The sequence below is a fragment of the Mucilaginibacter sp. P4_A11 genome (genome assembly GCF_056402535.1).
In genome coordinates, this window is record NZ_JBFUHE010000013.1 from 115,343 (window position 1) to 173,013 (window position 57,671).

Here is a 57,671-nt window from a genome sequence, read left to right on the forward strand (position 1 = left end):
AAAAATGAGGAAGGCTCCATGTTTGTGCAAGTCAACCCGGAAAGCTACAGCCAGAAGATCGAGATCAAGTATTCTGATAAACAGGCGCAGGGAACATCGGGCAAGTTGCCTAAGTTCTCGAAGATCGAGCCGCAGAAGATGGATTTTGAGCTGATGTTCGATCGTACAGGGGTAATCAATGGTGCTACAGCCGGCGATTTAGGGGTTGATGAAGATATCGACAAACTGCAAAAGCTCATCATTGAATACCAGGGTGATAAGCATAGGCCAAGGTTTGTAAGTATCTATTGGGGAACACTCCAGTTTGACGGAGCTTTGGAAACCATGGATATTAGCTACAAACTGTTTGATAGTCAGGGTCGCCCGCTCAGGGCTATTGTAAAAGCTTCGTTCATTGGTTCGGTTGAGGATAAAAAGCGGGTTGCAAAGGAAAACGCACAATCGCCTGATCTGACCAAAGTCAGGGTGATAAACGAGGGTGATACGTTGCCGCTGCTTTGCTACCAGATCTACGGCGATTCAAAGTATTACATCGAAGTAGCCCAGGCAAACAGCCTCAACGATTTCAGGTATCTCGCAACTGGTACAAAGATCAAGTTTCCACCATTAAACCAATAACAGATCATGGCAGATAGCCGCACCATAGAAACCACCCGGCCCAGTACCGTTGTTACCCCGATTGTAAAGGTTGAGGGTACCGAGATACCGCGTACGATGCAGGTGGAGGCTATATCAATTGATAAAGGTGTAAACCGCATAGCTGCTGCCAAACTGGTGATCATGGACGGCGATACCTCGGCCCAAAAGTTTGATGCCAGCAATGGCGACTTATTTGTGCCGGGAAAAAACATCGAGATCCTATGCGGTTACGAATCGGATAACTATACGTTGTTTAAAGGTGTGGTTATCAAACACAGTATCAAGCTGCGTAACAGTGGTTCGCAGTTGGTTATTGAATGCCGCGATAAGGCCATTGCCATGACACTTGCCCGCCACAGCAAATACTTTGGCGAAAATGTGAAGGACAGCGACGCCATAACCACCGTTGCAGGTACTTACAGCGGTTTAACTGCCGATGTTGCCGATATGAACATCACTACCAGCGACCTGGTACAATACGAAGCTACCGACTGGGATTTTATAACGGGTCGTGCCGAGTTAAACGGGATGCTGGTTTATACAGATGATAACACCTTATCCATTAAAAAGCCGGAAATAAGCGGTACCGCGGTTGTGGAATTATCATTTGGTGCTACCATGCTGGAGTTGGATGCCGAGATTGATTCAAGGATCCAGTTCCCCTCCATAACAGGCCGCACCTGGAACCCGGCATCACAGGAAATTGAAAAGGTGGATGCCAATCCGCCATCGGGCGAGTTGAACGGAAATCTGAGTTCTGATGACCTGGCAGGGGTGTTCAATGAAAGTAATTATCACTTAAATCATGGCGGGAAGCTTTCGCAGCCTGAGTTACAGGCCTGGGCAACATCGCTCAAGCAAAAACAAGTGCTTTCAAAGGTGCGGGGCAGGGTAAAGTTTAAGGGGATTCATACGGTTAAACCGGGCATGATCATCAAACTCAGTAACCTGAGCGACCGCTTTAACGGCAATACTTTTGTCAGTCATATCCAGCATCATATCTCTGCCGGCGACTGGCAACTGGAAGTACAGTTTGGTTTGGATCCGCAATGGTTTACCGAAAAATTTGAAACCAGTATAAAACCAGCTTCGGCCTTGATCCAGGCGGTTCCGGGTTTACAAATAGGGGTAGTAACCCAACTGGAAAGCGACCCCGATGGCGAATGCCGCATTTTGGTACGCATGCCGGTGATTAGCCCTGATGATCAGGGGATCTGGGCACGAGTAGCCACCCTGGATGCCGGAAAAGAGCGTGGAAGTTTCTTTTTGCCCGAAGTCGGTGACGAAGTAATAGTCGGTTTTTTAAATAGCGATCCGCGTAAACCGGTGGTGCTGGGCATGCTGAATAGCAGCAACAAAACTGCCCCTTTAACTGCCGCCGATGCCAATAACCAAAAGGGTTTTGTAACCCGCAGCAAAATGAAACTCATTTTTGATGACGATAAAAAATCGGTAACCATCGAAACGCCTGCCGGGAAAAAAATAATCATGGATGAAGATGCCGGGGCGATAGAGATAAAGGACGAAAACAACAACTCGATAAAAATGAACAGCGATGGCATAACCATCGAAACCAAAGGCAAACTGGTGCTTAAAGCCCAGCAGGATTTTAACGCCGAGGGAATGAACCTGGGCCTGAAAGCCAACACCGCACTTACGGCCGAAGGATCGGCAAGTGTAGAGGTAAAGTCAAGCGGTACGGCCACACTGAAAGGCTCAATTGTACAAATAAACTAATAACAAAAAATGGCAGCAGCAGCACGGATAGGCGATATGCACGTATGCCCTATGTTTAACGGGCCATCACCTCATGTAGGCGGGCCGGTGATAGGGCCGGGGGTACCAACAGTACTCATTGGTGGTATGCCGGCCGTGTGCGTGGGCGATATGTGTACCTGCGCCGGCCCGCCCGACTCAATCATTATGGGTTCGGCAACGGTCATGATTGGCGGGAAACCCGCCGCCCGCATGGGCGATAGCACGGCGCACGGCGGATCGATAGTGTTAGGCTGCCCAACAGTAATAATCGGAGGCTGATCAATGGAACCAAAAATACCTTTTATAGGCAGGGGATGGAGTTTCCCGCCAAGTTTTGACAAGGCTGCCGGCAAAGTTGAAATGCTTACCGACGAGGCCGATATAGAAAGCAGTTTGGGCATCCTGTTTACCACTCGGCTGGGCGAGCGCATTATGCAGCCAACCTTCGGGTGCGATTTGCAAAAAATAGTTTTTGAGGCTGTTAACCTCACTCTCAAAACCTATATCAAAGATCTGATTGAAACATCCGTACTATATTTTGAACCAAGGATAACGCTGAACAGCACCGAGGTTGATACCAGTATGGATAACGAGGGGATTTTGCTTATTAAGCTTAATTACACGGTTCGTACCACCAATTCAAGGTACAACTACGTGTTCCCTTATTATAAAAATGACATTACCAGCATAACTACCAACCAATAAGAACTAACCATGGCCTGTAACGATAAAAATCCACTTCAACGTGATGGCTCAAGCCAGTCACAGCGCTTTCTGAAAGCGCTTGACCCAGCCTACGCCCCAATTGAGGAATTGGGCATGGAAGACTGGCTGACGTTCGCCGCTGCTTATGCCGATAAAATAAATTACTATACCCTTAAAGACAGTAATTATCCCCAGGGCGACTGGAAGCCATTTTTTATCCAGGATAAAAAAGCGTTGCAGGATTTTCTGAAACAGGTTGAGGTTAAAATGCAAAATGCGGGCCTGGGTTTTCCCGATTCAAGCATTAAAAGCGATGTGGAACCTCACTTGGCCTTGTTTATGTGTTTCATTATGCTGCTGCAGCATTCGGAAGATGCATTGAATCAGTTTACAGGTCGCCATCTTGATTTTTATTTTAAACGGGTATTGCAATTGCGTAACCGTCCCGAAGTACCGGATAAAGTACATCTGATATTTGAACTGGCCCGTAACCTTACAGGTTTGCTGCTGCCCGAGGATACAGCGGTTGATGCCGGTAAGGATAAAAGCCTTAAGCCCAAACCTGTTGTTTTTAAAACTAATGCCGAGTTGGCCGTAAACAGCGCTACCATAGCGGCCATGAAAAGCTGGAACCAGTCGGCCGCAGATAAAAAAGTTGCTTATGCCGATGTTGCTTTTTCGGCCGATGGTTTAGGTACACCTTTTAAGGACGATGTGCCCAAGTGGAACCCTTTTGGCAGTAAAAGCTGGCCAACAGCTTCAATGGGTTTTGCCTTTGCCTCTAAAGTATTGCTCATGAGCGAGGGCGACCGTACCATAACATTAACACTCAGCTTTACCGGGCTCGATTCCTTTGATCCTGCATTAATAGGACAGCTGTTTAAGGTTTTTTTAACGTCAGAAAAGGATTGGCTCCAGGCTGATTTTTCTTCAATAACGCCTGTTACGCTTAACCAGCAGCAATTGGTTATCACCTTAAATGTACCGCCTAAAGCAAAGGCTGTTGTGCCCTATGATCGGGCAATTCATAAAGAAAGTTATAAAACCAATTTCCCGGTAATCCGCCTGCTGATGAGCGTTAAGGATAATGCCTATCCTGTTTACGTTGCCCTGAGTAAAGCTAAGCTCAATAATGTGCAGATAGATGTGGCGGTAACAGGCATGAAAAATCTGGCTGTTGAAAATGATAACGGTAAGGTTGACCCTTCAAAACCGTTTTTTGCCTTTGGTGCTGTGCCAAAAGCGGACTCAGCTCTATACATCGGCAGTGCCGAGATCTTTCAAAAAGAATGGACGGAAATTTCACCTCAGATAGAGTGGAAAGGTGTACCGCCAGACCTAAAAGGTTATTATACCGCATACCGCGAAAAATATTTGACCTTGCCGTTCAGCCCAAACAAATATGACATCACCGCTGATAACACTGGTACTGAAACAACAAATGGGGGCAAACCTGTTATAACAGGCAAAGACAGCTTTAAGGCCAAAGTGGCCTATATAAAGGATGGCACATGGTTCCCTGATAATGGAAGTGAGATTAATGTACTTGATAATACTTTTAAACTACAGCCGGGCGGTGTGCAGCAACCAGTAAACCAGGCATCCTATTTTATTAATAAATACCTGTATTTTAATGTTTCCGGTACTTTTAATCGCGGCATTGGCCCACAGGCGGAAAAGGCATTGGTGCAGCAGTACGTACAACCCATGCAGTTCTTTTTTCCGGTGTTGGGTTTCATCGGTTTTCAGCAATCGGGTACTACGGTACAAGCTCAAACAGAAAATTTTTCGGCCGGAGTTAAAGACAATTACATCCGCATCAAACTGGAGCGTGATTTTCTGCATAATGAATATCCAAAGCTGTTCGCAGCCGCGATGAGCAACACAGGGAGAACATCGCTTATACCACAACCTCCTTATACGCCCGAAATAGCATCACTAAAGCTCGACTACAAGGCATCGGCTAAAAATAAGATTGACGATTTGACCGGCAATAACAGCAATGCAGATCTGCTGGCCGACTATGTGAACCATAACGTTCAATTTTTCCATGAAACACCGTTTGGTCAGGCCGAGCAGCACGCTTTCCTCAAAAAACAATTTCATGGCCTTATTGATGGTAACATTACAGCCATACGTCAAGCGCCTGATCTTGCAGCTTTTTACATAGGGATTGCAGGTATTCAAACAGGCTCGGTAGCCAGTATCCTTTTCCAAGTTGCTGAGGGCAGTGAGGATGCGCTTGCACCATCATTCTCTGATACCATACAACCTAAGTGGTTTTACCTATCCGGCAACGAATGGCTGGCATTGGATAAGAGTAATATCATCAGCGACGACACCAATGATTTTTTACGCTCCGGCATCATCAAGTTTTTAATTCCAGAAGGTGCTACAACTATCAATACTTTCCTTAACCAAAGCCTAACCTGGCTTGGTGTTGAACTGCCAACTGCCGTTACAATTGATTCAGTTTGTAAGTTTATCAATGTACATATCCAGGCGGCTGAAGCTGAATTTGCTGATAATGACAATGAACTTTCGCATTTGGAAACCGGGTTGCCAGCCGGCACCATCAGCAAACTGGTTGACAGGTTACCGCAGATCAAATCGGTTACTCAGCCCTATGCTTCGTTTGGCGGTTTATTGCCGGAGGATGACGGTGCTTTCCGCCTGCGTGTAAGCGAGCGCTTAAGGCACAAACACCGGGCAATTACAATTTGGGATTATGAGCACCTGGTAATGGCGCAGTTTCCGCAGGTGTTCAGGGTTAAATGCCTTAACCATACCAATGATAATATTGAAGTTGCCCCGGGCAGTGTGAGGGTTGTGGCTATCCCCGATATCCGCAACCAAATCAGTTTTGATCCCTTTAAGCCCCGCGTAAGCAAAAATACACTCAGCGAGATCACCAAATACCTGTCGGCTTTAAATTCCATGCATGTTGACCTGCTGGCTATTAATCCCGACTATGAAGAAGTGATCCTTGATTTTAAGGTGAAGTTTTACTTTGGGCTGGATGAAAACCTGTATGCTGCAAAGTTGAATACCGATGTGATCAACTACCTGTCGCCCTGGGCTTTTAATCGTAATGCAGATATTGATTTTGGCGGCATCCTGTATAAAAGTGTGGTGATCCGCTTTATTGAAGAGCTACCTTATGTTGATTATATAGCTGATTTTAAGATGTACTTCACAGCATCGGGACCCGCAAATCCCGATGTTTTGGAGGCAGGCAATTCAAAGGCCATCCTTGTATCAGCAAAGCAACATTTAATTGATACCAAAACCATACCTACATGCCCATGATTGATCAGTTAACCATACCGAAACAAATTGATACCAGCCTTGGGCCCGAGTACAATACCCTGCGCACCGAAGGCATGCAGCACATTCGCGACCTGGCCAGCGCCATCTGGTCGGATTATAACGTGCATGATCCGGGTATTACCACGCTCGAGATGCTTTGCTATGCGCTAACTGATCTTAATTACCGCATTACCCTGCCTGTCGAAAATATCCTGGCAGTTGATCATGACAATACTACCAGTATGCATGAGCAGTTTTTATCTGCCATAAAAATACTGCCCACCTACCCGGTTACTCCTGACGATTACCGCCAGTTGTTTGTACGGATTGATGGTGTACGCAATGCCTGGATCAAAAAATCGCCCCATAGTATCATCGCCAACTATAAACAACCCGATGGTAAACCGATGTTGCGGTATGCTAAACCCGGCGAAAATGCGCAAACAGGTAAAGAAGTTAAGTTTGATTTAAAGGGGATAAATGATATCCTGATAGATTTTGAAGATTTTCCTGAATTGGGTGGCGATGCAGCTAAGATCAAAGCCAAACAGAACGATATCATCAAACAAATAAAATCAGTATATCATTACTTCCGCGAGCTGTGTGAGGACCTTGATCAGGTTAAAGCGGTCGAAAACCAGGAGATAGTTATATGTGCCGAAATTGAACTCCAGCCCCAGGCCGATCCTGAAATGATCTGGGCTAAGATCATGTTTAATATTGAGCAATATCTTACACCCGACATTACATTTTACCTGCTTCAGGAACTGCTTGACAAAGGTATGCAGCCCGATGAGATATTTGAAGGTCCGGTACTTGATTTTGAAAACTTGCAGGGCATCGACACCAAGTTTGCTAAACAAGGTTTCATAATCCCTTCGGAGCTTGCAGCTTCACAACTGCGTACCGAAGTGCGTTTGTCTGATCTGTATCGCATCATTATGGAAATTGACGGTGTACGGCTGGTAAAGCGTATCTCCTTCGGTTTCTGCGGCTGTACTGCCCCTCAGAGTGAGGTTGCCGATAAGATCTATAAATCAAACGAGTGGTTGCTTTGCGTACAGGATGGTCATAAGCCTGTTTTTTGTGAAACCAATTCATCATTCACATTTTATAAGGATGTGGTGCCTATCGAACTGAAACAGTCCGAAGCCCAGGCCGATCTTAACCAGCTGCGTAAAGACTGGCAGGACAATATAGAGGCAAAAAAGATAGCAGACCTGCCCGTACCTGAAGGCGATTACCGCGACATAGCTCATTATGAAACCCTGCAAAACCAGTTTCCTGAAAATTATGGCATTTCACCGCTGGGCTTACCCGATACTGCCAGTACCCAACAACGTTCGCTGGCTTTACAGCTTAAAGGCTACCTGCTATTTTACGACCAGGTGCTGGCTAATTACTTTGCCCAGCTTTCAAACGCCAGGGTACTGCTCACTGCCGATGATAGCATTCGTAAAACCTATTTCAGCAATACCGTAAATGGCATCCGCGATGCGGAAAAGTTATTGGATGGCTTTGCTCAATGGGAACAAACAGTTGATGATGTAATTAAAGAAACCGGGCAGGACAATTATCCTGAAAGAAAAAATAAATTCCTTGATCATTTGCTGGCCCGTTTTGCCGAGCAGTTTAACGAATACGTGTTTTTGATGTACCGTATTTATGGCGAGGATTACCAGCGCAACATCATCAGACATAAGGTTAATTTTTTAAAGGATTATGACCAGATGAGCATTTGCCGCGGTAGCGGAATGGACCTGTACAATGCCAAAACGCCCGATCAGCAATTGGTAAATGTATCGGGCATGGAAAAACGAATTTCCATGCTGCTGGGCTTCTCTAACTATAAAATGCAGCAGCTGAGTGTTGAAGATTACCTTTTGTTCAAGGCTGATGCGCTGCATTACAATTGGACAATATCGCAGCTTGGTGTGGTGAAATTTAAAGGCAACCATAATTACCTGAAAGAGATTGACGCCTATGAAGATCTCGGCCTGGTATCCGTGCTGGCCTGCGACAGGGAAAATTACCGCTTAAGTCCGGGAGCAACTGCCGGGAAGTACGTTTATAATATATCCAATTCTGCCGGTACTTTGCTTACCCTCAATGATATGGAGTTCAGCGCTGCCGCCATTGAAACCGAAATTGCGTTTATCATCAAATTTATGCAGAACGATTTCAAGATGGAAGGTATGTATGTGATAGAAAACATCCTGCTGCGCCCGCCATTTGATTATACCGGCGATGACAGCACCCATCACCAGTTTATGCCGGTTTGCCTCGATCCTAACGGTGTATACTGCGAGCCGCTTGACCCTTATTCGTTCCGCGTTTGTGTGATATTGCCTGGCTATAGCGTAAGGTTGCGTAATACCGCATTCCGCACCTATGCCGAGCGGCTCATCCGTACCGAAACACCGGCGCACATACTGCCGCGCATCTGTTTCATCGGGCACGATCAGATGGTTGGTTTTGAAGCGGTGTATAAAGATTGGCTCGCTGCCAAACACATAGCGGTAAGTACAGATGCGCCTATTGATCCTGTATTGAACAGCAAATTCATTGATGTGCTTGAAAAACTATATACCGTTTACCAACAGGGCCAGCTAAGCGATTGCGACGATGATACCCAGGAAACCAACCCGATAATATTGAACAAATCCAGCCTTGGCACCTTGCAGGGCGGCACAAATAATAACAGTTAAAACCTAAATGACAAAGCCATGCCTCCAGTAACCAACATAAAGCTTACCGATATAACTTTAGAGTACAACACCTTTGTTGACAGCCAGGTGCTTACCGCCAAGCAGCTGAATGATATTGTAGAGTTTTTTGAAGATCAGCAGCGCCTAACCCGTACCTGTTTAATTGGTGTTGGCCTGGTATGCGGCTTAAGCTTCAAAGGCGATGCCAACGGTATAACCATAGGTAAAGGCTGTGGCGTAACTACCGACGGCGATTTGCTTTACATGCCCGAAACAACTTATAAAAATTTCAGGGCTTATGATAATTCGCTCATCAAGTACCCGCCGTTTTATCCTATGGGTACCGATGCCGCGCAAATGGCTTTATGGGAGCTGGTTACCCCGGATGATAAAGGCGCGTTCCCGGTTGATAGCTTTGCCCTTACTGATTTTAAGTCAAAGGCCACTAAGGATCTTACTGAAATGTTCGGTTTGCTTTACCTGGAATATTACTCTAAAGACCCGGATGCCTGTACAGCTATTGATTGCGACAACCAGGGGCGCAAGCAGGTAGCCAAACCAAAAGTGTTGCTCATTGCGCAGGCAGACATGAACCAGATTATAGAGCAAACCGGTTCGGAGGTTATTTATGACGATATTTACAAAAAGTATTTCAACGCTTACAACGCATACTTTGATGCCCCGGTACTGGCTGCGAAAAGGGTGTTTTTTAATAAGCAGACAACGGCTTCCTCATCAGCACTTACCTCGGCTTTTTCAAGTATAGCAAATACTGGTGCAGGTGGTTTATCAACCGCTATTCAATCGCTTTACAATACATTCAAGTTTGCGCTCGATCCGCAATCTACTTATCCTATTACCAGTATTGTAGCCAATATAAATACTACCCTAAGCAAAGCTACGGCGCCCATGCAGGCCCAGTACCTTTATGATTTTTATAAAGATCTGTTAACAGGGTATAATGAATTGCGTGCGGTACTTTCAGATATCATTTATCAGTGCTGCCCTAACATTTACGCCTTTCCAAAGCATATTATGCTGGGAGCGCTAAATGTTACACCGACAGCCAAACCAACACCTTATCGCCATAAATTTTATACTTCGCCGGCTATTAGTGCTAATAAAGATAAGCTGAATATTGCCGTTAATCTGCTCGATAGGTTGAACATCATGAGCAGTGGGTTTACGCTGCCGGCAAACCCGGTAGTGAAAATAACCCCGTCTACAGACAATAGTAAACCTTTGGAAGCAAGGGCTATCCCGTTCTATTACAGCAAGCCGGTTGATCTGGCCCAAAAGTGGAGCCATAGCCGTTGGCTGCAGGGTACGGATAAACTGATCCTTGGGTATAATGCTTCCGCTTATTCGCCGGCCAATGATGTTGTTATAAACCCATTGAATTACTCGATAGACTCCAATAACTTCTTCAGGATAGAAGGGCATATCGGTAAAAAGTATACTGAAGCGCTTGCTGCTGTTGATAAGATAAGGCAGGATACTAACCTTCCTTTTGATGCGGTTGCTATAAGACTGGGCGACGTAACGCTTAGCGACATTGATATAAATGACTATGCCTGCCAGTTTAACGATCTCGAAGCTACACTAAGGGCTTTCCAGGCCGAGCAAAATTGCCTTTACAGTGATGTGAGTAAGTTCTTTTCGAGCTTCGATACCAAAACAGGTTATTCAGTGGCGAATGAGATCAGGGCTCAGGCCGCTCAGCAACAACTGTCATTGGCCAAGGACGAGGTTGTGGCTCCAGAAGTGGCAACTCCAAAAGTTAGAATGGCAGCTAAAGTAGAAAAAGTCGCCGAGGTGTCGGCTACTCCCCGTATGGAATTAAGCGGCGGGCTTGCCATAAATAGAAGTATAAGTAAAGTTGTGATTGATGGCGGTATCAGTGCTGTTGATAATAACATCAATGTTGCTCAGAATAGTATAGGCTATTATGTAGATCAGATCCGCAGACAGGGTACTTCTATAAGCATTTCGGATTATGCAGATGCTGTTGGTAAAACAGTTGATACTTCAGCAACCGGCTCGTATGAACAGGCCATAGCCGTTGATATTCCTGTACGTGTGATTGCCGGTACCCGAAATATAAGTCAATGGCTGCCCGACAGGCTGGTTGATATTGACGATGATACAATAGATAATTTTTCGGCCCGGATAGATGATTTGTGTAACGAGGTGAAATCGGCAAGCGTAAAAAGCCGCCAGATTTTTGCCAAAAACGATTATGTACGTAAGGGTTATGAAGATGACTACGCGCTGCAATTGTGGCGTTTGTCTGAAAACTGCTGTGCAGGCCAGGCGCTTGCTGTTATCTTAAAGGAAATCCAGGACCGTAAGGCTAAGTTGTTAGCTCAGCTTACTTTCTCGGCCTATGCTGCAAATCATACTGGTTTGGAGCATCTTGCCGGTGTACCAGCTGGTGGCACCTTTGTAATGGTATACGCAACTACAATGACCACGCCCAGTCCAACAATACCTGCAACTACAGTTTCGCTCGATGACAGGTTAAAGCTACTACAGGCTAACCCGCAATTTGTAAAAGGTTTTGCAAGTGATACAGATGCGATGACTTTTATAGCTCAGAATACCAACTTTGACGACATTTCTGCTGCCGTAAAATTTTATCAGGTGCAGTCGCCCCGTAAATTTACGCCAACAATTGAGGCCGATGTTATCAGTAAAACTCAGGCCTTAGCCGTTGACCTTGGTAAATCAAGGGCTGTTGCCGCTAACCCCGATGTGCCCGCCGATATAGTGTTCGCCGATTTTTGCCTGCCGTATATGTGCTGTTCCGATTGCCCGCCGGTGGCATTCATTATGCCTAAACCACAGGTAGGATTAAGCCTGCCTAAAGCAGTAGCTTGTTCAGACGAAGGCTTGCTGCAATTTAAAGTAAGCCCGGCCGATGGAATTATCAAGGCTTCAGCAGGTTTTGAAACTACCGTTGTAACTAAAGACGCTGTAACTTATTTTGATACAACAAAAGTTAAAGACGGCACATTTGGCCAGCAAATCAAATTTACAGTAAATGAACAACCAACAGATTGCACAGTTACTGTATTTAAACATCCGGCTGTTAAGCCTGCCGCCAAAATAAGCGATACAACACAACTCGCCGTAATTATTCAGTTGTCGGCCACCACCAACCAGGCAGCGGGCGACGTATTTGCGTATACCTGGACAATGCCCGACGGGCAGGTGCATCCTAATCTCGCCAAGCCGGATGATAGCATCACCTTCCAGTATGCCGATCTTCGCCAAAAATTCCCTGATGGTAAACTTACCTTTACCTTATCGGCCAATAATCATGATTGTACCGATACGCAACAGGTTGCGCTTACCGTACAGATTCCTGAAGAACCGGTAGATCTGAAGTTAGCCGCCGCTGAAGTTTGCTCGGATGGAGGTAATATAAACTTTACCACTGTACAACCTGCAACTGGCATCATCACTTCAAAATTAGCCGGAGATGCAGTTAAGTTGCTGGGTAGCCAATGGGTTGTTGATCCGTCAAAAGGTCCGTATGATGTCAGTATCAATGACTTTATGATAAATGGTAAGTCGGTTCCCGGTTGTACGCTTATGATTCATGAACACCCGCAAGCCTCGTTTGATTATAAAGTAACTATGGATAATGAAAAGGGCGCGGCTACTGTTACTTTAACAAATAAAACACCTAATCCGGGCAGCTTCAAATTCACCTGGACATTTGATGACAATACCACCAGCAATGATGTAAATACTGTAAAAGTATTTGATATGCGCCAGTTTCCACGTGGCCGCAATACGGTTATTACATTGATAGCAGTAAATGGTAAGTTCGATAAATGCCGTGCTGTATTCACACCTACACCTCCTGTAGCTTTACCTCCTATTACCACTACACCGATAATTACCCACTTGCCGCCCGAAACTACTACACCGCCAATAGTTACGACTATCCCGCCTGTAGTTACTACACCGCCAATAGTTACTACCATCCCGCCGGTGGTTACTACACCGCCAGTAACAACTACAGTTCCGCCGGTGGTTAAAACCCCGTCGGCAGGCACTACTGTGCCACCAGTGGTTACTACACCACCAATAGTTACTACAGTTCCGCCGGTGGTTACGATTAAGGAGACACCGGCAGTTACGCCATCAGTAACGCCAACGCCTACTGCAGCGCCTGTTATACCGAAAGTGGATACAACAATAAAAGCTAATCCAACGGTAACGCCAGCCGCAACACCTGTAATACCGAAGGCAGACCCGAATATCATCAAAAAAGATGTAGGGACAATCGCTACGGAAACACCGAAAATAGATCCGAAGATTATCAAAAAAGACCCGGGAACTACGGATCCTGGCACCGTTAAATAACGCAGAGTTATGGCAAGGAGCACACATATCATCCATAAGCTGGTGCTTGATATAGAAGTACCGCACCGTAATGCTGTGCAAAATGTGCAGGATGATGCTGTGCGGTACTTTGAACAGGTGCTGCTCAAAAAGCTGGAGCAATTACTGGATGATATGGATTTGCCTGCCCATGTTTTGATAGACAGTATCGACCTTGATTTGGGGACGGGTAAAATGGAAGATGTTTTTGAGCAACTGCAGGAGAGTTTATCAAAGGCTCTTGATCCCGTTTTAAACCCCAATTTAATACCCGGGGGCGATGAACCTGATAACGCCGTCAGCTATTCGTTACTTACCGATGAACAGCAGGCTTTTAATGTATTTGTATATTTTCTTAACACGGGCAGGCTCCCGTGGTATGCTGCTGCTGCTACAGAGTGGCTGCAGCAGGAAGATATTTGGTTAAGTAAACTATCGGGGCTGTTAATAAATGACCGAGCTTATAAATTAAAACTTATTAAGCTGTTTCAAAGCCCCCCGCTTGCGTTAAGCAGGTTATTTAACCAGTTTAGCATAACATTTATTAAAAAGCTGGCATCGTTTTTACTTCAGGTTGAGGTATATGAGCTTCAAAAAAGGATCGATGCTGTTATTGATGACGTGATAGGCAGTGAATTATCTGATGGGATAAACGCTAACGTTAAAGATGTTTTACCGGTAGGATTTAATAACAACACCGGGTCCCAAATCATTGAAAAGTTATTGTTGATGATTTATCTGCGAACAGGACATAACGAATTGCCTGCCGATAGCGGGATCCTAAAAAAGTTGCTTGCATTAATTATCGGCGAACTCAATCGTTCCGCTTCAATATCAACAGCGGCCCTTGTTCAAATTGCTGAAAAGACCATCCAATCAACAGAAAATACACCGCTGATACTCCGGAAAGATAAACCTATTGTAACACCCGATAATAGCCAGGAAACAGGTTCCGCAAAAAAAGAAGAAGTTGACGGCGTTTATGTCAACCAGGCTGGTTTGGTGATCCTGCACCCATTTTTGGAGTATTTTTTAAAAGATTTTGGCTTGTTGCAGGACAATGATTTTGTTGATCTGCCTGCAAGGCAGCTGGCTGTTCACCTGCTTCACTATTTAGGTACTGGTAGTGTAAATGCGTTTGAATATGATCTTTATTTTGAAAAGTTTTTATGTCGATGGCCCGCTGAAGAACCTTTAGAACGCGAAATCGAAATACCGCAGCGTATGCTTGACGAAGGCGACAATATGCTCCGCACGGTAATTAAATATTGGAAAGGCTTGAAAAATACATCGCCCGGTGGTTTACGCGAAGCTTTTTTAATGCGCAACGGAAAGCTAATTGAGGCAGAACAGCCTGCCCGTCTTATTGTGGAGCAGGTGGACCTGGATATCCTGTTATCCTCATTGCCATGGGGTATTGGCGTAATTAAACTGCCCTGGATGGATGAACCTTTTTATGTGGAATGGCAATGAAGACACCGCAAAAGGCAGCACCGGCAAATACCAAACAAAACCAGCCCGCTAACCGGCAGGCGGCAGGGAAAGATCCTTTTTTCTCGGCCGCTCATGATATCGATAGCGTACAGGAATCTCCATTTTTTGAAGGAAATAAGGTTCAGCGCAAAATGACTGTGAATGAACCTGGCGATCATTTTGAACGGCAGGCCGACCAGGTAGCTGATAAAGTTGTACAACACATCAATCAGCCTAAAACCGTACCCAACTCTGCAACTGCTTCTACTACTGCTCCTGCCACTGCAACTAACTCCGCTGTACAAAAGAAGGAAGATAAAAAAGAAGATAAACAGGAAAAAGAGCAGAACGGAGCTGATAAGGAATTACAGCGCCGCCCGGTTTTTGAAAGCGATGGTGATCCAAACGAAGGCAATACGCTGAAACGAAGCAGCCAATCTGCTGCACCAGATGTATCACCGCAAACCCAGCAAAAAATTGAGAACAGCAAAGGTGGTGGCGAACCATTACCCTCCAACACCCGCGAGGAAATGGAAGGGGCCTTGGGAGCGGACCTGAGCAGCGTACGTATCCACAATAACAGCGAGGCTGCGGGTTTAAGTAATGATTTGCAGGCTCAAGCCTTTACACATGGTAATGACATTTATTTTGGTGCAGGTAAGTATGATACGCAGAGTAAATCCGGGCAACACCTGCTGGCGCATGAGGTAACCCATACTGTGCAACAAGGGAATGGGGTAAAAAAGAAAGGTATTATTCAGCGCGCTGAAACGGGCGTTGCAGATACCGGGAAGGCCAAGCCGCATACGGCAGAGGGGGATATCGACAAAAGGAAAAAGACTATAAAAGTTCAGAAAATAGAAATCCCTGGGTTTAAATATGACATGATGCCGTCGAAAACTGACTACTCGTTTAAAAGTACCACGAGAAGCGGCAAACATTTAGATACGTGGGAAAAAGAAGCAGCAACCGATAAGGGATTTAATAATAAGTTTAATGAAATGAAAAAGAAAGAGTTGCCAAATGGTGGAACAGCACCGGCAGGCAACAATACTTATTTCATGGTATCAAAAACTAACCCCAGCGGCGGTATGCTTTTCGGTAACCCCGATGAAATACGAACCCGTTCAGTGAGACCAAACTGGAGGAAGGCCGGTCAAATGCACGAATTTGAAGTTGATCATAAAGTGGAGTTGCAACTTGGCGGCGCTGATAATGATATTGGCAACTTATGGCTTTTGTCTCAAAAAATCAATGGTTCATCAGGATCTACTATTAAAACCAGTATAGAAAATGCTATAAAAGAAACTTTAAAGGCCGAGGAAAAGAATGATCCTGATAGAATAAAAGGTATGTCTGTAGGTTCGGTGAAAGATAACTATAGTATTACAGTAGTAAGTTTTTCAAAAAAAGGATCGCCAGACACTGCCGGTGACAACGACAAATATTCACTTTCAGATATACAAAAAGGCGAACATCTTGAGGGAATGCGTTTCCTGGTACCGGGTAAGGATAATAAGTATCTCAAAGATCTTGTTGATACCAACCATGTACACCTCTTTTTTAATGAACGCAGAGGCCGGGCTGTTAAGATGCCTAAAAAAGGTCCGTTCAAACTTCAAAATTCAAAAAAATATAGCGCTAACATCGACTCCGTTACCTATGACCCTCAAACAGATATTATGCAGCAGGGTGGTTCAGGTACTATAACGGTAACGATGTTTAAAACCAGTAAAACCGCTCATAGCATTACCGAAAGTTTTCCGATAAATGCAATTCCTGGAGTATACGGCGGGTTCATTTCGAGAAAGGATATTTTAGATAAATTGCGTCCTCAGGTTAAAGCATTAAGCCCGGTTCAGTTACTGACGGCTGATTTTAACGACGACGGTGAACTTGAAGCAAAGGGGAAAGTGCACACCAACATTCCGCTTATCGATAAGGCAGATATCGATATCGTGGTTGACAGCAACGGTTTAGGCATCAGAAAGGTTTTTGATGGCGGAGAAATTAACCTGCCACCTCCTTTCAAAATTACCGATACATCGCTCGGTATTACCCTCAGCGATTCGGGATTGACCGTTGATGGTAACATGAATTTCGAGATCCAGAAACTGGGAAAGGGCGAAGTTCATGCAAAAGCAGGCACTTCTGGAGCTTTCGCTTTGGGAGGATCATTTGACTTTGATTCAAAAACTTTTAAACCTGCCCGCATTACGGTTGATTATACAAAGCCTGGCGATGGTGGTGACGGGGGCTTATCTGCTACAGGCGAGATAGGTATTCCTGCCGGTACAATAAAGGGAATCAAATCGGCCCATATCAATATAGCATATGCAAATAAGGAGTTCACAGCTACCGGTACAGCTGAGCCAGATATTAAAGGTGTAAAAAGTGCCGAGATCCACGTTAGCTATGGTAATGATACATTGGTTATCGGGGGCAGTTTTGTGCTTGATGAAAATATGCCGGGCATCCAAAGTGGCAGCGGTAATGTTGAAGTTACACGCGGCCCGGATGAGATTTACCATGTAAAAGCCAGCGGTAAAGCGGTACCCAAAATCCCGAAGATCAATACTGAACTGTCAATTTCTTATGACGATGGCGCGCTGACCATAGAAGGCAAGGCATCTTACGCTGCCGACAGGGTATCAGGCGAGGTAATGGTTGGGGCAACTAACCGCGCTATCGCTGCCGATGGCACACCATCAGGTCCTGCTGGCGATAAATTTACCGCTTATGGATCGGGTAAGCTAACACTTAAAGTTACCGATTGGCTGCAGGCTTCGGCAAGTGTAAGGGTAACCCCTGCCGGTGAAATTGAAGTTGTTGGCCGTTTGGACCTTCCTTCGGCAGTTGATGTTTTCCCTAAAAAAAGCATCAATAAGGAGTTGTTTAAAGTACCAACTATTCAGATTCCAATATTTGCCATTCCGCTTGGGCCAAAGAGTATAGGTATTGTTGCCACTATTGATGGCGGCCTTGATTTTGATGCCGCCGTCGGCCCCGGCCAGTTAAAGGACGTTTTTGGTCAGATAGAATTTAACCCTTCGCATCCTGAAAATACACGGATCAGCGGCGGGGCAAAATTCGTTATTCCGGCACATGCGGGTTTAAAACTAAAAGCCGCGCTTGGTATTGGTTTGAGCATTGGGCCGGCCAGTGTGACAGGCGGCATCCAAATAGTTGGTGGTTTGGGACTGGAGGGAGAAGCGAGCGCTGCTGCGGACCTGGCATGGTCGCCAACAACAGGATTTGAGTTTAACGCTTTGGGCGAGATAGAGGTACACCCTAAGTTTACCTTTGATGTAAACGCTTTCATTAAAGCCGAGCTTGACCTTTGGGTTACCGATATCTCAAAAGAGTGGACTAAAAACCTGGCATCATTTAGCTATGGCCCGGATCTGCAGGTTAAAGTTTCCCTGCCAATCCATTATAAAGACGGCGAGCCATTTGATGTGAAAACCGATGATATTAAAGTTAAATATCCTGACATCAGTATTTCTGATATAGCAGGTGGTATAGCAGATAAAGTTAAAGACGAAATGTTATGAGCAACCGAAGCCAATTAACCGAACTGATAAACCTTGGCGCCATGCAGCATCTTAATGGCAATTTTGAAGCTGCCGAAGCTTATTATGCAAAAGCCGCCGATTTGAATGAGCCAAACGTTACCCTGCTCAATAACAGGGGAATGTTGTTTTATCAGCAAAATAAATTTGCCGAGGCAAGGCAGCTTTTTGAACGCGCTTTGGAGATTGATGATCAAAATACTTCGGCATGGCTTAACCTTGCCAATACAGAGGTTTTGCTGGGACAATATGATAAAGCTTTACACGCTTTCAGGCAAACCATTACCCTTAAGTCTGACCAGTTTGAGGCCTGGGAGGGATTGGCTAAATTGTATATGCTATCCGCAGATATGGAAAGTGCAGAAACATGCTGGTTAAAAGCGGTTGAGCTTGATCCCACCAATTTGAGCTTGCTGATGGGATTGGCACAGGTTTACCTTTCAACCGGTAGGTACGATGAGGCGTTTGAAATGGCTGATTATGTTTTATCAGAAAACCCGCACAATGGCCGGGCATTGCAAACAGCCGGGTTGGCTCAGTTGATGGTGAAAAACTACGCATCGGCAACCGGATACCTTATAAAATACTTAATGGTGTTTCCCGGAGATATCGCCGTACGCAACCATCTTGCTGTTGCTTACCTGCAAAGCGGTCAGTTAAATGAGGGGGCTGCCGAGTATGAAAGGCTCCTTGAATATGATCCCGAAAATGGAGAGATCAGGTTAAACTTAGGGGTGCTTTGCCTCGGCCTTAACCGTTTTGACGATGCGCTGGCACACCTGGATTTGTTGCTTGAACAATACCCCGAAAACAAAAAGGGAAAACTTTATCGGGGCATAGCCCTTGCCAATTTAGATCAAAAAGATAAAGCGAAAAAAGTTTTTGAAGACCTGCTGAATGATTCCGGCGAATGGGCTGAGCATGCCAAAAAACAATTGGATCTGTTAAACAATTTAAACTAAACCTCCTATGAAATACATCCATAATACACGCCAGCCGCTTAGTCAGAAACAGGCGGATAAAGCAGATAAACCTTTTTTTAATGGCAGCCGCGAAAAAAGCAAACAGGACGGTGATGCTTTTTTTCAGGCCAGGAAAATTGATGGTAATCAGGATAGTGCCCTTGAACAGGAGGCCGATGCGGTAGCCCACAAGGTAACTACAGCACAGCAGGCACCCGTTAATTCGTCGCAGCGAATGGGGCAAATGAGTGTTCAGAAAAAGGGAGCAGATGAGGAAAAGGATGCTAAAGCTGGTCAAAAGAAAGAGAAAAAGGACGAGAAGGAAGAAGGCAAACCACAGAAAAAGGACGAGAAGAAAGAGGAAGAAAAACCAACTCAAAAGAAAGAGGAAGAGAAAAAAGATAAAGAACCTCAGAAAAAGGAAGAGGAGAAAAAGGACAAGGAGCCGCAGAAAAAAGAAGAGGATAAAAAGGATAAGGAAGGCGTTCAGAAAAAAGAAGAGGAGAAGAAAGACAAAGAGCCACAGAAAAAAGGCGAAGAAGATAAAAAAGACGAAGGCAAGCCTCAAAAAAAGGAAAAGGGTGAAGAGAAAGATGACAAAGCTGCCGCACAAAAGAAAGAAGAGAAAGCAGGCGGTGTAGAAAAAACTGAAGGTAAACCTGAAGCTCCGGAAGCTAAGTTTGACAGGTTACTGAACGAAAGCAAAGGCGGCGGTAGCCCCTTGCCGGCCAAAGTTCGCACACAATTGGAGCATCAGATGAACGCCAATTTTGAGCAGGTTAAGATCCACACCGGCCAGCAGGCTGTTGAACTTTGTAACCTTTCAAAAGCACAGGCCTTTACGCATGGTAATGATATTTATTTTAATGCGGCCAAGTTTGATCCTGAAAGTACCGCGGGCATGAACCTATTGGCGCACGAATTAACCCATGTTGTACAGCAAAACGGTCCGCGTAAATAAATGGATACTAATATTAAACAGTTAAAAACGTTAATGCAATATACCGCCGGGTGTATTGAGGCACGGCTGCAAACGGTATTCGGCAATGATGCAACTTATTTGCCGCCACTGTTGCCCCAGCTGGAGCGAAACGGCAGTATACTTGAAAAATTGATCAACGATCACGGCTTGAGCAGCAATGAGGTTATCATACTGATGATGGCCCTGGCACCGCATTTACAGGTTGAGTTTTTTGATGAAATTATTCAGCCTTATATGCGTGAGTCGGGCGATTTTCAGCAGATCGGGGGCGTTCGCAGCCGTAACGGGCGAAGCTTTTTGCCAACCGGTCAAACAGCTGTTTTTGTTTTGGCCGGTAATGATCTGGACAAGCGGCTGGAGATAGCACAACTGTTGCATCATCATAGCGCTTTTGCGTTGCAACATATTTTATACCTGGAGGATGTGCCCGAAGGTGAGCCCGCTTTATCGGGGAGGCTGGTGCTTCAGCCAGAATATATTGAACTTTTGATCAGCGGTACCGAATCTATCCCAAAACTGAGCATGAACTTCCCTGCGCAGCATTTGGAAACTACCTATAACTGGGATGACCTAGTACTTAATGATACTACCCGCAGGCAAATTGCCGAGCTGGAAAACTGGGTGAACTATCAGCAAGTGTTAATGACTGACTGGGGAATGGAACGGAAGCTGAAGCCGGGTTATCGCGCATTATTTCACGGTCCGCCGGGAACGGGTAAAACACTTACAGCATCATTGCTTGGTAAATACACCGGTAAGCCGGTTTTCAGGATCGATCTGTCAATGATCGTATCCAAGTTTATAGGCGAAACGGAAAAAAATCTCTCCAAATTATTTGAAAAGGCCGATAACAAAAACTGGATCCTGTTTTTTGATGAGGCGGATGCGCTTTTTGGCAAGCGAACTAACGTTAAAGACGCACATGATAAATACGCTAACCAGGAAGCATCGTATCTGCTGCAGCGTGTAGAGCAGCACAATGGCCTGGTGATACTGGCTACCAATTTTAAAAATAACATTGATGAGGCTTTTATGCGCCGGTTCCAATCTGTTATTAATTTCCCACTGCCTAATGCCGATGAACGGTATACCATGTGGCAAAAATCATTTCCGCCCAAAGCCAACCTTAACGGGCATATTAACCTTGAGCAGATTTCGCGTAAATACGAGCTTAGCGGTTCGGGGATCCTGAACGTGGTACAATTTGCCTGTTTGCAAATGCTGGCCCGTAAAGAAAGCCGCATTACGTCTGAGCTGATACTTGAAGGTATAGAAAGAGAATATACTAAAGAAAACCGGGTTTGGTAGGAGTTGTTTCAGGGTTGAAAATCCAATTGTAACATATAACGCTATCCATAATCCGTACAAGCAAATCCATGATCCGTACATTGATTGTGCCAACCGGGTTTGGCATTTTTATGTTGGCCTGGATCCTATTTATATTTCAGCGATAAAGAAAATTTAGCTTCCTGTTTATTGAGGCGGTTTGCATAAAATTGAATAAATTTAGCAAATCGTCACCTATCACAATTCCGTGGCATTCACAGGAGATGATTTTGTTATGGTGTTGGCAGTAACTATCTCTGAGGCAATAAAATACTATGTTTATGTTTAAATATATATTGGCATGTTTTATTGTTGTGTTTTTTGCCTCAAGCACCTTGGGGCAAAAAAAGATGGACATTGCTACCATTAAACTAAACCTCGATAATCAAAAAAACAGAGCCGACACTAATACCATAAAGCTGCAAATTCAATTAGGCAGCTACTATCTCAATAAACCAGGCGAGCATAAAGAAGTGCTGGATAGCGGGATCACTGCTTTCAATAAAGCCATTCAAATGAGTGTTGCCATTCATTCGGCAAAATGGCTTAATGAGGCCATGATGTTCAAAGGTGCATCGTACCTCAAACAGGATAACCTGAAACAGGGTAAATCCACTTTTATGGAGGTGGTTAATTACTACCGTAAAACGGGTGACAAATTTCAGGAAGGCAAAAGCTGGGCCCGGCTGGGAAATGAGATTTCTATTGATATGAAAGGTGCCGTCCCTGACAAAATAAGCAGTTATGAGCAGGCACGGGCTTTATTTCAGCAAACGGGCCATAAGCTGGATGAAGCTGATATGAACAAGAATATAGCGGATATTCATCTCAATCAAAAAAAGCTTGATCTCGCAGAAGCTGAACTGCTAAAAGTGCTGGCCCAGTACAAAGCTATCGGCTATAAAAAACTTCACTATACCTATCACTCCCTTGCCGAAGTAAGTAAGCAGAAGGTTGATCTTCATAATGAGCTTTTATACCGCCATGAAGTAATAAAAAGCATGAATGCAACGGCAGATACCGCTTTGGCCGATTTTTACTACGCCAAACTTGCGTTGGTTTATGCTGATCTGAATAAATATGATCAGAGCCTTGTTTACATCCTGAAATCGGCCGAGATCCTGAAAAAAAGAAAGCAGTATGAAGATTTTTACGGCTACCTGAGCCTCATTATTTATGACTTCATCACGGCTAAAAGGCCCGGCGAAGCTTTGGTATACCTGAAGCAGGCTGTAATTGATGTCCCGCCAAAGATACTGGCGCAAAAGGTTGATATGTATGAGGCATTTGGCAACATCTACGTTGCCTTGAAGGATTATCCTAAAGCCGAACTGTATTACCTGAAAATGATGGAGGTATATAAGGTTACCAATTTTAGCAAAGACTTTTATACTACCAACGAGCAAATGGTAACTGATTTTGTGCATTACAACGAAACCATGGCTGGCTTTTATTTGCTTACCCGGGAATTTAAAAAAGCTGGGATTTACACTAAACAGATCCTATCGCTGCCGTCAAATGCCATCAGGCCTATTACCCTTACCAAGATTCATGGCATGCAGTTCCGGGTCGATTCGGCATCAGGTAACTATGTAACTGCGATAAAGCATTTCGAGATTCACAAGCGGCTTGACGATTCGCTGTTTAACGCTATTAAAAACAAGCAGATAGAAGAACTTGAGATTGGTAATAAAACCAAGGAAAACGAACAGTCGATAAAATACCTGGAGATTAAAAATAAAAGTCAGCACGATGAACTGCAAAAGGTGAATATGCAGCGTAATATTACTTTTGGGGGCGTAGCTATGCTTATTATTATAGCCGGTTTAGCGTTTAATGGCTACCGGCACAAGCAAAGGGGCAACCAGCAATTGCAGTTAAAACAAACAGAAATTAACAATCAGAATTTATCCCTGCAAAAATTACTTAATGAAAAGGATAACCTGCTGGATGAAAAAGACTGGCTGTTAAAGGAGGTGCACCACCGGGTAAAAAATAACCTGCAAATTGTAATGAGCCTGCTTAATACCCAATCGGCATTTTTGAAGAATAACGCCGCGCTTGCCGCTATTCGTGAAAGCCAGAACCGGGTGCAGGCCATAGCGCTTATCCATCAAAAGCTGTACAGCAATTCGGATGTGTCATACATTGATATGTCGGTTTATATTAATGAGTTGATCAATTACCTGGCCGATTGCTATAACCCGGGCGACAGGGGGATCCGTTTTGAGCAAATGGTACAGCCCGTAAAGCTTGATGTTGCGCAGGCAGTGCCCGTGGGCCTCATATTAAACGAAGCCATCACAAACGCCATTAAATACGCCTTCCCCACAATGAGGGGCGAGATAAAGGTAGCCTTACAGCTTGCCGAAGAAACCATTATACTTACTATATCAGATAACGGAATAGGCCTGCCTGTTGATTTTGATATTCAAAAAGCAAGCTCACTGGGAATGGAAATGATGAAAGCCCTGAGCAAGCAGTTGGGCGGTTATTTTAAAATGGAAAATTGCAGCGGCGCTGTAATAACTGTCGAATTCAGGGCGGAGAAACAGTTAAATAGTATTGAACAAAAAACTTTTGCAGTTAATTAAATAATATGAACAAGAAAATATTAATAGTCGAGGACGAGTCACTGGTGGCGTACGATCTGAAATTAATATTGACCCGTGCCGGTTACAAAGTTTGCGGCATTGCAGATTCTGTAGCCGAAGCATTAGAGATCATTGAAGAGCAAAAACCGGAGATGGTATTGCTGGATATATTTTTAAAGGGAAACCTGAACGGTATTGACCTCGCCAAAACCCTTACCTCAAAAAATATAGCATTTGTGTACCTGTCTGCTAATTTCCAGGAAAGCATCCTGGAGAAGGCAAAAGCTACGCAACCTTATGGCTTTTTGGTAAAGCCATTCCGCGAAAAAGAGTTACTGATAACCCTTGATGTTGCTTTTTATCGCCATCAAAACAGTATTGAATCAAAACTACGCCAGGAGCAGGCTTTGGAACAGGTATTTAAAAACATTATTGCCGAGCCTATAAACTGGAAGCAAAAACTGCTGAAGATAGCCATGAGTATCCAGCCGCATGTTCCGTTTGATTATTTAACTATCACCATGAAAAATTGGATGGGGTTCCCTGATAACGCCCTCTCGTTTTTGCGTACAGGGTTTGATGAGTACCAGGTGATAGGTACAGATGAATTTGTAAATATCACAAAGACAAATAAAGCCCAGTTAAAGCAAATGCAGGAGAGTAGCCCAATGGCAACTAAAACAGGATTTTATAACGCGGCTAACTTTACAAAAATTTGGCCCGAATTTCCTGTTAAAAAGCTCATTGCCCACGCTTTTAATATGCAATCGTTTTTGGGGGTGCCTTTGCTCACCTCAAGTGGGGATATTATCCATTTTTCATTTTACAGCCGTAAAACTGATTGTTATACCAATGATCATTTGGTTTTGTTAGATCGACTGCACAGATCGTTATTGACTACAGTGGAGGAGATCATTCCGTTTGATGCCCCCGAGCCAACAATAATCAGGGGTGATAAATTATCCCAGAATGAATTAAGTGAGAAAAACAAAGCCGCAGGTTTTAAAGATATTATAGGCAAAAGTCATCAGATGCTCACCGTACTTGACCATATTGGCATTGTAGCCCCGCTTGATACATCGGTTTTGGTTTTGGGCGAAAGTGGGACAGGCAAGGAGCGGATAGCCAAAAGTATTCATTATCTGTCGGCCCGTAAAAACAAACCTCTGGTAGTAGTAAACTGTGCCTCCATGCCGGCCACATTGATTGAGTCGGAATTGTTTGGGCACGAAAAAGGCGCCTTTACCGGAGCTGTTGAAAAGCGTACCGGAAAGTTTGAACTGGCCGATGGCGGTACAATTTTTTTAGATGAAATAGGTGAAATGCCTGCCGAACTTCAGGTTAAGCTGTTGCGTGTTTTACAAGAGCAGGAAATCGAGCGCATTGGGGGCAAGGGCCCCGTTAAGATCAACGTGCGTATAGTCGCGGCCACTAACCGTAACCTGGAAAAGGAGGTTGAGGAAGGCCGCTTCCGGCTTGATTTATATTACAGGTTGTTTGTGTTCCCGATCACCATTCCGCCGTTAAGGGAACGTAAGGATGATATTCCTGTATTGGCTAAGTATTTTTTAGATCGGTATGCACAAAAAAGCGGTAAAGCAATAACTGGCATTTCGCCCAATGTGATGAGTCAGCTGCTTGAATACCACTGGCCGGGTAATGTACGTGAGCTGGAGCATTTTATTGAACGCAGTATCCTGTTAACCGATGGCCCGGTAATAAAAGATGCCTATCTGCCTAAATTACAAGGGAAAAAAGAAAGCCCTGTTTATGCAGAAATAGTAACCGACAGATTGAAAACCATTGATGAGCATGCCCGCGATCATATTTTGGACGTGTTGAAACGTTGCAATGGAAAAATAAGCGGCAAGGACGGTGCCGCTTCCAAATTAGGTTTGCCACCATCAACCCTGCACTCAAAAATGCAAAAGCTGGGCATTAAAAAGTGGGAGTGAATACCTTGTTGATGCGCTTAATTTTGATGTGATCGAGAATTAAGAGAATGAGAGATGGTATCATAAATCAAATTGACCACCCCTGGCGTTGTGTTACCTATAAATTGAAATTTAGCAGATAATATTTATATAAAAAGGGGGTTAACATGTTTTTTGAAAAGTAAACTCTTAATTTTCTGATTATTAACTATATAAGCAAATGTTAGCCCTGAATTGTGTTAACCCTGTTAACCCCCATGTGTTAGCAGGTTGATGCTATTAGTGTTTACTCCCAACGCTCTATCATTTTGATAATTTACATCTCCCAAAATGATAGAGGTGGGTTTTAGTTAGGTAATGCCAATAGTTGTTTATGAGCTACTGAGGATGATCTTGAAGTTTTTGGCACAGGTTTAGTTTACTACCGGCTTTTAAATAAAGTTAAAAGCCATGGCAACATTTTATATCATACTTAAAATAACCTCTTTATTAGCAGTTATCATTCTTTCTATCTCCGGCCCCAAAAAGAAAAAAGTATCACCCAAAACTGAAATGAGCGGCCTTGCTGTAAACCCCGACGGCTACCTGGAGCATTTTAAAAATGCCCCTGAATACCATCAGCCGGTTGAATAATTATCAAAATAGCTTGTTTTGAAAATAGAAGCCTTTCATTTTGATAGGCTTTTTTTACGTCCCTATCCTTCGATAAAAATTAAAATCTTCATTTACACGGCCTAAACCTATAAATGGTATAAGTGTGCCACAACGGGCATTCTTTTGGCATTGGGGTATGTACAGTTATTCAACAAATCCGTGCTGATAGCTGAAATAAACATATAAAATGGAAGATGAACGAATTATTGTAAGGCCGGCTATCCCGGCCGATGTAGTGTTCGCCGATGAAATTATCAGGGAAATGGAAAGTTCGGCCATAGCAAGGGGCTCGGGTATTTCCAAAAGATCGGCAGCCTCAGTAATAGAAAAGATCGACGCCGGCAAAGCCATAGTTGCCGTAACGGAAAATGGCGAATGGGTAGGTTTCTCCTATATTGAAACGTGGGACGACGGGAAATTTGTATCCAACAGCGGCCTTATCGTATCACCGCAGCACCGTAACCAGGGTGTGGCTTCCGAAATTAAGAACAGCATTTTTAACCTTTCGCGTAGCAAATACCCCACCGCAAAAATATTCAGCATTACATCCGGCCTGGCCATTATGAAAATGAATACCCGCCTTGGCTTTGAGCCGGTAACCTATGCCGAAGTAGCACGCGAACCTCGTTTTTGGGATGCCTGCAAAAGCTGTGTAAACTACGATGTACTGCAAAGTAAAAATCGTTGCAATTGCCTGTGTACCGCCATGTTATTTGATCCTCAACTAAACTAATCAATCATGATGAAAACATTGAATGAGCAGCCTGTTACTTCCTTAATTGGGCACACGATGCCTTTAAATCCGCATTTCTTCAGCGAATCTGTTGTGCTGTTGCAGCACATGATCAAAACGTCATCGTTTAGCGGTGATGAAAGCGCGGTTGCCGATACTATATATCAGCATTTGATGAATTATTCGGTTAAGGTAAAACGGCAGGGAAACAATATCTGGTGCTATAATAAATACTACGATGAAACTAAACCGACAATACTGCTTAACTCTCATATGGATACGGTTGTGCCAAACGAGGGGTACACAAAAGATCCGTTTTGCCCGGAAATAAGCGAGGGGAAACTTTATGGGCTTGGAAGTAATGATGCCGGTGGCTGCGTGGTATCACTTATTGCAGCTTTCCTGCATTTTTACTGCTATCAGGGTTTGGGTTTTAATCTTTGCCTTGCCATTACTGCGGAAGAAGAAAACTCGGGCGAAAACGGTATTAAATCAATATTGCCGTTACTGGGTAAGTGTGAACTGGCCATAGTTGGCGAACCAACTTTACTGCAAATGGCCATTGCAGAAAAAGGTAATCTTGTTATTGATTGCATAAGTAATGGTCGCCCTGGTCATGCTGCGCGTGAGGAAGGCGATAATGCAATTCATAAATGTCTGCGCGATTTGGAATGGTTTAGCCTCTACCAGTTTCCGCAGCAAATGAAGGGGTTAGCGCCGGTGAAAATGACAGTTACTACCATCAAAGCCGGCTCCCAGCACAATATCGTACCGGGCAAGTGTGAGTTTACTGTTGATATCAGGCATGACGATACCTTTTCGCAAAATGAGATAGTTGATATTATTAAACGGAATGTATCGTGCCAGGTAAACCCACGCCCCGGCTCGCTGGGGGCTTCATCGGTATCTCCCGAACATCCGATAGTTAAAACGGGGATTGCAGTTGGTTGCAAAACCTATATCTCGCCCACAACATCCGACCAGGCCTGGTTATCTATCCCTTCGGTAAAGATAGGCCCCGGTGATTCGGCCCGTTCACATTCGGCTGATGAGTATATCTACCTCGAAGAGATCAAGAAGGGCATCAACTTATATGTACGGCTGCTTGAAACACTGCCGCTGATGCTCATCAATAATCCAAACAAATACAAAAATGAAATCAAGCATATTAATAATTGATGATGAGGTTAAACTCAGCGAGCTGATGGCCCGCATCCTGGTGCTGGAAGGTTATAACGTGATCCAGGCCCCCAATGCCAAAGCCGGTTTACGCTTCATTGAGCGCGAGGATATAAGGGTAGTATTAAGCGATGTAAAGCTGCCCGATGCCAATGGGGTTGAACTGGTGCAGCGCATCAAACAAATAAAGCCCTATATCGAGATCATCAATCTAACGGCATTCGGTACTATCAGCGATGGGGTGCTGGCTATCAAGAACGGGGCTTTTGATTATTTAACCAAGGGCGATGACAATGATAAGATCATTCCGCTGGTGAGCAAAGCGCTTGACAAAGCCAACCTGCAATACCACATCAATGAACTGCAAAACCAGGTTGAAACCCAGCACGGCTTCCCGATAGTGTTGGGACGATCTCCTGCTATACTGGAAGCAGTTGAGTTGGCAAAAAAAGTAGCCCGAACCGATGCCACGGTTTTGCTTTTGGGCGAAACAGGAACAGGCAAAGAAGTATTTGCCGAAGCCATTCATTATGAAAGCCTGCGTAAAGATAAGCCCTTTGTTGCCGTTAACTGTAGCGCGTTTAGCAAAGAGCTGCTGGAGAGCGAATTATTCGGTTACAAAGCCGGAGCGTTTACGGGAGCACTTAAAGATAAGAAGGGCTTGTTTGAAGAAGCCAGCGGCGGTACTATTTTTTTAGATGAGCTTGGCGAAATGAGCCACGATTTGCAGGCTAAACTGTTGAGGGTACTCGAAAACGGAACTTTTATTAAAATAGGAGAGACCAAAACTATTAAAGTAAATGTACGCCTCATCGCGGCCACCAACCGCGATCTGCAAAAGGAATCGGAAGAAGGGCATTTTAGGCTCGACTTGTTTTACCGCCTGTCCGGGTTTTCGATTGTGCTGCCGCCCCTGCGGGATAGGATAGGGGATATTGAGGTGCTGGCCCGACATTTCATCAAGCTGTACTCGGCCAAGGTGAAGAAAAAGCAGCCCGATGTGGATGAGACCTTTTTTAAGCTGCTTAACCAGCACAAATGGAACGGTAATATCCGCGAACTTAAAAATGTGATTGAGCGGGTGATTATTCTGATGGATGAACCTGTGCTAACGCCTAAACTACTGCCTAACGAATTTCACAACGGTGGGTATTATGACCTGGTAGCGCTTGACCTGGATAGTGTGGAGCGTCACCATATTCGGAGAATCCTGAAATATGTTAAAGGAAATAAATCTGAGGCTGCAAGGGTACTTGGGATTGGCTTAGCCACCTTGTACCGCAAAATTGAAGAGTATCATATTATCATGAACTGATCATGATGGATAATTAAAAAGAGGATGTCATGCTGAGCCTGTCGAAGTATGGTGGGCAGGCCTCTGCGCGCGACCCTTCGACAAGCTAGCCATGACATAATAAAAATAGGGGGTATGCTGAGCTTGTTGAAGCATAGTGGGCAGGGCCTCTGCGCACGAGTCTTCGACAGGCTCAGACTGACCGGCCCTCTTTTGCTATTTCACTTTTAGAGGCCCCGGATTTAAACAATCAGCATGACTATGTGATTAAGTCATTCCACTTCAGAGACTACGAACTCTTACCTGCTCAGCATGAGAAAATCATCATCTCAAAATGAAATGGATCATTCAGATATCCACAAATAAAAAATAAAGTAAAAACTAATAAACTGCTGATAATCAAAGCGGCCCCAAATATTGCAGCCGCTTTGGTATAGCAATTGGCAGGCGTGCCATAATTAACGCAGGCCGGGATAATTAAACTAAACACTGCAAACCATCCCGGCCGCGAACAAATAATCTCATATTCAAAATGAAAAAACTTCTCTTATTTATTGCTTTAGGCCTTACACTACTTTTAGCCTACGCCCAGGCAAACGCTGCATCTTTACCAGACAGCACCATTGTTAAAGACACCGTAAAAACCAAACCCGAACCATTTGCCTTTGGCGATTTTACCTGGCTTAACGGCAACGACCGCCGTCACAAAGCCCTGCTTGATACTAAATATTTTACAGGCCGTTTCCTGCTTGATTTTAATTACACCGCATCAAATAATAACCCGATAGACCATACTGTGGTTGGTTCAACCGCCCTCGCCCGCGACCACGAGTTTGAAATATCTACAGTAGCTTTCGGCGGTGATTTTCATTACGATAACGTGCGTGCCAGCTTACTGACCCAGTTCGGTACTCGGTCTACCGTAGTGCCTCGTAACGACTTTAGTGTCACCCGCGGGCAGTTTGACCTTACTACGGCTTACCGCTACCTGAGCGAGGCCAATGCGGGTTACCACTTCAATGTATTGAATGGCATTAACGTTGATGCCGGTATCTTCATGTCGTACGTAGGGTTGTTCTCGTATTATAATGCCGAGAACTGGGCATACCAACCATCGTTCACCAGTGATAATACACCATGGTTCTTTAACGGTGTGCGTGTACAGATCTTTGTATCAGACAAACTGAAAATCGAACCTTGGCTCATCAACGGCTGGCAATCATACGGTATGTTTAACAGCAGGCCGGGTATTGGTGGTCAGATCCTTTGGCGTCCTAAAGAGTGGCTGCAGGTATTAACCAACAACTATTACGGTGCCGATACCCAGGATAAACCCGGCCGTAAACGTTTCCATACCGATAACAGCGTGGAGGTACGTTATTACAAAAACACAAATAAAAACAGCTTTGTAAACAGCGCAGCTTTCTCCATAACAGGCGACCTTGGCGATGAAAAAGGTGATGGCGTTAACGGCTTCACATCTGATCCGGTTAAGGGCCCTGCCCAATATTTTGCAAGTGCCATGTTTTACCACCGTATGGTAATGGCTAAAGGTCATTTAGGTTGGACTTTTGGCGGCGGTGTGATGAATAACCCCGGCCGTTACCTGGTGCTTTACCCAACCGGCGATGCAAACCCGATACCGGCAGTAGGCACAGGCGCTGTAGGTACACATCCGTTTTCGGCTAATCCCGGCGATAAATTTAAAGCTTATGATTATTCAACCACTGTCGATCTGATGCCTAACGACTACCTGACATTCAGGATGGAAGTTGTTCACCGTCATGCTAATGTGCCATATTTTGCCGGTCACGGAGGCGTTACCTCGCCCGATGGTTACAATACCACACCATTGGATGGCACCAACTTTACCCCAGATCTGGTAAACTCAGAAACAAGATTTATAGCTGCCCTGCTGGTTCGCTTTTAAGCAGCCGGCAGATTATATAAACGTACTTTAAAACCGCGATAACTTATCCCGTTTGGATTGTAAGGGTAGGTTTAGTAAAGGTTGGAGGCCGGGTTTTGCCGCCCGGCTTTTTTATGCCCTTAATTTTTTAATAAATAGTAAACAAAATGAAAAATTCAATTAAAATGATCATCATCATGATGCTGATCGGTATACAGGCAAACCGCCTTATGGCACAAAATGAAAGTGTAAAAGCAGGGATTTATTTAACTGCACAGGATTACAAAGCCGGTAAACTGAGCTATGTACCCGAAGTTGGTACGAAACTAAAACTCAATGATTTTTTAGGTGGTAAGCACATCAGCCTTACCTCCGGAGGGAAAAAGATCAGGTTATCGAAAAGTGAAATCTTTGGTTATCGCGATGGGGGTAAAGATTACAGGCTTTATCAAAATGAAGCATACGAAGTGCTTGATACAGCGGGCTTCACGCTTTACTGCCATGCGCAGTTAATTCCGCAAGGTAAAGGTTATACCCGGACTGAGAATTACTTTTACAGCACTGGTACTGCCACGCCTGTTTTAAATTTAACCATAGCAAATGTGTACAGGAGTTTTCCGGATCAAAATGATTTCAGATACAGCATCCGCAATTACTTTCATGGTGATGCCGACCTGATGGCTTATGACAGTATTAACCGGGAGTATCAGATAAAATACCTGTATTTTGAGCATCAGCGCGCAAAAGGCACTCAACATGCATCCTTATAAATAAATTAACTATTGATTTCCTAACTAAACAGCAAATCCCGGCGCGAGGCCGGGATTGTTTACTTTTCTAAAGCCTGTTTAATGTCTGCTATTAAGTAATGAGGATCTTCCAGGCCAATGTACATCCTGATCAACTGATGATGGCCGTTATCGACCGAGTATTCAGTCTCACTAAATGAGGCAATGGCCGGAACAGCAAGGCTTTCATGTCCTCCCCACGAAACTGCAAGGAGGATATGCTGCAGGCTGTTGCAAAACTTTTCAATCTTACTAAATGAACTGTTTTTTAAGGTAATACTAAACAGTCCCCCACAACCCTGCATTTGCTGGTTAACTAATTCGGCCTGTTTAAACTTAGGGCTAAAAGGCCAGATCACATCTTCTACAGCCGGATGGTCGGCAAGCCATTCTGTAACGATCCGGGTGCTTTCAAAACTGCGCTGCAGGCGGAGCGGCAACGTTCTTAAACCCCGTAAAAGCAGCCATGCCGAATGGGGCGACAGCGCCGGGCCTGTGTTCATGAATTCGTGTTCAAAAAGCCTTTTCAGCATAGCCTTGCTGCCGGTAAGCACACCCGCTACCACATCTGAGTGACCGCCTATGTATTTTGTTGCCGACTGCGCTACCAGGTCAACCCCCATACTTATTGGTTGCTGGTAAAGGGGGCTGCAGTAGCTGTTATCAATCATGGTTATGATACCTCTTGATTTGGCAAAAACGGTTACCTTCCTGATATCTTGTAGCTCATAGCAAAAAGTATTAGGGCTTTCAAGATAGATTAACCGGGTTTGCGGAGTTACGGCTTTTTCAAAATTTTCAAAAACTGTTCCGTCAATAAATGTGGTGGTGATGCCAAATTTAGGTAAAAAGTCTTTGAATAGTTTAATGGTCCAGCTGTATAGGTTATCTACAGCTATAATATGATCGCCCGATTTTAACAGCGATAAGATAGGGACGCTTATGGCGCTGATGCCGCTGCTGAATAAAAGGGCGTCCTCGGCCCCGTCTAACGCGGCAAGTTTTTTTCTAAGTATATTTAGTGTTGGGTTTTGCCCCCTTGAATATAGGCTGCTTTCAAATTCATCACTCATGGCTTGCCTAAGCCCTGCAACGTCTTTAAAACTGAAGTTGCTTGATTGCATAATTGGCGGCGAGACGGCGTTAAAGTAATTTTCTCTTTCCTCCCCAAGTTCATTTAAAATAAATGACAAATCCATAGTTAAAGTGTCGTAATAGGTTTTTGGCTTCGTTTTGTGATATAGTAGATAATAAGGCCCGCAATAAATGCACTGATGCATATTAAAGCAGCCTGCGGATTTTCAATAAAAATGCTGATAGTAACAAACCAATAGGTGATAATAAATATGATAGGGATAACAGGGTACCACTTCATAATATAGATTCCTGTATTGTTAAGCTGTTTGGTTTTGCGCCGTAAAATGAAGATCGTAATAGCGGCAGTTGAAAGGCCAATGGTATCAAAGAACATTACATAGCTTAATATGGTCTGAAACGAGTTTGCAACAAATAAAATAACGAGCACTGCCCCAACAAAAAAGCTGAGGCCAAACTCTTGTACCTGGGTTTGGCTGTTTACCCTTTTAAAACGGGCGGGCAATATGCCATCTTCGGCCATGGCATAGTAAACACGGGGATTGGCCATGATATTTACATTGACAAAAGCCAGCACCGAAACAAACATCAGCAGGGATACTATTTTATAACCCGCAGCGCCAAACAAAACGCCTGCAAGTGTTGCCGCAAGTGTTGTTTTGTGCTGAAGCCCGCTGATGCCTAAAACTGAATAATAGGCAAAGTTGATAAGCATGTACAATGATATCACGGTAGTTATCCCAAAAAATATAGCTTTAGGGATATTGATTTTCGGGTTTATAATATCGCCTCCAAAATTTATAGTTTGCTGATAACCGCCATAGGTAAAAAATACAGCTACCAGGCTTATTCCGAACGCACTTATGTTGTTATTAGTATGATACGCAATAACTTCTTTGGCGGTATGTATGTTACCTTTGAACACCGCGGTGCACAAAATCAGGATCATACCTATTTTAAAGAGGGTAAGTACATTTTGAGTGCGGGCACTCATTTTAATGCCCAGGTAATTGATAATATATAAAATAAGCACAGAGGTTATGGTCATGATCTTGATGCCCGTATCATTTTGCAGACTTTGGGGCATAATAACGGGATTAATGTATTCTGCGCCAATGAGCGCTACAGCAGCAACCGAAGCGGCATTGCTTATTACCAATACCCAATTGATCATAAAAGCAAAAGCCGGGTGAAAGCAGTATGAAAAGACCTTATAAAAGCCACCCGTAGTAGGATAGCGGGCCCCGATTTCGGCAAAGGTTAACGCTCCGCACAGGCTCACTGCCCCCCCAAGCAGCCAGGCCCCGAAATATAAAAAAGGCGTGCTCGAGTTTTTTGCCACTTCAGCCGGTGCCGCGAAAATGCCCATGCCTATCACAAGGCTCACAACAATCATTGAAAGATCAAAACGGTTAAGTTTTGGCGTTATGCTCATGTACTTTTAAAATATCAATTAATCAGGGTGAACACAAAATCTAAATTTAGCATTAATTCATTATTAATTGAGTTGATAAAAGCTTTTATTAAATTCATAGTGAATTTTTATTTTTTTAATGCTGTGACCTGAAATTGACGCTTGTTTTTACAGTTTTGTAACAAATTGTTGTTAAACCGGTCAAAAATGGAAGTCATAAGCTATATTTACCCTGCCGGTTTAAAGTGTTTATATCGTAAGGTTAAAATATTGGCAGTTAGGTAAATAAAGTTGCTATTTTTAACCGAAAAGTAATAAAAAAATAAATTTTTGATAGAAGAGCCCTGTTTTTTTAATAATTACGGATCGAACATAAATTGACGAAATATTTAAAGCGGTGAATGAACTAAACCTTAAACCTTGAATTTGATAAACGATGATGAAAAAAAAGATATCCATTAAGGATATAGCCAAACTTACCGATACGTCAATTACTACTGTTTCATTTGTTTTAAATGGCAAAGGCCGTATTAGCAAAGAGATCAGCAAAAAAATATTAGATGTAGCCCAAAAAAACGGGTATGAGCCTAACCGTATGGCGGTTGGTTTGCGTACCGGTGTTTCAAAAGTTATAGGGCTGATAGTGGAGAGTATTGGCGGACCATTTTTTGGGGAGATGGCCAAGGTGATAGAAGAGGAGGCCGAAAAAGGGGGTTACCGTATCATATATTGCAGTACCAACAATAACCTGCAAAAGGGTAAGGATATGATCAGGATGTTAAGCCAGCAATTGGTTGATGGTTATATTATTACCCCGATGAAGGGTTTGGAAAAAGATATCCAGAGCCTGGTTGATAATGAAAAGCCTGTAGTGCTTATTGATGGATATTTTCCCGGAACAAACATCCCGCACGTACTGGTTGATAATTTTGCAAGCGCCTATAACGCCGTTGATTGCTTTGTAAGATCAGGATATAAAAATATCGGAATGGTAACCGCCGATCTGGGGCTGATCCAGCTTAATGACCGAAGCCTGGGCTATAAGGCGGCTTTAAAGGACAATAAGCTGAAGGACAGTAGTAAAATGGTTTTAAAAGTTCCCTTCGATATGGATAAAAACGAAGGAGTTGAGGCCGTTAAAGCATTTATTGACAAACAAAAACAGATGGATGCCGTGTTTTTTACTACCAACTATCTGGGAACTATGGGCTTACAGGCCATTAAAGATCTCAAGCTCCAGATCCCTGAGGACCTTGCTGTGATAAGCTTTGATGATAATGAGGTGTTTAGCTTGTATCCACCAGGAATTACTACCATACAGCAGCCTACCTATGATATAGCAAAGTCGGCAATTGATATTTTAATGGCGCAGATCAACACGCACAAGCTTGATGCGTCAAAAATTGATCTCCAGATCCCCTCAAAACTGATTGAACGGGGGTCTACTTTATCAAAAGTCTCAGCTTAAAAATATGTTTAGTATTGGTAAACAAAATTCGAAAAACTTTTGGTAAAACGTTTTATTTAATTAGCTTTGGATTTATATGCTGCCAAACCAAAGGTAGTGTGGCAAGAGATCATCTCTTAATAGTTCAAACGCTTCATAGTTCTTTTCTAATAATATTGTTTAATTAATACTAACGCCTGTTGTTTGAAGAGCAGCGGGCGTTTATTTTTGCAGGATGGATAGTAATAATATTACAAAAGAATGTGCTTTTAATGATAAAACGTTTTATCTATATTTGGACGGTTTCAACTACTATCATTCGCAAAAACCAAAACTATTCATGAAAAAAATATTCGTCTTATCACTACTCTTTATTTCGTGTTCGCTTGTCCAGGCACAGGATGTTTTTAAGCAAAAGGGCTACCAGGTAACTTTTATCAATAAGGATGCTGCATTTAGCACCGATTTGAAAGACCGACTGATTAAAACTTTTTTTGAAGTGTATCCTAAACTGGCAAAAGAGTACAACAAAAAAACATCAAAAAAAGTAACGTTTGTTATCGACACTGCTTATGATGGCGTGGCTGCTACCGGGAATGATACCGTAGTATTCAGTGCAAAATACATGACTAAACATCCAGGCGATATCGATGTGGTTACGCACGAAGTAATGCACATTGTACAGGCCTATGGTAACAGCGATGGCCCGGGTTGGTTAACCGAAGGGATTGCCGATTATGCCCGCTTTAAATTTGGTGTCGATAATGCCGGTGCCAAATGGGCCCTGCCTGCATTTAAATCCACTCAAAACTATGATAATGCATACCGTGTAACTGCCCGTTTTTTGGTTTGGACCGAGAAAAATGTAAAACCCGACCTGGTAAAGACGCTTGATAAACAACTGCGCGAGCATACTTTCACCAGCGATAGCTGGAAAAACCTTACCGGTAAAACTGTTGATGAATTGTGGGCTGCTTATGCAGCAAATCCTGCTATTTAACGTTGATTTACTTATATACCTGTAACAAATATTTTGTAAACCATATTTAGCGCACTGTTTTATATAAATTAGTTGCCTTGTCACAAATAAAGGCTGTAATGTAAAATGAACAGGAGAGCCCATTGCGGCGATAGAGAATTTCCTCGTATACGAGGAGCCAATGATATACTTAAAAGTACAAATGAAAAGATTACTTACAGCATTATTAATAGGTTCGGCCGTTTATAGCCAGGCTCAAACCAAAACAGAAAAGCTGGTTGATTATGTTAACCCAATTATAGGCACCCAACGCATGGGGCATACCTATCCGGGTGCAACAGTGCCGTTTGGCATGGTTCAATTAAGCCCTGAAACTGATACAGCAAGCTACGAAAAGGATGGTCATTACAACCCGGATGTATATAAATACTGTGCGGGATATCAATACGATGATAAAACCATAGTGGGCTTTAGTCATACCCACTTCAGCGGTACGGGTCACTCAGATCTGGGTGATTTTTTGATCATGCCAACTGTTGGTGCGTTGAAACTTAACCCCGGAACCGCAGATAAACCAGGTAGTGGTTACCGATCTACATTTTCACATCAAAACGAGGTGAGCGGTGCCAACTATTACAAGGTAAAGCTTGATGCCAATAATATTACAGCCGAATTAACTACTACAGCAAGGGTTGGTTTTCACCAGTATACTTTCCCTAAGTCGGATCAATCGCATATTATCCTTGACCTGATGGCGGGAATCTACAACTATCCTGATAAAAATGTATGGACTTACGTTAAGGTAGTGAATGATTCAACTGTTGTTGGTTATCGTCAAACCAACGGCTGGGCACGTACACGTACGCTGTATTTTGCTGTGAGCTTTTCAAAACCATTCTATCAGCATGGTTACAAGAAATATGACAAGCGTGAGGTGTACGGTGGTTTCTGGGGTAAGTTCAACCAAACCAAAAACTTCCCCGAAATTGCAGGAAGACAGATTCGTACCTATTTCGACTTTAAAACCGAAGAAGGGGAGAAGATCAAGATCAAGTTTGCTTTATCTCCAGTAAGCATGGAAGGCGCGTTGAACAATATGCGCACTGAAGCGCCGGGCTGGGATTTTGATAAGATCAAGAACGACGGACAGCAGCTTTGGGAAAAGGAATTGCATAAAATTGAGATTGCCGGAAGCAAGGAAACCAAGTTGAATTTCTACACTTCTATGTACCATACCATGATCAATCCTACGCTGTACATGGATGCTGACGGTCAGTACAAGGGCCTCGACCAAAATGTGCATAAAGCGGTTGGATTTACCAATTACACTACATTTTCACTGTGGGATACTTACCGTGCATTGCACCCGCTGTTCAATATCATCGAGCCGAAACGCAACGCCGATATGATCCAGTCAATGCTGGCACATTTTGATCAAAGCCCTGAGCATATGCTGCCGGTGTGGTCAAACTCGGGTAACGAAAACTGGTGTATGAGTGGTTACCACAGCGTTGCTGTAATTGCCGACGCCGTAATAAAAGGTAATGTAACCTTTGATGCCAATAAAGCGCTTGATGCCTGTGTTGCTACAGCCCGCCACCGCGATTATGAAGGCATTGGTGAGTATATGGACAAAGGTTTCATTCCTGACGACAAAAGCGGTGTATCGGTATCCTCAACTCTTGAGTATGCTTTTGACGATTGGGCTATTGCTCAGCTTGCCAAAAAACTGAACAGGAATGACATTTACGAAGAGTTCATCAAACGGTCAGAAAACTATAAAAATGTTTATGACCCGGCAGTAGGTTTCATGCGCCCTAAACTGGCTAACGGCTCGTTCAGGACAAAGTTTGATCCATTGAGCACCATTAACGAAGGTTTTATTGAAGGCAATAGCTGGAACTATACCCTTTTTGCTCCGCAGGATCCTGAAGGTTTGATCAAGTTAATGGGCGGCGACAAACGTTTTGTACGCTACCTGGATTCATTGTTCACCATGAACCTGCCCGATAAATATTTTGCCGAAACGGAAGATATCACCCGCGACGGAATCATAGGTAACTATGTACATGGCAACGAGCCATCACACCACGTAGCCTACCTGTACAACTGGACAGATAAGCCATGGAAAACACAAGAGCGCGTACGCATGATCTTGCCGATGATGTACAAGCCAACCCCTGATGGTTTAGGCGGTAATGATGATACCGGCCAAATGAGTGCCTGGTATATATTTACCTCACTTGGTTTTTATCCGGTAGCACCTGGTTCTGACCAATACTCAACCGGTAGCCCGGCTGTTGACCATGCGGTGATCAATTTGGATAATGGCAAAACATTCACCATTAATGTGAAAAATCAAGGCGCTAAAAATGTTTATGTACAAAAAATGGTATTGAACGGCAAACCGCTTGACAAGCTGTTTATAAGCCATGATGAGATTATGAACGGCGGCGAGATCACTTTTTACATGAGCTCGAAGCACAAGTAGTGATTGGTTTTGATTTCGGATTTCGGATTTTCGATTTCGGAGTTAAAAAAGGGCTTTCCGCATTGGAAAGTCCTTTTTGTTTGAAATGAAAAAATCCAGGCTGTGTATATTTATCTACCTGTAATGATAAAAGATCCCTCTGTCAAAAGGTGTCCATACACAGGCGGTTTGCCCGCTTGCTTTTAAGGCGTTATTGGCCCAGGTATTACAGGTATAAAACATATTGTACTTGCGTTCGGCCTCATAAAAAGCATCGTTTTTATCATAGTTGGCATTTGTTTTTATGTTGATGACCTTGCCCTTGGTATCTCTTCTAAAACTGCTATCCACAAAGGCAACCAACCGTTTATACTGCTTATTGCTGATCATTATTTTTTTGCAGTCGTTGCTTTCGGGCATGGCTTGGTAATAAGTAGCATGAATGGCAGATGTACTTAATGCAAATGCCGCTTTAAAAGCTGTACTAAATTTTAAATCCGCCCAGGTAGGCGTACTGAGGTAGAAGCCTTTATCACCCCAGCCTATAGCTAAATATTTGCCGGTAGTATCGCCGTTGATAGTGTTTTCATAGCTGATCTCCCTGCTCCAATCGGTAATGCCGTTTTTTACGGGGACAACAATATCCGTATGGTCGCCATTGGTTAGGATGTAAAAGGCTACATCATTTGAGGTCGTTGCTTCTTTTTTAACAGTCCAGATGGAAAACAGGAAAGCCGAGAGAAGATAAAGCAGCACAAATGCCACTAAGCCCAGCACAAGCCTTAAAATTACTTTTGCAATTTTTTTAACGGTTATCATAATTAAGGTTATTAGGTTTAGTTACCTTAATTAATACAGGAAGTGCAATAAGGTGACCCTGTTGTATATTTGACCCTGTCAGTTTAAGTTTAATAAAAAGGGCTAAAAACAACCTGTGAATCTATTTGCTAAACTACTTGTAAAATTAATTACGGTTGGATTTGAACCAACGTCTTCCCGGCTACAGCTGGGACGTTCTGACCGAAGCATCACAAGATTTACGGCACCTTTTTGTTTTTCTCATGAGAGTTTTTTTTAAAAAATCAGAGAATAAAGAGCAATAAACAGCAAGCGTTTTTGATTTTGCGTGACTGGCGAAGTAACGCTTGCTAACGGCATCTTTATTCCTGATTGCAACAGGTTTAGGTTAAAAGATTTAATGAACAACAGGTTAAAGGCAATTGCTAACAAGTGGTTCGGTTGTCCCATGCTCTTGACTTAATTTCCTGAGCTACTTTAGCTTATGGCTAAAGGCCGGATTTTACCGGCGGCCTTGGGGTTAAAAAAGCGAAGTAATACTTGTTTACGGCACTTTAACCTGTTGTTCATTTAAAAATAAGGGCTATGATCAATAAGTCTTCTGCATCATGCTCTAACCAATTGAGCTACTGCGGTTGCCCGCAGGCCGGTTTCGAACCGGCAACCCTGACGTCCCAAAACGAAGTAGTACTCATTTACGGCACCTTATTTTATTTTTAATATTTTAAAAAGAAGGGCAACAAGCTATAAGTGTATGCTTACACTGCGTTCTAATCATCTAAACTACCCTTTCGGGGCCGGATTCAAACCGGCGTTACAGTAATGGATCGAAGTAACACTTATAAACGACACCTTCTTATATAAAGAGCAACTGGCGGCAAGAGACTTTGGGGACCTGCGTGGCGAGGACTCGAACCTCCATCACAGCTTGCGCCACAATGCCCTCCCCCGAAATTGGTTGCGAAGTAACTCTCACCTAACGGCATCTTTATTTTTTTAATGCGGGGATGTTAGCCTCCCCGCACATGTTATAAATCTATATTGTTAATAATGCTCAAAGCCGAATTTCCGTTTTCGATAGCTGCTAACACATCAAAAACTTTATCGCTCCAGCCTGCAATTAAATGTACATCGTTTTGTAACAGCTGCAATGGTGCCTGGCCATAGCCAGCCAAATCAAACAGGTACAGTTTTGCCTTGGGTGCAATGTGTTGTTTATAATAAACCCATTGCTCCTGGATATGGTTTATGTTGTTATTGCTGTTCCATAACTGGCAGTCAGTAAATAACATTACTTTATCCATTTGTATCCTGCGAGTACTCAGGTCATGGATAACCAGGTAGCCATTGGTAGAGTAACCTACTTCGCCTTCGCGGCGGTAAAACTCCTGCACGTTACCTAAAATGTTACCGCGTGGCACCGTAATGGTTTTCCAACGGTCGCCAAACATGCCCACCTGCACATTATTACAGCGCGATTGCAGCAGCATGGCCAGCATCAGGCCGATATCATACAGCAACACCTTTGATTTTGCTGATACCGGTTTCTGCATCGAACCGGATACGTCACAAGCCAGTAACACCCGGGTGTTTTCGTCAAAGCCCCTGATATTGGCAGCGCTTGCCTGTACCGCTTTTTCCAAAGCATCCAGTAGTTCGCCTGTGTAACCTTTGTTGCCGGTTATTGTCGCTTTTGCTGCACGTGCGATGTTTTGCACCGCAGAAGTCGGTGTTATCAGCTCACGGTATGCAGCCAGGTAGCGGAATGGGAACTGTTTGGCCCTGGCCACCTGTTCGCCATCGGCAAGGGTTGCACACACTTTTTTAAAGTGAGTATAGCTTACACCTGCTTCCTGTATGTTGCGCAGATTACGCAGCAAGGCCATATAACCTATTTTACCGCTGTCAATCAGTTCTTCCCATTTTGCACGGAACGCAATTGCTTTAGCTTCGGCGCTATCAAAATTCAGCTGACCAAGGGCCGAGAGTTCTGTTTCCCAGGTGTAAGGCGTTTGCAATTCGTTCGCGGCTATCTTGTTAAAGATCAGCTGTTGCAAATCATCCTTAGCCCGTGGGTGTACCAGGAACAAAGCATCGCGCATTTTTATAGCGCCATCGCGGTTGTATTTGGCAAATTGATATTCATCAAAGCGGTTAAACGCCTGTGATAAACCTTTTTGCATTTGTTTTGATAAGCGATTGAGCTTTTTAGTGCCCTTACGCTGGTTCAGTGTTTCGTAGCAAGCCAGCAATTCGGTGATCTCATCAACGCGACCGATAACCCCGTCGGTAACCCGGGCAACCAGATCGTTGCCCGAGTGCAGCTTAGCCAATTCGGTAACCAAAACCAGCGGTACCGAACGCAAATACATTTTAGTACGTGCATAAACTGCCAGTTTACCTACAAATACCGGGTTGCAGTTAGCTATCAAGTTGCGCAGGCGCTCCATACGTGCCTGGTCTTTTTCATAAAAGGTGTCGTTTAAGCTCCAGGTAACTACCGTGGTGTACAATTCCATTTCGGCAGTCATCATAAAAGCTTTTGCACCTTCATGATTTGTCGTTTTGGTTTTTACTCTGCTTAACAGGTTGAATTTCATTTTGCACCTCCTTTATTTCGTTTTGTTGATACAAAGGTTAGAGGCTACTGCGCAGTGTATTTGCGCAGTGAAAAATATTTTTATTTTTTTTCTGAACCTTGATTCGTAGGATTAAAAGATGGACTTGATGCTTCAGCGATTTGTAAAAATTCAGAAGTTTATATGTCGCTTTAGCATTATACTCAAGTAATCCTTTAATCCTACGAATCAAGGTTCAAATAATTCCTGTAAAATATTTTTAATAATTATTTTTTAATTTAAATATTGTTTGTATCATTGCAGTATGAAAACAACAATATGTATACAGTGTCCATCACCCATACTGATTTATCAGAGGAGATAGCTATGTATATATAGTAAGTATATAACAACATTGAAAAATCCTCTTAGATAAAAACTAAGGGGATTTTTTGCTTTACAGGGTAGTATATCAATTGGTCAGATTACCACATTTGGGATGTGGAGGCTCCCGGTTCGAGTCCGGGTTACCCTACTGATTTACAGCTGGAAATATAGCTCAATGGTAAGAGTAGCACCCTTATACGGTGTCGGTTAAAGGTTCAAGTCCTTTTATTTCCACAATATGGCCGGTTGCCCGAGTGGTTCAAGGGAGTCCTCTGCAAAAGGAATGTCCGCAAGTTCGAATCTTGTACCGGCCTCTTTGTTTTTGTTCGTGGGTAATTGTTTTACTTCCGGTTTTAGTTACCCGGATCTCTGGTTTAGATCCGGGCTTTGAGAATGTTTTTATACTTATTTAATAAGTATAAAAACATTATTGTATTTTATTTTATTGTGTTTTGTGTTCTTGTGAGCAATAAATAACCTTACTATAAATAAGGCTTTCTGCGCGCCTTAACTTTTGCTTGCTTTGCTTTTTATGTATTTGATATAATCGACTATTGTTCAATATATTGCTGTTTTTATTTGGATTTATTCTAAATAAGGTATTTCTTTGTAACCGATTACTAATCCATTACCGCTATGAATTTGTTGCTTGAAATAATATTCCCCCGACTTTTTATCAAAGTAGAACGTGTGTGTTATTCTATGCTATTCATTTCTGATTGGTCATACAATGCCAATTCAAGCCTAAACCACCCCGGTATTGGTCGCCAAACTTTATATCGGGCAGCAATTAACCAACCCTTTAATCTTTTTAACTATTAAAATGAATAAGCTCCAACGCTTCAGTTTTACATTCTCCGGTTTGCTTATAACCGTAGCAGCCTATGTTAGATGTAATGAGAGGGAAATCAGGTAAGGTATCGCCTGAAAATTAAAAAGCCCCGGTGCCTGGTCGCCAAACTTCACACCGGGTAAATGTTAACCGATCCTTTAACCTAATTAATCATTCTAATCAAAACTATGAATTCTTCCCGACTATGCAGTCAAACTTTTATTGCCGAACAAGTTCCATTTAATGGCATTAACATGCAGTTAAATGTTGGCATAACTAACGCCTTTATATATTGCTATCGCAAGTAAAGCCTGAACATGTCACATGCCAGTTAAAGGGGGAAATCCGTGGCTGTCATTTTTTATTAATTATAACTGAATATTAATTTTTGATTGCACCTGCTATGCATGATGATCTTATAAACGAAATAAAGTTACGCCCTATATCACAGGTTATTTTAAAATACCTGATGGACCACCGCAAACCGGTAGATGCCGAAACCATTTGGCTGGATGTAAAAGCCAATGGAGCTCAGTTTAGTATAGGGTCTATTTATGGGCATTTAAAGCGGATGGAAAATGCAGGTATTATTACCAAAGTACCAAAAGTTACCAGGAAAGCCTTATACCAATATACGTCATAAATGGTTAAGAAAGGCTGTTCTTTAAGGGGGTAACGGCCACTACATTTCGAAGCTATTAAGTGATATTGCGAAATGTAGTGGTTTTAGAAGTGTTGCGGGGTTTTATAAGTGACTGATTTTTAGGTTTATGTGTATTTGGTATGTTTTTGGCAGTGGTCGACGTAAATTAATAAACGCCAACCGAAACACTACCGAATATGAAAACTTTAGCCATTGTAAAAAACAACGCTGCATCTGTTTTAAGGTATTTGCTTGCTCCCAATAGCGCATTATCTTCAAAAGAACGGATCACCTGTATAAAAGGTGAACTAGTATCAATCTATCTCATCGCTATAAGATTATATTACATCATCTGTAATTGAGTGCCGATTTGTACTTTTATCCTGATGACCGCTGAAGAAGTAAATTATATTATTTGGTATTTCAGTGACCTGATTGATAGCCGGGAAGCGATTGCTTTAAGCCATTATAATTTTTCGGATGAATATAAGACCTGGCCAGATAGCAAAGCAAGGAGGTGGTTGATAAAAAGGGAAAGATTACAGACGATCCGGAGATATTGAAGTTACTTGATAACGGTTACGAGCAACTGCGTTTATCAGCTGCTGAAAATGTATTGAAAAACCATCCCGGCAAGGTGTTTTTTAATTGCTGTAAAATCTGTGGAAAACTTGCCCGAACTCCTCGTGCTAAGCAGTGCCGGTTCTGCGGTCACGACTGGCATTAAATCTTTTATTCGCTGTCCTCGTTCTTGATCCCCTTGAGCAGGGCATAAATAGCCATTGCATGCCCGTGTCCCAACTCAAAATCATTTTTGAGCCAATTGGTAATATCGGCTGCCTTGGTTTCAGCCTTCAGTTCACCTCCTTTGGTGAAACCTTTATCTTCTGCCAATTGCCTAAAATCGGCAGGGCCCTTACCTGTTTTTTCCTTTATTGTTTTTAAATATCCCTGGAATGACATGGTTAATATGTTTTAGGTGAAATCAAATGTATTCAAAAATTATACTCCTTTTTTGCCCTTCACAAAATCAAGGATCTTTTTAGTTTCTTCGGGATAAATACCAATGTAGTGGCTCCTTACCATATAAGGTACTTTCATCTTGCTCTGTGCCGATTCGAGCCTGATCACGTTTGATGCCTTGTTTGGCATGTGGCAGTCGATACAGTACGTTTTGATCGCACTACCCATTTGTGGGGCAAGCTTGCAAAAGTTATGATTGGCTTCGCTGTGGCAACTTAAGCATTTTTGCGTGTATACGGCCATGCTTTGCGGTTGGCTCACATGAGGGTTATGGCAATTGCCGCAATCCATTTTGCTCATGGTATAGCATTTGCTGGCTATTAACAGGTCGTACTGGTTACCATGAACGTCGGGCATATTGCTGCCAGGTGTAACGCGTGGCTGAGTGCGATCTTTTAGCAGAGTATCGCCCATTTCAAACTCAAACGACGATCGTTGAGGGATGTTTTTATTCCCCGAATGGCAAACAGCGCAAGCATCCATTTTTTGTGTACGCGATAAGGATGCGTAAGTAGCAATGTACTTGGCCTTTTTGTCATCCGGATTATCGGTATGGTAGTTAACGTGATTGGCTGCAGGGCCATGGCAGCGTTCGCAGTCGATACCATAAATAAGCGAAGCCTTCTCAAATCCGAAATCCCCGCTCTGCGGCGAAATCTCTTTTACATACGAACTGTGACACTCCAGGCACCGGCGCAAAATAGGGCGGCCAAAATTCACATGATCGGGCAAATAGCCGGGGCTGTTTGCCCAGTTGTGGATGGCTGCAAAGTAAGATACCGGCAGTTCATACAACATTTTACCTTTCCAATACATATAGGTTTGGGCTTTCCGGTTGCCTATAGAAATATCAAAAGGTTCTGCCTCGGTTTCTTTTCCGTTGATATAACCTGCCTGGTAAAGGCTATCGTTGCGCTTTTCCATCACTATCTTTTGTCCCATTCCAAATTCAAAAGTATTAGAGTCTTTGGCAAAACTACCCCTGATGTTATGGATATTAGCTAATTGCGAGGTTTGAAAATGTGCGGTGTGCAGGAATGAAGCATAAACATCACCATGGCATTTTTTACAGCTTTCGGATCCGGCATAGATTTCGCCTCGTGGATCGGCGGAAGTTGGGGTGTAGCACTGGGTTAAAATGAAACTTAAAGGTACGAGAGCGATAAGAACTAAAAAAAGGTATCTTTTTTTGAGCATTGTTTGCGGTTATATGGCTGGTTATAAACTGATTTTGATTTTGAGTTACCCTCGAAAAATCCAATTACAATTTAAGGCAATATTTATTTAAAACAAATGCTAAAACAGGCAGTAGAGGTAATGTAGGGGAGGCGGGATTTCGGAATTGGGAGTTTTGATTTTGGATTTGTGAGATCAGGATTGCTCGTCTCTTAATTTGCGGATCTGTTCAAGGGCAATGATATCTATTTGATCTTTTGGCCGGTTTATGACCTTTTTATTTTCGATCAATTGATTGATATGTAGGAAGGGCACCTTCACTTTTTCAATTTCCGCAATTGAGGCCATCTCCAGGCATTCATCGAAAGTATAACCTTCAAGGCCTTTCATGGCAATTAATATATCTAATTTGAGGCTGTTATTAAGTTGAAAATCTGTCCAGCCGGGAACAAATTGCATATATTCAATCATGGGATAGTCACCCATATTACAGCTGATGAACGTTTTTCTTAATTGTTGCCTGTTTTGCAGTGTATCTTTTATCCAGATGTCGAGATCGCCTGTAAAGCGCTGATATCCGTGCAGGTTGATCGCAAATCCACCAACCATAATATATTGAACGTTAAAATCCTGAAGTGCTTTCCAGAAACTTAATATTTCTTCGTCAAATACATCCACAAATTATTTGCTGATAAAGGGTTTATGCACTATCGAAGCCTTGCTCATGGTTTGCTGGATTTTGTACAAGCGGGTGGCCATTTCAAAGCGTTCCTTATAGCTTCGTTTCAATGCTTCTTTCAGAAGTTCAATCTCAGCTTCACTGAGTGTCTGCTTGTTTTTCTCCATACTGTAGCTAATCAAATTTATGAAAAATAGGCTACATGACGAAATCTTAAAAGCTTAATCAAATCTGCGAATAAGCTGTCGGTACCAGCATGGTTGATGTTATTTTATTAACCAGCAGGGCATCGGCATATTCGGGTACAGCGCTGATCTTTTTCCATTCCGGGTCACTGCCGAAAGCTTTCCAATGTGCGTTTTTGGCCTCAAGATCATCGAAAGTAATCATGTAGGTAAGGTTAGGCCTTTGTGAGCCTATCAAGGTTTCGCCCCAGAAAACAGGCTTAAAGCCGAGGCGCTTAAATACATCTATTTCGCCCTTATCGTTGAACATTTCGATCTTCTTTTTGCCGGCGGCTTCAGTAGCGCTTTGGTATTGCCTCAATTCAAAGATCCTCGCTTTATTTTCGGGTGCTTCCAGGTGAGACATGTGTACAAATGCTTTTAACAATGAATTTTCAATCCGTTCATAGGCCGGAGATGCAGCCAGGGCGTTAAGGTAAGCAACTCCTTTGGCCTGCAATTCTGCATCGCCCGCAAAACTATCTGTCACTGTACTGAAATGGGCAAGGCTGTTAAATTGCACCAATACAAAAAGCCTGGTTTGGCTTTCGGGTTTCATTTCGGTAAATACACCTACGTGTTTTACACCCAGGTGGTTAAGGGCGGGTATGGCGGTGTCTTTCAAAAAATCTTCTACCAGTTTTTGTTGTTCCGGGCTTTTAAGGTTATATATCCTTAGTTCGTAGTATTCGGCAGCCTTGGGGGCAGTTTCAGTAGCTTTGCTCATAGCAGGTAAAACAGTTGCGGTAACACCAGTTAACAGGGTTGATTTAACAAAGGAGCGCCTTTTCATAATAGGTTTGATTGTTTGGCTAAGATAGGTTTTTGAATTAAAATTGAGTTTCTCATTTGAATGTATTATTAAACAATACAGTTGGATTCGGTTTTGGGCGGGCAGCAAATTTCTCTAATTTGGCCATCATGCTTTTTGCAGATCATTTTTAACTATGGGCCAGCTAATATTACCCGCCTCAAGCTTTGATTTTATGAGGCAACTGAAACAGAACAATAATCGCGAATGGTTTGCCATAAATAAAGAGGCTTATCAACAGCAGCTTGAATTGGTGGAAGATTTCACTGCAGGATTATTAAACCTGGTTAACACCCATGATGTTATTGAAACGCCCAGCGCAAAAAAGGCTTTGCACCGAATTTACCGCGATATTCGTTTTTCGAAGGATAAAACGCCTTTTAAAACTAACTGGAGCGGTAATTTCAAACGAGCAGGCAAGCATCGTCGTGGCGGCTATTATTTTCACCTTGAGCCTGGAAATACGTTTATTGCCGGTGGTTTTTGGGCGCCTGATAAGCCCGATCTGAAGCGTATCCGCGATGATATTGCCTTTGATCCATCGCCCTTAAAACAAATCATAAACAGTAAAGAATTTACTACAACCTTTGGCGTTTTGGAAGGTGAACAATTGAAAACCGCCCCCAAAGGTTATGCTGCAGATCACGAGGCTATTGATCTGTTGCGCTATAAACAGTTTTTGGTAAGGCGGCGTTTTGCTGATGAGGAAGCTTTAGGGCCCGATTTCATAAACACGGCTTCTGATACCTTTAAAAGTATGCGCCCGTTTTTTGACTATATGAGTGATGTACTTACCGCAAATGTAAACGGAGAAGAGGATTAGGTATTTTGAGGCGTGTGGTTAATGTCACCTGTATCCGTCAATCCATCGTTAGCTTCAGTAATTTTGCTAAGGTTGTATTGCATCTCTCCGTTGTGTTCATCGCCTTTAAGCAATCCCTTGTTATACAGATTAGCGAAAGTGGCTTCAACTAATGCGGCAACCTGTTCACTAACAAAGCCCGGCTGCAGTATTTCCAGCTCTTTTAATACCTCGTTTACCGAACCATGGCCAATTCGCGCAAGCGCATAAATGGCTTTGTTTTGTTGGGTATCCTGCTGGTCAAAATGTGAGGGAATGTGCAGTGGCTTATATTCTTCCCTGAATTCTTCGTCGCTTAATGTCATAGTAGTAAAGCTTATTTGTATTGATAAACAAACGTTATTGAGGTTTGTGTGATACTATTTTAGTTTAGCGAAAAAGCAAAAAAATAAACGCGGGCTTTTGGCCCGCGCTCCGTTTGTTTATAAGATCGGTATTAATTTTAAACTGTTGATGGGTTCCTGATAACACCTAATAAAAATGCAATTACGGCAATTACTAATAATGTATGGATTAACCCTGTTGCCGAATAGGCAAATACGCTGACCGCCCATCCTATAATCAGGATAACTGCGATGATATACAATAGTGATCTCATAGTTTGATGTTTTAGTTTGTTATTTGTATTACTTTAAAAATCATGCCATAAATCAATCTTTATTGAAAAATATTATTTACGTTGATATTAAATTAATTTGATCGAAATAAAGGTTGTGGCATTGCTCTTGCTAACATATTAGTTCTTACTGCTATCACATATGAAACCATTCTTTATCACTATAGCTAAAAATTTAGCTCTTATTATAACACCGGACAGCGATGCCCATGCAGATGGACATCCGGTACTAACTTATACCTATGGCATTTATCGTCGGGACACCTCGGTTTTAGGCAAACTTAATCAGCCTGATAAGCTTTTGCAGGTAAACAGAAAGGATAACCCTGATTACCTTGGTTGCATTACATTTGAACAGCCTGGCAAAGTGTTTAGCTATGTTGCTGATGGTGAAGATGAGCTTTCGCCAGATGAAGTGCTGGAAGTAATTGAAGAGATCAATCATTTCAGGGATACACCACAAATGTGGTCGATTTAATCTCGTAATACAATTCAATGCATATATTATAAGCACGCAAAGGCGCGAAGTCACAGAGAAATATCTTTGCGTCTTCGCGCCTTTGCGTGAAATTAATTATAGCTTATTTACTTCGTAGGTGGTATCAATTGCATAAAGGTTACTATGCTGCTGGCTTCGTATGATTGGATATCGCCAGTTGGGGTACTTACAGCATAGTTACGGTAAGTCAGGTTACGGCCATCGCGGTTTTTCCATCCGGTGTTAACGTTGGTTTGGATCCAGCTCAGGTATTGGTTTTGGCCACCGTCATTGATCAGTTGTACTATATATTGGGCAAAAATAGCTTTCAATACACCTTGCTCGTTAAAATCGCCTTCCGCGGGTAGGATGCCGTTAGTACACAGATTGTTTTTTACATAATCGGCATATAGTTTGGCATCGTTAAGGAAAGTAACATCGTTGGTTTGCTTGTACAATGCCATAGCAGCACCAATGGCCGTGCCTGAATTATAGGTATAATCCTGCCCTCCCGGAGGGTTATTGCCTATTTTATTATCGTTCACTTTGCCCGACGCATCAACCAAATTAGTTTTTGACCATGAATAGATAGATTTGGCTTTATCAAGATATGAAGCATCTTTGGTGATACTATACAGCTTCATGGCTGCAATAACAGTTGGGAAGTTGATACATGAGTTTTTACCGCTATGCTGAAAATCCCAGAACATACCGCCATCTATTGGGTCGTATGAGCCATTCCAAACTCTGTCAAACCCGGCTTTTGCTTTATCAAGATAAGCAGTATTGCCGGTAAGCTGGTTGGCGCGCGCCAGGGCAATAACCCACCACATCATGTCATCGTAAATGAACCAAACAGCAGTATTGTTCCAGTTGTAGCCGTCGTAATGATTGTAATTGCCCTGGTATATATCACCAATGCGGGTGAGCTGTGCCGGGGCTTTGGTGCGTTCATAAACATTCATGGCCATATCCCAGTAAACGGCTTGCGTCCAAATGGCGGCCACACCATCTTTTTTAGTGGTGCTGAAATAAAGTTTATTATTCGAGTCGTAAAAGGCGTTATTGAAAGCTGTATAAGCGAGGTCGGCATCGGCACTGCTGAAACCGATACTATTATCGGTTGGGGTAGTGGTACCTGTATTGGGCTTTGAGGTAACAGGTGAAGCATCCTTTCCCTTACTGCAACTTACCATTGCAATAAACATACTCAGGATCAAAAAGTAGATCGTTTTTTTCATAATTATAGATGTTGGTTAGTAAATAGGCTTAGCTATGACTGGTAGCGTAATAAGGTTCGTTTTCAATTATTGGCTAATTGTTACTGGCGAGGCAATGATAGGGTAAAAAACGACCGCTATCTAACGTTTTAACCTACAAAAAATCATTAACCCAATTTTTAACCGCGATTTTAACCGGGGAGGGCCGTGTTATTTAGTGTTTAGCGAATGTTTTCTCGCGAAGACGCGAAGTCGTAAAGTTTTTTTTAACGTCACTGTGTATTAGCTGCCAGCTACAGCTAATAAAGCTACTTTAACTTTGTGCAGGTTTACGTTTTGCGGCGGGCGATTTATTTTCCTTTTTCTCTGATGAGGATGCTGGGGCGGCAGTTTGTGGCTGCTGGTGCTGATGTTGGTGACCGTGTACCAATCGTTCACGCATAAAATGGGTGAGCTTATGATGAAAAGGTACCAGTACGGAGGCCAGGCATACCAGGATCACCAGCTCAAGCACAGGTAAGTGGTTACTGAGGCGCTGAACAAAAGGGTGGATAAGCAGGGTAATAAATTCAAAGGCCAGCAGCAGGCATAATACACTCATAAACTCAATCACTTTACGGTGAGTGCGGCTTTTGCTCAGGAACAATACTACCAGGAAAAATGTAGGTATAAACACAGCAATGCCAAACATTTGCAGATTAACTATCCGGGCTTCTTCGTCGCGGTGCTTTTCTTCGGCTATTTCTTCCTGGCGGGCGGCTTCGTTAAAACTTAATGTCTGGATCTGCTTAATTTTTTCGGCATTGAACATGCTGTCCTTCGCGGCAAGGGCGGTTTTTAAATAAAGCAGTTCCAGATGCTCGTTTTTACCCTTGTACACATCGGTAAGCAAATTGGTGGCATGAAAAATCCCTTCGGGATACATTGCAGTTTTGGCAACATTAAGGGCCAGCGTAGCATAATATACACTTGAATCGACGACGCCTGTTTGTTTATAGAGTTGTGCTATGCTGTTGTAGCTGTCGGCGAGACTGTTTTGATCGTTTATTTTGTTAGCATAATTCACGCTCACGCGATAATAATCAAGCGCCAGGGCGGTATGCCCCATTTTGTAGTTAATGTCGCCCAAAATGGATAAGGTATTTGGCATGGTAGCCGTATCCTTCAGGTTTTGCTTTATGGTATAAGCCTGCATCTCATAATTTAAAGCCGAATCAACCTTGTTAAGTTTAATATAACAGTTACCGATATTGGCCAGGATAATTCCCAGGCGCGCCGTTTCGTGCAGTTCTTCGGCCAGGGCTTTGGCTTTAAAATGGTAGGATAAGGCTTTTACATTGTCCATCTGATCGGAGTAAACAATGCCTATGTCACTCAGGCTTTTTAAAATGCCCAGGCGATCGTTAATTTCTTCGCGTATTTTTAATGAGTTGAGTAAAAAAGAAAGGGCCTGATCATACTTGCCATTTTTCCATAAAACTACGCCCAGCCTGTTCATACAATCGGCCTCGCCTTTTTTGAATGAGAATTTTCGGGCCAGTTCAAGCCCCTGTTGGGCATAAACGAGTGCACTATCAGGCCGGGTGGCCTGTAATTGCCGGCTTAGTTGTATTAACGGAGCGACACCCGCAGTATCATTTTTATGTTGATTTGCTTGCGATCTTAACTGGTTTAGCGTGTTTTTTTGAGCATAGGTATTTTGGGCTATACCTGTTAAAAGGCATACGCAAACCATCCCCTTTAGTATGTGGTTTAGCATAAATTTATTTAATGAAACAAAAACCCCTGTTTCCTGAAGGGGTTATGATGTACAGGGTAATGGCACCGGTTTATTAAATCTGTTCCCTAACTATCCATTGAAGGCTCTTCGGTTGCGTCGTCCGGCTCCGGCGAACCTGCAAATCCGTCTGCCCCTTCGTTTTCCGGCTCAAGGCCTGTTTCATCATCAGCAAATTTACCCATTGAGGTATTTTTGTCCCTAAAACCCATAGAGGTGTTTTTGTCGAATGCTTTAGTTGATGCGCTCATGGCTGTAAATGTTTAAAATCGATTTGAGTTCAGCTAATTGTTACAAGTGCAGGTATATAAATATACGCTTATATTTTGTTGATAGTCAAATTTTTACGCATTATGTGAAGTGAATGTGAAATGTTTTTAAATGAAAGTGCAGCTGCGCTGGTGAGCCGGGTTACCGATATTGGATTGAAGGATTATAAAGCCGGGGCACAAACATGATATATTTAATGTTTTTGCCTTCGGAATGGCTTATTGATAAATCAGGGTGTAATCAAAAATAAAAGGGTGGGCAGGGGTAGGCTTGGTTGTTAAATGGATATGGCTGATTCTGGTTTCGGTCATAATCAATTCATATTCCCAGCCCGCGTGATCAAGTTTATCACTGCTGTAGTATAACCGCATGGATAAGGGTAACCTGCCCAGTTGCGCCAGTACCAAAGGGTGCATGTTAAAATCAAAAAAATAATTAAGCGCCTGGGCATTAAATTCAAGCTTATCTGTAAATTTTGTGAACGTTACGTATATGTTATTTAAGGTATCCTGATTGGTGTAGATAACCGATTTTGTCAGCAGGCCCTGCGCATCATACTCATATGTTGTGTTGTAATGGATATTTTGAGATGGTAAACCAATATTGGGATAGTGCCTGTCCATCAGCACAATCCTGCCCTGGGCATCGTAAGTGAAAGTATCAGTATGTTCAATCTCGGTGTTGAGTACTTTGGTGCCGTTGGGCAGGAATGCATATTTATTGATATGATCAATGTATGTTACCCGTCCCTGAGCATTGTAATGGTAGTTTTCGGTATACTGGTAATTTTGACCGTCGTCATATACTTCGGAAGTTATGCGATTGCCGTCATAAGTAAAATCTACGTTTGTTTTTGCCGGAAACTGGTAGGCAATATGGCTGATATGAGTTAACCGCTTTTGAGCATCGTATGTATAAAATATCGTATCGCTTTTGTACCAGCTTTCAAGACCAGTTTGATAAACCTGCGTCAAACTAAACACTTTGGGCGTAACGGGTGGATCAGGCACTTTAACCGGCTTGTCCTTTTTGCAGGCGGCAAAAGCGGCTATGAGTAATATGATAATAAAATGCCGGCAGGTAGATTTCATCTACCTAAAGATAAGTGTGTTAGGATTTATATTTGTTGTTCGTTTTAGTCATTTATGGTAGGGATTGGCATCAGGCTTACTTATTCCTGTTATGAAAATGTGCTACGCCTGCTTGTACATGCTCCCAGTGATTTTTGTGCCAACTGGTTATTTCGGCCGGATCGACAAATTTAATTTCAAGGCTCTCTAAAGATGTTTCGATATGGCCGCTGATATATTTGCACAAATAGAGTACCTGTACGGAGCTGTGTGGTTGTCCAAACTGCCCGGCGGGAACGGTAATAAATTTGATAATCTCAACGGGCTCAACAATCAACCGGGTTTCTTCCCAAAACTCTCGTTTGATGGCCGTTTCCGGGTCTTCTCCAATATCAACCCAGCCGCCGGGCAATCCCCATAATAAATCATCGCTGCGATGTTCAACCAGTAAATGGCCATGCTCATCAAACAAGATCCCGTTAACACCTATTTTGGGTGTTGCATATCCCAGGTCTTTGTTAAACCGCTCCTTTAAAGCTTCGGTTTGCAGACCGGTAAATTCGCTATATTCCTGGGTGGCTATATCAAGCAGCTTTTGGTAACGCTCCATGTCGAAAGGGCTTTTGGTATACCTGATGCCGGTTTGCGCCAGGGCATAGATGTTTTCAAGCAGATCGATATAGTTCTTTTTCATACGGTATGCGCAATATAGTTAACAGCCTATATAACGGGGTAAAGAAATTATAAAATCACTGTTTAGTATTTGCAGGTAGAAGAAATATAGTACTTTTAAACATAGTGGATCGCTTGGAACCGTTTCCCGGCAGATTGGGTTTAGGGATGTACGAGTTCGAATCTCCTTCCGGGAGCACACTTAATATTCTCCTGAATTATCCATAAAACTTCCGGTACGTTAATCACCGAGTCGAGAGTTCGGATCTCTCCGGGGTCACAAACACAGCTTTACTTCATATTATCGTGTTTTTTGTTCTGCATTCTCAAATCTTAGATCTCTCAAATACTGTAAAAATATTCTGCTATCTTCATACAAAGTTTGTTAATAATGACCTTCCCTTTTTCTGCACGTTTTGATAGACCCCTAAAAACGATGATAACGCCTGATAACAAGGAGCAGATATTACAATATATAAAAAAGAGGATATTAGAAGACAAAGCAGATAATGTTATTGTAGAAGACATGACTGTTTGCTATAAGGGTTCAACATCCAATTTAAGAGGCTCTTTATTCGGTAGTGTCGACAACGGCATCTTTTATTTGGTTTTTAAAAACAATTGCTGGTTTCTCGACTATCAAATTAATATGCGGGAGCTATTTATTGTGACATCAATAATATCGACTATTATGGAAGTTTTTGCATTAGCAACTGGAGGCCCCTGGTGGATAGGCATAGCTGCTTTTCTATGGTTATGCGGCGCTAATTGGGTTCTCAGTTTGATCAGGCATGGAGGGGTAGCTAACGATATTTCTGCCGGAATTGACGAATTGATATTCGGTAAAACGGAATTACATGAATTGCCGGAGGAGGATAAAATGACAGGTAAACTTAAAAGTTGGTTTTAAAGTGTATTCAATATTGTTACCGGCATTTCTGACAGTACAATAACGGGTTTGACATTTTGTAGCATTAGCGCTGCATTTATAAGTCCCAATCCTGAAGCTTTCTTTTACAATTTCTTATCTGTCGCATTCATCCTATCATTTGTCGCATACACACCGTAGGCCTTATTGCCTTATTGATGAGATTTGTATCATACAAAAACAAGTTTTAAACTAAACTATAACAGGAGATAAAATTGTATGAGAAAGATCATTGTTTTAACTTTTATAACATTAGATGGCGTAATGCAGGCACCAGGTGGTCCGGAAGAAGATCTATCAAGTGGTTTTAAATATGGCGGTTGGTCTG

At 43.0% G+C, this 57,671-nt stretch carries 45 protein-coding genes and 3 tRNA genes (2 of these 48 running past the window's edge); 31 read left to right on the forward strand and 17 right to left on the reverse strand.

From position 1 onward, the window contains the following. The 20 genes from AC1DUD_RS22790 to AC1DUD_RS22885 form a co-directional block, all read left to right on the forward strand. On the forward strand, positions 1-618 hold the 3' portion of the coding sequence (locus AC1DUD_RS22790) for a CIS tube protein (protein ID WP_477378664.1). 54 nt of this gene lie to the left of the window's left edge; the window shows 618 of its 672 coding nt (coding positions 55-672); its start codon lies off the left edge, out of view; its stop codon occupies positions 616-618. A gap of 6 nt (positions 619-624) precedes the next feature. Beyond that, on the forward strand, positions 625-2,376 hold the full coding sequence (gene vgrG / locus AC1DUD_RS22795) for a type VI secretion system tip protein VgrG (protein ID WP_477378666.1): 1,752 nt from the start codon (positions 625-627) through the stop codon (positions 2,374-2,376). A 9-nt stretch (positions 2,377-2,385) separates the two neighbouring features. Then, a complete protein-coding gene (locus AC1DUD_RS22800; RefSeq protein ID WP_477378668.1) occupies positions 2,386-2,676 on the forward strand; it encodes a PAAR domain-containing protein in 291 nt (96 codons plus the stop codon). Between the two features lie 3 nt (positions 2,677-2,679). After that, positions 2,680-3,102: a GPW/gp25 family protein gene (locus AC1DUD_RS22805; RefSeq protein ID WP_330859101.1), complete on the forward strand. Its 423-nt coding sequence runs from the start codon at positions 2,680-2,682 to the stop codon at positions 3,100-3,102. 9 nt (positions 3,103-3,111) lie between these two features. Then, complete coding sequence (locus AC1DUD_RS22810; RefSeq protein WP_477378671.1) at positions 3,112-6,411, forward strand: hypothetical protein; 3,300 nt, start codon at positions 3,112-3,114, stop codon at positions 6,409-6,411. Beyond that, the gene (locus tag AC1DUD_RS22815; protein WP_477378673.1) at positions 6,402-9,119 is read left to right on the forward strand and encodes a hypothetical protein; all 2,718 of its coding nucleotides are present in this window, start codon (positions 6,402-6,404) and stop codon (positions 9,117-9,119) included. The genes AC1DUD_RS22810 and AC1DUD_RS22815 overlap by 10 nt, the downstream gene beginning before the upstream one ends. A gap of 18 nt (positions 9,120-9,137) precedes the next feature. Continuing rightward, on the forward strand, positions 9,138-13,496 hold the full coding sequence (locus tag AC1DUD_RS22820) for a hypothetical protein (protein WP_477378675.1): 4,359 nt from the start codon (positions 9,138-9,140) through the stop codon (positions 13,494-13,496). Positions 13,497-13,505: 9 nt separating this feature from the next. Continuing rightward, positions 13,506-14,987: a contractile injection system tape measure protein gene (locus tag AC1DUD_RS22825; RefSeq protein WP_477378677.1), complete on the forward strand. Its 1,482-nt coding sequence runs from the start codon at positions 13,506-13,508 to the stop codon at positions 14,985-14,987. Continuing rightward, complete coding sequence (locus AC1DUD_RS22830; RefSeq protein WP_477378679.1) at positions 14,984-18,541, forward strand: eCIS core domain-containing protein; 3,558 nt, start codon at positions 14,984-14,986, stop codon at positions 18,539-18,541. The genes AC1DUD_RS22825 and AC1DUD_RS22830 overlap by 4 nt, the downstream gene beginning before the upstream one ends. After that, a complete protein-coding gene (locus AC1DUD_RS22835) occupies positions 18,538-19,521 on the forward strand; it encodes a tetratricopeptide repeat protein (protein WP_477378682.1) in 984 nt (327 codons plus the stop codon). The genes AC1DUD_RS22830 and AC1DUD_RS22835 overlap by 4 nt, the downstream gene beginning before the upstream one ends. A 7-nt stretch (positions 19,522-19,528) precedes the next feature. Beyond that, a complete protein-coding gene (locus AC1DUD_RS22840) occupies positions 19,529-20,482 on the forward strand; it encodes an eCIS core domain-containing protein (RefSeq protein WP_477378684.1) in 954 nt (317 codons plus the stop codon). Continuing rightward, a complete protein-coding gene (locus AC1DUD_RS22845) occupies positions 20,483-21,811 on the forward strand; it encodes an ATP-binding protein (protein WP_477378686.1) in 1,329 nt (442 codons plus the stop codon). A 299-nt stretch (positions 21,812-22,110) separates the two neighbouring features. Beyond that, the gene (locus AC1DUD_RS22850) at positions 22,111-24,423 is read left to right on the forward strand and encodes a tetratricopeptide repeat-containing sensor histidine kinase (RefSeq protein ID WP_477378688.1); all 2,313 of its coding nucleotides are present in this window, start codon (positions 22,111-22,113) and stop codon (positions 24,421-24,423) included. Positions 24,424-24,428: 5 nt separating this feature from the next. After that, the gene (locus AC1DUD_RS22855) at positions 24,429-26,378 is read left to right on the forward strand and encodes a sigma 54-interacting transcriptional regulator (protein WP_477378690.1); all 1,950 of its coding nucleotides are present in this window, start codon (positions 24,429-24,431) and stop codon (positions 26,376-26,378) included. A gap of 429 nt (positions 26,379-26,807) precedes the next feature. Beyond that, positions 26,808-26,990 (forward strand): hypothetical protein, encoded by a 183-nt coding sequence (locus tag AC1DUD_RS22860; RefSeq protein WP_477378692.1) that lies wholly within the window; start codon positions 26,808-26,810, stop codon positions 26,988-26,990. 208 nt (positions 26,991-27,198) lie between these two features. Further along, positions 27,199-27,744, forward strand: a complete 546-nt coding sequence (locus AC1DUD_RS22865; protein WP_477378695.1) for a GNAT family N-acetyltransferase — start codon at positions 27,199-27,201, stop codon at positions 27,742-27,744. 6 nt (positions 27,745-27,750) lie between these two features. Continuing rightward, positions 27,751-28,923, forward strand: a complete 1,173-nt coding sequence (locus tag AC1DUD_RS22870; protein ID WP_477378697.1) for a M20/M25/M40 family metallo-hydrolase — start codon at positions 27,751-27,753, stop codon at positions 28,921-28,923. Next, positions 28,898-30,238, forward strand: a complete 1,341-nt coding sequence (locus AC1DUD_RS22875) for a sigma-54-dependent transcriptional regulator (RefSeq protein WP_477378699.1) — start codon at positions 28,898-28,900, stop codon at positions 30,236-30,238. The genes AC1DUD_RS22870 and AC1DUD_RS22875 overlap by 26 nt, the downstream gene beginning before the upstream one ends. Before the next feature lie 511 nt (positions 30,239-30,749). Beyond that, on the forward strand, positions 30,750-32,147 hold the full coding sequence (locus AC1DUD_RS22880) for an outer membrane beta-barrel protein (RefSeq protein ID WP_477378701.1): 1,398 nt from the start codon (positions 30,750-30,752) through the stop codon (positions 32,145-32,147). 146 nt (positions 32,148-32,293) lie between these two features. After that, on the forward strand, positions 32,294-32,896 hold the full coding sequence (locus AC1DUD_RS22885; RefSeq protein ID WP_477378703.1) for a hypothetical protein: 603 nt from the start codon (positions 32,294-32,296) through the stop codon (positions 32,894-32,896). A gap of 59 nt (positions 32,897-32,955) precedes the next feature. Here AC1DUD_RS22885 and AC1DUD_RS22890 read toward each other — a convergent pair whose 3' ends face one another. Together AC1DUD_RS22890 and AC1DUD_RS22895 are read right to left on the reverse strand one after the other, a co-directional pair. After that, positions 32,956-34,113, reverse strand: a complete 1,158-nt coding sequence (locus tag AC1DUD_RS22890; RefSeq protein WP_477378705.1) for a trans-sulfuration enzyme family protein — start codon at positions 34,111-34,113, stop codon at positions 32,956-32,958. 2 nt (positions 34,114-34,115) lie between these two features. After that, complete coding sequence (locus tag AC1DUD_RS22895; RefSeq protein WP_477378707.1) at positions 34,116-35,444, reverse strand: APC family permease; 1,329 nt, start codon at positions 35,442-35,444, stop codon at positions 34,116-34,118. A gap of 415 nt (positions 35,445-35,859) precedes the next feature. On the opposite strand from AC1DUD_RS22895, the gene AC1DUD_RS22900 reads away from it, so the two are divergent. From AC1DUD_RS22900 to AC1DUD_RS22910, 3 genes are all read left to right on the forward strand, one after another. After that, entirely contained in the window at positions 35,860-36,891 is a 1,032-nt protein-coding gene (locus AC1DUD_RS22900; RefSeq protein ID WP_477378709.1) for a LacI family DNA-binding transcriptional regulator, read from the forward strand. A gap of 319 nt (positions 36,892-37,210) precedes the next feature. Then, the gene (locus AC1DUD_RS22905; protein ID WP_477378711.1) at positions 37,211-37,870 is read left to right on the forward strand and encodes a basic secretory protein-like protein; all 660 of its coding nucleotides are present in this window, start codon (positions 37,211-37,213) and stop codon (positions 37,868-37,870) included. Positions 37,871-38,051: 181 nt separating this feature from the next. Next, positions 38,052-40,340, forward strand: a complete 2,289-nt coding sequence (locus tag AC1DUD_RS22910; protein WP_477378713.1) for a GH92 family glycosyl hydrolase — start codon at positions 38,052-38,054, stop codon at positions 40,338-40,340. A gap of 114 nt (positions 40,341-40,454) precedes the next feature. Here AC1DUD_RS22910 and AC1DUD_RS22915 read toward each other — a convergent pair whose 3' ends face one another. Both AC1DUD_RS22915 and AC1DUD_RS22920 read right to left on the reverse strand, forming a co-directional pair. Continuing rightward, the gene (locus AC1DUD_RS22915) at positions 40,455-41,138 is read right to left on the reverse strand and encodes a TIGR02117 family protein (protein WP_477378715.1); all 684 of its coding nucleotides are present in this window, start codon (positions 41,136-41,138) and stop codon (positions 40,455-40,457) included. Positions 41,139-42,145: 1,007 nt separating this feature from the next. Continuing rightward, on the reverse strand, positions 42,146-43,717 hold the full coding sequence (locus AC1DUD_RS22920; RefSeq protein WP_477378717.1) for a TROVE domain-containing protein: 1,572 nt from the start codon (positions 43,715-43,717) through the stop codon (positions 42,146-42,148). 419 nt (positions 43,718-44,136) lie between these two features. On the opposite strand from AC1DUD_RS22920, the gene AC1DUD_RS22925 reads away from it, so the two are divergent. From AC1DUD_RS22925 to AC1DUD_RS22940, 4 genes are all read left to right on the forward strand, one after another. Next, positions 44,137-44,210 (forward strand) — tRNA-Pro (locus AC1DUD_RS22925). A 13-nt stretch (positions 44,211-44,223) separates the two neighbouring features. After that, positions 44,224-44,296: transfer RNA gene (locus AC1DUD_RS22930), tRNA-Ile, on the forward strand. Positions 44,297-44,302: 6 nt separating this feature from the next. Then, positions 44,303-44,376, forward strand: a tRNA-Cys gene (locus tag AC1DUD_RS22935). 921 nt (positions 44,377-45,297) lie between these two features. Further along, complete coding sequence (locus tag AC1DUD_RS22940; RefSeq protein ID WP_477378719.1) at positions 45,298-45,537, forward strand: transcriptional repressor; 240 nt, start codon at positions 45,298-45,300, stop codon at positions 45,535-45,537. 166 nt (positions 45,538-45,703) lie between these two features. Here AC1DUD_RS22940 and AC1DUD_RS22945 read toward each other — a convergent pair whose 3' ends face one another. The 6 genes from AC1DUD_RS22945 to AC1DUD_RS22970 all read right to left on the reverse strand — a co-directional run bounded on the left by AC1DUD_RS22945 (position 45,704) and on the right by AC1DUD_RS22970 (position 49,432). Further along, positions 45,704-45,829: a hypothetical protein gene (locus AC1DUD_RS22945; RefSeq protein WP_477378720.1), complete on the reverse strand. Its 126-nt coding sequence runs from the start codon at positions 45,827-45,829 to the stop codon at positions 45,704-45,706. 440 nt (positions 45,830-46,269) lie between these two features. Continuing rightward, positions 46,270-46,500, reverse strand: a complete 231-nt coding sequence (locus AC1DUD_RS22950; protein WP_477378722.1) for a DUF4287 domain-containing protein — start codon at positions 46,498-46,500, stop codon at positions 46,270-46,272. Positions 46,501-46,539: 39 nt separating this feature from the next. Then, positions 46,540-47,757, reverse strand: coding sequence for a multiheme c-type cytochrome (locus tag AC1DUD_RS22955; RefSeq protein WP_477378724.1), 1,218 nt, complete (start codon positions 47,755-47,757; stop codon positions 46,540-46,542). Positions 47,758-47,931: 174 nt separating this feature from the next. Then, entirely contained in the window at positions 47,932-48,414 is a 483-nt protein-coding gene (locus tag AC1DUD_RS22960; protein ID WP_477378726.1) for a hypothetical protein, read from the reverse strand. Positions 48,415-48,417: 3 nt separating this feature from the next. Further along, on the reverse strand, positions 48,418-48,582 hold the full coding sequence (locus AC1DUD_RS22965) for a hypothetical protein (RefSeq protein WP_477378728.1): 165 nt from the start codon (positions 48,580-48,582) through the stop codon (positions 48,418-48,420). 58 nt (positions 48,583-48,640) lie between these two features. Continuing rightward, a complete protein-coding gene (locus AC1DUD_RS22970) occupies positions 48,641-49,432 on the reverse strand; it encodes an NIPSNAP family protein (protein WP_477378730.1) in 792 nt (263 codons plus the stop codon). A gap of 154 nt (positions 49,433-49,586) precedes the next feature. Here AC1DUD_RS22970 and AC1DUD_RS22975 point away from each other — a divergent pair, with 154 nt between their 5' ends. After that, positions 49,587-50,273 carry a DUF2461 domain-containing protein gene (locus tag AC1DUD_RS22975; RefSeq protein ID WP_477378732.1) on the forward strand — a complete coding sequence of 229 codons (687 nt, stop codon included), beginning with the start codon at positions 49,587-49,589 and terminating at the stop codon, positions 50,271-50,273. On the opposite strand, the gene AC1DUD_RS22980 is transcribed toward AC1DUD_RS22975, so the two are convergent. Together AC1DUD_RS22980 and AC1DUD_RS22985 are read right to left on the reverse strand one after the other, a co-directional pair. Further along, positions 50,270-50,617 carry a hypothetical protein gene (locus AC1DUD_RS22980; protein ID WP_477378734.1) on the reverse strand — a complete coding sequence of 116 codons (348 nt, stop codon included), beginning with the start codon at positions 50,615-50,617 and terminating at the stop codon, positions 50,270-50,272. The genes AC1DUD_RS22975 and AC1DUD_RS22980 overlap by 4 nt on opposite strands. A gap of 137 nt (positions 50,618-50,754) precedes the next feature. Beyond that, positions 50,755-50,910 carry a lmo0937 family membrane protein gene (locus AC1DUD_RS22985; protein WP_121227761.1) on the reverse strand — a complete coding sequence of 52 codons (156 nt, stop codon included), beginning with the start codon at positions 50,908-50,910 and terminating at the stop codon, positions 50,755-50,757. Between the two features lie 160 nt (positions 50,911-51,070). Here AC1DUD_RS22985 and AC1DUD_RS22990 point away from each other — a divergent pair, with 160 nt between their 5' ends. Then, positions 51,071-51,406 (forward strand): hypothetical protein, encoded by a 336-nt coding sequence (locus tag AC1DUD_RS22990; protein ID WP_477378737.1) that lies wholly within the window; start codon positions 51,071-51,073, stop codon positions 51,404-51,406. Between the two features lie 107 nt (positions 51,407-51,513). Here the strand turns inward: AC1DUD_RS22990 and AC1DUD_RS22995 are convergent, their stop codons facing one another. The 5 genes from AC1DUD_RS22995 to AC1DUD_RS23015 all read right to left on the reverse strand — a co-directional run bounded on the left by AC1DUD_RS22995 (position 51,514) and on the right by AC1DUD_RS23015 (position 56,437). Then, a complete protein-coding gene (locus tag AC1DUD_RS22995) occupies positions 51,514-52,647 on the reverse strand; it encodes a glycoside hydrolase family 76 protein (RefSeq protein ID WP_477378739.1) in 1,134 nt (377 codons plus the stop codon). A 292-nt stretch (positions 52,648-52,939) separates the two neighbouring features. Further along, positions 52,940-54,385, reverse strand: a complete 1,446-nt coding sequence (locus AC1DUD_RS23000; RefSeq protein ID WP_477378741.1) for a tetratricopeptide repeat protein — start codon at positions 54,383-54,385, stop codon at positions 52,940-52,942. Between the two features lie 86 nt (positions 54,386-54,471). After that, complete coding sequence (locus AC1DUD_RS23005) at positions 54,472-54,654, reverse strand: hypothetical protein (protein ID WP_243481037.1); 183 nt, start codon at positions 54,652-54,654, stop codon at positions 54,472-54,474. Positions 54,655-54,891: 237 nt separating this feature from the next. Further along, positions 54,892-55,764, reverse strand: coding sequence for a hypothetical protein (locus AC1DUD_RS23010; RefSeq protein ID WP_477378744.1), 873 nt, complete (start codon positions 55,762-55,764; stop codon positions 54,892-54,894). 76 nt (positions 55,765-55,840) lie between these two features. Beyond that, positions 55,841-56,437, reverse strand: coding sequence for an NUDIX hydrolase N-terminal domain-containing protein (locus AC1DUD_RS23015; protein ID WP_477378746.1), 597 nt, complete (start codon positions 56,435-56,437; stop codon positions 55,841-55,843). Between the two features lie 369 nt (positions 56,438-56,806). Between AC1DUD_RS23015 and AC1DUD_RS23020 the strand changes: the two genes are divergently transcribed. Continuing rightward, positions 56,807-57,325, forward strand: coding sequence for a hypothetical protein (locus tag AC1DUD_RS23020; protein ID WP_477378748.1), 519 nt, complete (start codon positions 56,807-56,809; stop codon positions 57,323-57,325). Positions 57,326-57,562: 237 nt separating this feature from the next. After that, positions 57,563-57,671: the start of a dihydrofolate reductase family protein gene (locus AC1DUD_RS23025; RefSeq protein ID WP_477378750.1), read on the forward strand. It continues 485 nt past the right edge of the window; 109 of the gene's 594 nt are visible here — the first part of the coding sequence; the start codon lies at positions 57,563-57,565; the stop codon falls past the right edge of the window.

Bases quoted from the DNA above. Each gene is read 5' to 3' on its own strand.
- AC1DUD_RS23000 (WP_477378741.1), bottom strand. From the start codon at position 54,385: ATGCTAAACCACATACTAAAGGGGATGGTTTGCGTATGCCTTTTAACA.
- AC1DUD_RS22920 (WP_477378717.1), bottom strand. From the start codon at position 43,717: ATGAAATTCAACCTGTTAAGCAGAGTAAAAACCAAAACGACAAATCAT.
- AC1DUD_RS22875 (WP_477378699.1), top strand. From the start codon at position 28,898: ATGAAATCAAGCATATTAATAATTGATGATGAGGTTAAACTCAGCGAG.
- AC1DUD_RS22825 (WP_477378677.1), top strand. From the start codon at position 13,506: ATGGCAAGGAGCACACATATCATCCATAAGCTGGTGCTTGATATAGAA.
- AC1DUD_RS22880 (WP_477378701.1), top strand. From the start codon at position 30,750: ATGAAAAAACTTCTCTTATTTATTGCTTTAGGCCTTACACTACTTTTA.
- AC1DUD_RS22950 (WP_477378722.1), bottom strand. From the start codon at position 46,500: ATGTCATTCCAGGGATATTTAAAAACAATAAAGGAAAAAACAGGTAAG.
- AC1DUD_RS22985 (WP_121227761.1), bottom strand. From the start codon at position 50,910: ATGAGATCACTATTGTATATCATCGCAGTTATCCTGATTATAGGATGG.
- AC1DUD_RS23005 (WP_243481037.1), bottom strand. From the start codon at position 54,654: ATGAGCGCATCAACTAAAGCATTCGACAAAAACACCTCTATGGGTTTT.
- AC1DUD_RS22815 (WP_477378673.1), top strand. From the start codon at position 6,402: ATGCCCATGATTGATCAGTTAACCATACCGAAACAAATTGATACCAGC.
- vgrG (WP_477378666.1), top strand. From the start codon at position 625: ATGGCAGATAGCCGCACCATAGAAACCACCCGGCCCAGTACCGTTGTT.
- AC1DUD_RS22805 (WP_330859101.1), top strand. From the start codon at position 2,680: ATGGAACCAAAAATACCTTTTATAGGCAGGGGATGGAGTTTCCCGCCA.
- AC1DUD_RS22995 (WP_477378739.1), bottom strand. From the start codon at position 52,647: ATGAAAAAAACGATCTACTTTTTGATCCTGAGTATGTTTATTGCAATG.
- AC1DUD_RS22840 (WP_477378684.1), top strand. From the start codon at position 19,529: ATGAAATACATCCATAATACACGCCAGCCGCTTAGTCAGAAACAGGCG.
- AC1DUD_RS22870 (WP_477378697.1), top strand. From the start codon at position 27,751: ATGATGAAAACATTGAATGAGCAGCCTGTTACTTCCTTAATTGGGCAC.
- AC1DUD_RS22905 (WP_477378711.1), top strand. From the start codon at position 37,211: ATGAAAAAAATATTCGTCTTATCACTACTCTTTATTTCGTGTTCGCTT.
- AC1DUD_RS22885 (WP_477378703.1), top strand. From the start codon at position 32,294: ATGAAAAATTCAATTAAAATGATCATCATCATGATGCTGATCGGTATA.
- AC1DUD_RS23015 (WP_477378746.1), bottom strand. From the start codon at position 56,437: ATGAAAAAGAACTATATCGATCTGCTTGAAAACATCTATGCCCTGGCG.
- AC1DUD_RS22940 (WP_477378719.1), top strand. From the start codon at position 45,298: ATGCATGATGATCTTATAAACGAAATAAAGTTACGCCCTATATCACAG.
- AC1DUD_RS22895 (WP_477378707.1), bottom strand. From the start codon at position 35,444: ATGAGCATAACGCCAAAACTTAACCGTTTTGATCTTTCAATGATTGTT.
- AC1DUD_RS22970 (WP_477378730.1), bottom strand. From the start codon at position 49,432: ATGAAAAGGCGCTCCTTTGTTAAATCAACCCTGTTAACTGGTGTTACC.
- AC1DUD_RS22900 (WP_477378709.1), top strand. From the start codon at position 35,860: ATGATGAAAAAAAAGATATCCATTAAGGATATAGCCAAACTTACCGAT.
- AC1DUD_RS22830 (WP_477378679.1), top strand. From the start codon at position 14,984: ATGAAGACACCGCAAAAGGCAGCACCGGCAAATACCAAACAAAACCAG.
- AC1DUD_RS22820 (WP_477378675.1), top strand. From the start codon at position 9,138: ATGCCTCCAGTAACCAACATAAAGCTTACCGATATAACTTTAGAGTAC.
- AC1DUD_RS22990 (WP_477378737.1), top strand. From the start codon at position 51,071: ATGAAACCATTCTTTATCACTATAGCTAAAAATTTAGCTCTTATTATA.
- AC1DUD_RS22865 (WP_477378695.1), top strand. From the start codon at position 27,199: ATGGAAGATGAACGAATTATTGTAAGGCCGGCTATCCCGGCCGATGTA.
- AC1DUD_RS22890 (WP_477378705.1), bottom strand. From the start codon at position 34,113: ATGGATTTGTCATTTATTTTAAATGAACTTGGGGAGGAAAGAGAAAAT.
- AC1DUD_RS22955 (WP_477378724.1), bottom strand. From the start codon at position 47,757: ATGCTCAAAAAAAGATACCTTTTTTTAGTTCTTATCGCTCTCGTACCT.
- AC1DUD_RS23020 (WP_477378748.1), top strand. From the start codon at position 56,807: ATGACCTTCCCTTTTTCTGCACGTTTTGATAGACCCCTAAAAACGATG.
- AC1DUD_RS22810 (WP_477378671.1), top strand. From the start codon at position 3,112: ATGGCCTGTAACGATAAAAATCCACTTCAACGTGATGGCTCAAGCCAG.
- AC1DUD_RS22860 (WP_477378692.1), top strand. From the start codon at position 26,808: ATGGCAACATTTTATATCATACTTAAAATAACCTCTTTATTAGCAGTT.
- AC1DUD_RS22850 (WP_477378688.1), top strand. From the start codon at position 22,111: ATGTTTAAATATATATTGGCATGTTTTATTGTTGTGTTTTTTGCCTCA.
- AC1DUD_RS22975 (WP_477378732.1), top strand. From the start codon at position 49,587: ATGGGCCAGCTAATATTACCCGCCTCAAGCTTTGATTTTATGAGGCAA.
- AC1DUD_RS22855 (WP_477378690.1), top strand. From the start codon at position 24,429: ATGAACAAGAAAATATTAATAGTCGAGGACGAGTCACTGGTGGCGTAC.
- AC1DUD_RS22845 (WP_477378686.1), top strand. From the start codon at position 20,483: ATGGATACTAATATTAAACAGTTAAAAACGTTAATGCAATATACCGCC.
- AC1DUD_RS23010 (WP_477378744.1), bottom strand. From the start codon at position 55,764: ATGAAATCTACCTGCCGGCATTTTATTATCATATTACTCATAGCCGCT.
- AC1DUD_RS22835 (WP_477378682.1), top strand. From the start codon at position 18,538: ATGAGCAACCGAAGCCAATTAACCGAACTGATAAACCTTGGCGCCATG.
- AC1DUD_RS22800 (WP_477378668.1), top strand. From the start codon at position 2,386: ATGGCAGCAGCAGCACGGATAGGCGATATGCACGTATGCCCTATGTTT.
- AC1DUD_RS22915 (WP_477378715.1), bottom strand. From the start codon at position 41,138: ATGATAACCGTTAAAAAAATTGCAAAAGTAATTTTAAGGCTTGTGCTG.
- AC1DUD_RS22965 (WP_477378728.1), bottom strand. From the start codon at position 48,582: ATGGAGAAAAACAAGCAGACACTCAGTGAAGCTGAGATTGAACTTCTG.
- AC1DUD_RS22910 (WP_477378713.1), top strand. From the start codon at position 38,052: ATGAAAAGATTACTTACAGCATTATTAATAGGTTCGGCCGTTTATAGC.
- AC1DUD_RS22980 (WP_477378734.1), bottom strand. From the start codon at position 50,617: ATGACATTAAGCGACGAAGAATTCAGGGAAGAATATAAGCCACTGCAC.